General features: G+C 48.3%; 42 protein-coding genes and 2 pseudogenes (2 of these 44 cut by a window edge). 15 read left to right on the plus strand and 29 right to left on the minus strand.

What is annotated here, in order from left to right; translation table 11 throughout:
- From BACSA_RS11825 to metG, 4 genes are all read right to left on the minus strand, one after another.
- A protein-coding gene (locus BACSA_RS11825) for a hypothetical protein (RefSeq protein WP_013618330.1) crosses the window boundary here: on the minus strand, window positions 1–81 show its beginning. It extends 879 nt beyond the left edge of the window; only the first 81 of its 960 coding nucleotides appear in the window; its start codon is at window positions 79–81; its stop codon lies beyond the left edge, outside the window.
- Window positions 82–181: 100 nt separating this feature from the next.
- Entirely contained in the window at window positions 182–931 is a 750-nt protein-coding gene (locus BACSA_RS11830; RefSeq protein ID WP_013618331.1) for a hypothetical protein, read from the minus strand.
- A 120-nt stretch (window positions 932–1,051) separates the two neighbouring features.
- Complete coding sequence (locus BACSA_RS11835) at window positions 1,052–2,500, minus strand: lipopolysaccharide biosynthesis protein (RefSeq protein WP_013618332.1); 1,449 nt, start codon at window positions 2,498–2,500, stop codon at window positions 1,052–1,054.
- Between the two features lie 105 nt (window positions 2,501–2,605).
- The gene (metG, locus tag BACSA_RS11840) at window positions 2,606–4,648 is read right to left on the minus strand and encodes a methionine--tRNA ligase (RefSeq protein WP_013618333.1); all 2,043 of its coding nucleotides are present in this window, start codon (window positions 4,646–4,648) and stop codon (window positions 2,606–2,608) included.
- Window positions 4,649–4,739: 91 nt separating this feature from the next.
- On the opposite strand from metG, the gene BACSA_RS11845 reads away from it, so the two are divergent.
- Window positions 4,740–5,258, plus strand: a complete 519-nt coding sequence (locus tag BACSA_RS11845) for an energy transducer TonB (RefSeq protein ID WP_013618334.1) — start codon at window positions 4,740–4,742, stop codon at window positions 5,256–5,258.
- A 158-nt stretch (window positions 5,259–5,416) separates the two neighbouring features.
- Window positions 5,417–5,605, plus strand: a complete 189-nt coding sequence (locus tag BACSA_RS20240) for a hypothetical protein (protein WP_041584016.1) — start codon at window positions 5,417–5,419, stop codon at window positions 5,603–5,605.
- A 59-nt stretch (window positions 5,606–5,664) separates the two neighbouring features.
- On the opposite strand, the gene BACSA_RS11855 is transcribed toward BACSA_RS20240, so the two are convergent.
- Window positions 5,665–6,567: a serine O-acetyltransferase gene (locus tag BACSA_RS11855; protein ID WP_013618335.1), complete on the minus strand. Its 903-nt coding sequence runs from the start codon at window positions 6,565–6,567 to the stop codon at window positions 5,665–5,667.
- 336 nt (window positions 6,568–6,903) lie between these two features.
- The gene (locus BACSA_RS11860) at window positions 6,904–7,914 is read right to left on the minus strand and encodes an ATP-dependent 6-phosphofructokinase (protein WP_013618336.1); all 1,011 of its coding nucleotides are present in this window, start codon (window positions 7,912–7,914) and stop codon (window positions 6,904–6,906) included.
- A 130-nt stretch (window positions 7,915–8,044) separates the two neighbouring features.
- Here BACSA_RS11860 and BACSA_RS11865 point away from each other — a divergent pair, with 130 nt between their 5' ends.
- From BACSA_RS11865 to BACSA_RS11880, 4 genes are read left to right on the plus strand one after another with little or no spacing between them, the layout of a single operon-like run.
- The gene (locus BACSA_RS11865) at window positions 8,045–9,565 is read left to right on the plus strand and encodes a GH3 auxin-responsive promoter family protein (protein WP_013618337.1); all 1,521 of its coding nucleotides are present in this window, start codon (window positions 8,045–8,047) and stop codon (window positions 9,563–9,565) included.
- Window positions 9,562–11,487 carry an Ig-like domain-containing protein gene (locus tag BACSA_RS11870; protein ID WP_013618338.1) on the plus strand — a complete coding sequence of 642 codons (1,926 nt, stop codon included), beginning with the start codon at window positions 9,562–9,564 and terminating at the stop codon, window positions 11,485–11,487. Before BACSA_RS11865 ends, BACSA_RS11870 begins: the two co-directional genes overlap by 4 nt.
- On the plus strand, window positions 11,484–12,293 hold the full coding sequence (locus BACSA_RS11875; protein WP_013618339.1) for a DUF3108 domain-containing protein: 810 nt from the start codon (window positions 11,484–11,486) through the stop codon (window positions 12,291–12,293). The genes BACSA_RS11870 and BACSA_RS11875 overlap by 4 nt, the downstream gene beginning before the upstream one ends.
- Before the next feature lie 36 nt (window positions 12,294–12,329).
- Entirely contained in the window at window positions 12,330–13,613 is a 1,284-nt protein-coding gene (locus BACSA_RS11880; RefSeq protein WP_013618340.1) for a DUF1593 domain-containing protein, read from the plus strand.
- A 423-nt stretch (window positions 13,614–14,036) separates the two neighbouring features.
- Here BACSA_RS11880 and BACSA_RS11890 read toward each other — a convergent pair whose 3' ends face one another.
- Window positions 14,037–15,623, minus strand: coding sequence for an ATP-binding protein (locus tag BACSA_RS11890; RefSeq protein WP_041584392.1), 1,587 nt, complete (start codon window positions 15,621–15,623; stop codon window positions 14,037–14,039).
- Between the two features lie 149 nt (window positions 15,624–15,772).
- On the opposite strand from BACSA_RS11890, the gene BACSA_RS11895 reads away from it, so the two are divergent.
- Window positions 15,773–16,660: an Rpn family recombination-promoting nuclease/putative transposase gene (locus tag BACSA_RS11895; protein WP_013618342.1), complete on the plus strand. Its 888-nt coding sequence runs from the start codon at window positions 15,773–15,775 to the stop codon at window positions 16,658–16,660.
- A 339-nt stretch (window positions 16,661–16,999) separates the two neighbouring features.
- Here BACSA_RS11895 and BACSA_RS11900 read toward each other — a convergent pair whose 3' ends face one another.
- The 3 genes from BACSA_RS11900 to BACSA_RS11910 all read right to left on the minus strand — a co-directional run bounded on the left by BACSA_RS11900 (window position 17,000) and on the right by BACSA_RS11910 (window position 23,985).
- Entirely contained in the window at window positions 17,000–19,978 is a 2,979-nt protein-coding gene (locus BACSA_RS11900; protein WP_013618343.1) for a hypothetical protein, read from the minus strand.
- Window positions 19,979–20,493: 515 nt separating this feature from the next.
- Complete coding sequence (cysS, locus tag BACSA_RS11905; protein ID WP_013618345.1) at window positions 20,494–21,972, minus strand: cysteine--tRNA ligase; 1,479 nt, start codon at window positions 21,970–21,972, stop codon at window positions 20,494–20,496.
- A 69-nt stretch (window positions 21,973–22,041) separates the two neighbouring features.
- Window positions 22,042–23,985, minus strand: a complete 1,944-nt coding sequence (locus BACSA_RS11910; protein ID WP_013618346.1) for a glycoside hydrolase family 97 protein — start codon at window positions 23,983–23,985, stop codon at window positions 22,042–22,044.
- 166 nt (window positions 23,986–24,151) lie between these two features.
- Between BACSA_RS11910 and mnmA the strand changes: the two genes are divergently transcribed.
- On the plus strand, window positions 24,152–25,285 hold the full coding sequence (gene mnmA, locus BACSA_RS11915) for a tRNA 2-thiouridine(34) synthase MnmA (RefSeq protein WP_262501259.1): 1,134 nt from the start codon (window positions 24,152–24,154) through the stop codon (window positions 25,283–25,285).
- Between the two features lie 155 nt (window positions 25,286–25,440).
- Here mnmA and BACSA_RS19930 read toward each other — a convergent pair.
- Together BACSA_RS19930 and BACSA_RS11920 are read right to left on the minus strand one after the other, a co-directional pair.
- Window positions 25,441–25,623, minus strand: a pseudogene (locus tag BACSA_RS19930) (chloramphenicol acetyltransferase); the annotation flags it as partial.
- Between the two features lie 190 nt (window positions 25,624–25,813).
- Complete coding sequence (locus tag BACSA_RS11920; RefSeq protein WP_007567149.1) at window positions 25,814–27,100, minus strand: IS1380-like element IS615 family transposase; 1,287 nt, start codon at window positions 27,098–27,100, stop codon at window positions 25,814–25,816.
- 265 nt (window positions 27,101–27,365) lie between these two features.
- Here BACSA_RS11920 and BACSA_RS11925 point away from each other — a divergent pair, with 265 nt between their 5' ends.
- Window positions 27,366–28,724, plus strand: coding sequence for a transposase (locus BACSA_RS11925; protein ID WP_013616616.1), 1,359 nt, complete (start codon window positions 27,366–27,368; stop codon window positions 28,722–28,724).
- Window positions 28,725–28,905: 181 nt separating this feature from the next.
- Here the strand turns inward: BACSA_RS11925 and BACSA_RS11930 are convergent.
- The 9 genes and pseudogenes from BACSA_RS11930 to polA all read right to left on the minus strand — a co-directional run.
- Window positions 28,906–29,376: pseudogene (locus tag BACSA_RS11930) on the minus strand (CatA-like O-acetyltransferase); the annotation flags it as partial.
- Between the two features lie 7 nt (window positions 29,377–29,383).
- Window positions 29,384–29,644, minus strand: a complete 261-nt coding sequence (locus BACSA_RS11935; protein ID WP_013618350.1) for a DUF5053 domain-containing protein — start codon at window positions 29,642–29,644, stop codon at window positions 29,384–29,386.
- Between the two features lie 4 nt (window positions 29,645–29,648).
- The gene (locus BACSA_RS11940) at window positions 29,649–29,843 is read right to left on the minus strand and encodes a hypothetical protein (RefSeq protein ID WP_013618351.1); all 195 of its coding nucleotides are present in this window, start codon (window positions 29,841–29,843) and stop codon (window positions 29,649–29,651) included.
- A gap of 66 nt (window positions 29,844–29,909) precedes the next feature.
- Window positions 29,910–30,815, minus strand: a complete 906-nt coding sequence (locus BACSA_RS11945) for a ketopantoate reductase family protein (protein ID WP_013618352.1) — start codon at window positions 30,813–30,815, stop codon at window positions 29,910–29,912.
- Between the two features lie 149 nt (window positions 30,816–30,964).
- A complete protein-coding gene (gene ychF / locus BACSA_RS11950) occupies window positions 30,965–32,068 on the minus strand; it encodes a redox-regulated ATPase YchF (RefSeq protein ID WP_013618353.1) in 1,104 nt (367 codons plus the stop codon).
- Between the two features lie 114 nt (window positions 32,069–32,182).
- Entirely contained in the window at window positions 32,183–32,791 is a 609-nt protein-coding gene (locus BACSA_RS11955; RefSeq protein ID WP_013618354.1) for a zeta toxin family protein, read from the minus strand.
- The gene (locus BACSA_RS11960) at window positions 32,778–32,993 is read right to left on the minus strand and encodes a hypothetical protein (RefSeq protein WP_013618355.1); all 216 of its coding nucleotides are present in this window, start codon (window positions 32,991–32,993) and stop codon (window positions 32,778–32,780) included. Before BACSA_RS11960 ends, BACSA_RS11955 begins: the two co-directional genes overlap by 14 nt.
- Window positions 32,994–33,499: 506 nt before the next feature.
- Complete coding sequence (locus BACSA_RS11965; protein ID WP_013618356.1) at window positions 33,500–33,886, minus strand: DUF3836 domain-containing protein; 387 nt, start codon at window positions 33,884–33,886, stop codon at window positions 33,500–33,502.
- A 152-nt stretch (window positions 33,887–34,038) separates the two neighbouring features.
- Complete coding sequence (gene polA, locus BACSA_RS11970) at window positions 34,039–36,810, minus strand: DNA polymerase I (RefSeq protein ID WP_013618357.1); 2,772 nt, start codon at window positions 36,808–36,810, stop codon at window positions 34,039–34,041.
- Window positions 36,811–36,904: 94 nt separating this feature from the next.
- On the opposite strand from polA, the gene BACSA_RS11975 reads away from it, so the two are divergent.
- The 4 genes from BACSA_RS11975 to BACSA_RS11990 all read left to right on the plus strand — a co-directional run bounded on the left by BACSA_RS11975 (window position 36,905) and on the right by BACSA_RS11990 (window position 45,505).
- Complete coding sequence (locus BACSA_RS11975; protein WP_013618358.1) at window positions 36,905–37,879, plus strand: polyprenyl synthetase family protein; 975 nt, start codon at window positions 36,905–36,907, stop codon at window positions 37,877–37,879.
- A 444-nt stretch (window positions 37,880–38,323) separates the two neighbouring features.
- Window positions 38,324–41,638, plus strand: coding sequence for a SusC/RagA family TonB-linked outer membrane protein (locus BACSA_RS11980; protein ID WP_013618359.1), 3,315 nt, complete (start codon window positions 38,324–38,326; stop codon window positions 41,636–41,638).
- Window positions 41,639–41,665: 27 nt separating this feature from the next.
- Entirely contained in the window at window positions 41,666–43,723 is a 2,058-nt protein-coding gene (locus tag BACSA_RS11985) for a RagB/SusD family nutrient uptake outer membrane protein (RefSeq protein WP_013618360.1), read from the plus strand.
- Between the two features lie 12 nt (window positions 43,724–43,735).
- On the plus strand, window positions 43,736–45,505 hold the full coding sequence (locus BACSA_RS11990) for a DUF4957 domain-containing protein (RefSeq protein WP_013618361.1): 1,770 nt from the start codon (window positions 43,736–43,738) through the stop codon (window positions 45,503–45,505).
- A 176-nt stretch (window positions 45,506–45,681) separates the two neighbouring features.
- Here the strand turns inward: BACSA_RS11990 and BACSA_RS11995 are convergent, their stop codons facing one another.
- The 5 genes from BACSA_RS11995 to BACSA_RS12015 form a co-directional block, all read right to left on the minus strand.
- Entirely contained in the window at window positions 45,682–46,575 is an 894-nt protein-coding gene (locus BACSA_RS11995; protein WP_013618362.1) for an Rpn family recombination-promoting nuclease/putative transposase, read from the minus strand.
- Between the two features lie 86 nt (window positions 46,576–46,661).
- A complete protein-coding gene (locus BACSA_RS12000) occupies window positions 46,662–48,077 on the minus strand; it encodes a glycoside hydrolase family 28 protein (RefSeq protein ID WP_013618363.1) in 1,416 nt (471 codons plus the stop codon).
- A gap of 343 nt (window positions 48,078–48,420) precedes the next feature.
- Complete coding sequence (locus BACSA_RS12005) at window positions 48,421–50,727, minus strand: GH92 family glycosyl hydrolase (protein WP_013618364.1); 2,307 nt, start codon at window positions 50,725–50,727, stop codon at window positions 48,421–48,423.
- Window positions 50,728–50,901: 174 nt separating this feature from the next.
- Window positions 50,902–51,972, minus strand: coding sequence for an acyltransferase family protein (locus BACSA_RS12010; protein ID WP_013618365.1), 1,071 nt, complete (start codon window positions 51,970–51,972; stop codon window positions 50,902–50,904).
- A gap of 112 nt (window positions 51,973–52,084) precedes the next feature.
- Window positions 52,085–54,256 carry an alpha-N-acetylglucosaminidase gene (locus BACSA_RS12015; RefSeq protein WP_013618366.1) on the minus strand — a complete coding sequence of 724 codons (2,172 nt, stop codon included), beginning with the start codon at window positions 54,254–54,256 and terminating at the stop codon, window positions 52,085–52,087.
- A gap of 377 nt (window positions 54,257–54,633) precedes the next feature.
- Here BACSA_RS12015 and BACSA_RS12020 point away from each other — a divergent pair, with 377 nt between their 5' ends.
- Together BACSA_RS12020 and BACSA_RS12025 are read left to right on the plus strand one after the other, a co-directional pair.
- The gene (locus BACSA_RS12020) at window positions 54,634–54,993 is read left to right on the plus strand and encodes a hypothetical protein (protein WP_013616650.1); all 360 of its coding nucleotides are present in this window, start codon (window positions 54,634–54,636) and stop codon (window positions 54,991–54,993) included.
- An 8-nt stretch (window positions 54,994–55,001) separates the two neighbouring features.
- Window positions 55,002–55,958, plus strand: coding sequence for an IS3 family transposase (locus BACSA_RS12025; protein WP_262501257.1), 957 nt, complete (start codon window positions 55,002–55,004; stop codon window positions 55,956–55,958).
- Between the two features lie 672 nt (window positions 55,959–56,630).
- On the opposite strand, the gene BACSA_RS12035 is transcribed toward BACSA_RS12025, so the two are convergent.
- From BACSA_RS12035 to deoC, 3 genes are all read right to left on the minus strand, one after another.
- Window positions 56,631–56,840, minus strand: a complete 210-nt coding sequence (locus tag BACSA_RS12035; protein WP_052305991.1) for a DUF3990 domain-containing protein — start codon at window positions 56,838–56,840, stop codon at window positions 56,631–56,633.
- Window positions 56,837–57,076 (minus strand): DUF3791 domain-containing protein, encoded by a 240-nt coding sequence (locus BACSA_RS12040; protein WP_013618368.1) that lies wholly within the window; start codon window positions 57,074–57,076, stop codon window positions 56,837–56,839. Before BACSA_RS12040 ends, BACSA_RS12035 begins: the two co-directional genes overlap by 4 nt.
- A gap of 88 nt (window positions 57,077–57,164) precedes the next feature.
- On the minus strand, window positions 57,165–57,671 hold the 3' portion of the coding sequence (gene deoC, locus BACSA_RS12045) for a deoxyribose-phosphate aldolase (RefSeq protein WP_041584396.1). It continues 402 nt past the right edge of the window; the window shows 507 of its 909 coding nt (coding positions 403–909); its start codon lies off the right edge, out of view; its stop codon occupies window positions 57,165–57,167.

A 57,671-nucleotide genomic window follows, 5' to 3' on the forward strand; every position in this document is an offset into this window, starting at 1 on the left:
CATCACGATGTGCTGCCTCACTTCGGGCTTCAAGCCTTCGAAGATTTCAAGCGGGGGGCTTACTACGTAAAGGGTGCTCATGGAGTATGTTGAAACGCAGATTAACGCGGATTATTTTTATTTGGTTTCGCCCATTGTCACGATGGACTACAAATCTGGCGTGATAAAAGATTCTTTCAGGTTAAGTTTTGCTTTTATGATATTTTTCAATTACTTTCTTCTTTATATCATTTGCTTGTTTTTCTGCTGAAAATGAAAGTCTTAAAAAAACAGCAGCTAATACAATACATAATATACAGATTCCTGTTAGGAAAGGAACGGAATTGGTAAATTCATAATAATATAATATTAACGGTATGAATATCGAACTTATCATAGCGGTAAACGTTCCTATTGCATAATTTTTATCGCGACTTATATATTTTGTATATATTATATCATGTTTGAGTAAGTTTTCTATTTCTTCTTTTTCTTGTTGCTGTTTTTGCCATTTATCTTTCTGTTCTTTCTCTTGTTGGCTTTCATATTCAAAGTTTAATACTTTCTTTTGAAGATATTCGTTAAGTTCATTTAATGTCTTTGGTAAAAAAATCATTGCATTACTTTCATCAATCATAAAACAACATTCTTTTGTACCATCCATTTGCAGGGCAAGGACAATATCATCCATGAACAATGGATGGAACATATAACTATTTCCCATAATAGAAATAAGCAATGTCCGATTTTCTTTGATATATTGCCATGATCCTTCTATTACTCGTCCATTAACAGAATCAAGTAAAGTTCCATCTTTTTGAAATATATAAACTTCCTTTATGCCAGTATCATTGAACACCAACCACGATTTATTGTATAAAGCAGCTTTAGCATCTAGCGTTTCATTAATTTGTTTCAGGCTATCTAAAATACTTAGGATATAAGTTTTCATAGGCAATCACAGATTAAAAACAGTACAATATTCGGGAAAAATAATGATAAAAACAAATAATTGAAAAATCTTTTTAGCTTAAGTATTCTGCCTGCGATGCGATGAACAAACGTTTTACATCTATTTCCTTTTTAACAGGTAATCGATGCATTCTTGCAGGATTTCGGCACGGGCAAGCTTCATGACGAGGAAATAGCATGCGGCGGCTATGAGGATTTTCGTGAGGAAAGTGACGGGGAGCGGGCCTCCGATGCCTTGCGATGCGCTCCAGCCCGCGGCACATGCCACGAGAGCGGTAAGGAGGAAAGGAAGCAGGTCGAGTAGTAAGGCTTTTACTTTTAGTCCGATGAACCGCCGGGCAAAGCCTTGCCACACGAACAGCCATACGATGTTGAGGCACACGTTCACGACCACCATTGCGTAGATGCTTCCGCCCAGTTGTATTAATACTAAGACGGTGAGGAGCTGGAGCACGACTTGTGCGATGATATTTCCCATATAGATGTCCGATTTCCCCTGGCTGATGATGAGGCTGGAGAAGAGGGTGTTGAGGGGAACGAAGGCACCTCCGATGCAGAGCAATTGCATCAAGGGGATACTGCCTGTCCACTTTTCGCCTACGGTCAGGAGAATCAGCTCGTGTGTCACGATAGAGAGTCCGAACATCGCCGGAAAAGCAAGGAAGGCACAGAAGCGGAGTATCTTGCGGAATACGCGCAGGGAGCGTTCGCGGTCGTCGCTGATGCTTGCCAGTACAGGTTGTGCCACGCTGCCCATCATTCCTGTAATAAATTGATGCCCCGTGGCGTTCCATTTATTGGCTTGGTTATAATTGCCCACCGCTTGTGGGTTGAAGTATTTTCCCAGTATGACCGAAAGCAGGTTGTTGTTCAGCTGGTTGGCGATGTTTGTTATTAGGAGCTTGCTGCTGAAAGCGAAGAGCGGCTTCAGCGGGCGGAAATCAATCCGGAACGTAGGGCGCCACGGCGAGAAATACCAGCTGCATATTGTCACGACAATCAGGTATGTAAGGCTTTGTGTGGCGATGCCCCAGTAGGAAAATCCGTGGTAGGCAAGCGTGATGCCCAAACATCCCGATAGGATGTGGGCGATGATGCCCGAAAGTGCCTGCTGGCGTACCTTCAGATTGCGGAAAAGATAAGCTCCTTGCGCCGTGCCCAGGCTGGCAATAGGAATGGCAAGAAAGCAATAACGCGCCAACGGGATAAGGGCAGGTTCATGATAAAAACGGGCTATCAGCGGGGCGCAAAAGAACAATACGAGGTAGGCACACACGCCGATGCCGAGGCTGCACCAGAATACGGCGTTATAGTCTTCGTGCCGGATGTGCTTCACGTTTGCCAGTGCGGCACGGAAGCCGCTTTCCTGCAATGAGTTCCCGATAAGGGTAAAGACGGTGAGCATCCCCACCATGCCGTACTCCGCCGGTCCGAGCATCCGCCCCAGGATGATGCCGAATACGAGCACGAGCAATTGCTGGGCACCGTTGTTAACGGCTCCCCAGAATAGTCCTTTCGCGGTCTTTTCCTTTAATGATTGTTCGGGCATATTGCAAGATTAAAAGATGAAACACAGATTAACGCAGATTAGCGCGGATTTTTATTTTTAGAATCTGCGAAAATCTGCGTTAATCTGCGTTTCAAGATAAAAAGATTACTTCACTTCGCTACCCGGCTTCACTTCGCGCAAGACGGAAGTGACCGCCAGCGAGCCGTCGAAGTTTTCGGCACTCAATATCATGCCTTCGCTCACTAAGCCGTTCTTGAACTGGCGCGGGGCGAGGTTGGCGATGAACAATACCTGCTTGCCTACCAATTCTTCGGGTTTGTAGTGCTGGGCGATGCCGCTCACGATGGTGCGGTTTTCCAGCCCGTCGGCTATCTTGAATTTCAAGAGTTTTTTCATCTTAGGCACGTTCTCGCATTCCAGCACTGTGCCTACGCGGATGTCCAGCTTGTCGAAGTCCTCGATGCTAACGGTCGGCTTCACGGGGTTTGCCTTGTAGGCGGCAGCTTCGTTCGCCTTCTTGGTGGCAAGCAGCTTGTCCACTTGTGCCTGGATGACATCGTCTTCTATCTTTTCGAAGAGCAGTTCCGCCTTGTTCAGGGCGTGTCCGGCTTCCAGCAGGTCGGTGCGTCCCAGTTGTTCCCAGCTGAAGGTTTCCATGTTCAGCATCTTGCGGAGCTTTTCGGAGCTGAAAGGCAAGAACGGTTCGAAGGCGATAGAAAGGTTTGCTACCAGTTGCAGGGCGATGTTGAGGATGGTTGCCACACGGTCCATATCCGTCTTTGCCAGCTTCCACGGTTCGGTGTCGGCAAGGTATTTGTTGCCGATGCGGGCAAGGTTCATTGCCTCCTTCTGTGCATCGCGGAACTTGAATACGTCAAGCAGTTTTTCTACCTGGGCTTTTACGTCTGCAAATTCCTGCAGGGTTGCCCGGTCGTAATCGTTCAGTTCTCCGCAGGCAGGAACCTTGCCTTCAAAATATTTGTGGGTCAGCACGAGGGCACGGTTCACGAAGTTTCCGTATACGGCTACCAGTTCATTATTATTACGTGCCTGGAAGTCCTTCCATGTAAAGTCATTGTCCTTTGTTTCCGGAGCGTTGGCGGTGAGTACGTAGCGCAATACGTCCTGTTTGCCGGGGAAGTCCTGCAGGTATTCGTGGAGCCATACCGCCCAGTTGCGTGAGGTGGATATCTTGTCGCCTTCCAGATTCAGGAACTCGTTTGCCGGCACGTTGTCGGGCAGGATGTAGCTGCCTTCCGCCTTCAGCATGGCGGGGAACACGATGCAGTGGAACACGATGTTGTCCTTTCCGATAAAGTGTACGAGGCGTGTTTCGGGGTCTTTCCACCATTTCTCCCATGAGTCGGGCAGCAATTCCTTAGTGTTCGAGATGTAGCCGATAGGTGCGTCAAACCATACGTAGAGCACCTTTCCTTCGGCTCCCTCTACCGGAACGGGGATACCCCAGTCAAGGTCACGGCTTACGGCACGCGGCTGAAGTCCCATGTCGAGCCACGACTTGCACTGGCCGTACACGTTGGGGCGCCATTCCTTGTGGTCTTCCAGAATCCACTGGCGCAGCCATGCCTCGTGCTTGTTGAGCGGCAGGTACCAGTGCTTGGTTTCCTTCATTACCGGCTGGCTTCCGCTGATGGCACTCTTCGGGTTGATAAGTTCGGTAGGCGAGAGCGTGGAACCGCACTTCTCGCACTGGTCGCCGTAAGCGCCCTCGGCGTGGCAACGCGGACATTCGCCCGTGATGTAGCGGTCGGCAAGGAAGGTCTTTGCTTCCTCGTCGTAGTATTGCATTGAGGTCTTTTCTACGAACTCGCCTTTGTCGTAAAGGGTACGGAAGAATGCCGATGCCGTGTCGTGGTGCACTTTCGAAGTGGTACGTCCGTACACATCGAACGAGATGCCGAACTCCTTGAACGAGTCGCGGATGAGCGTGTGATAGCGGTCCACGATGTCCTGCGGCGTGCATCCTTCCTTCTTGGCGCGGATGGTGATGGGCACGCCGTGCTCGTCCGAGCCTCCGATAAATAATACCTCTTCTTTCTTCAGGCGCAGGTAGCGCACGTAGATGTCGGCAGGCACATATACGCCCGCCAGGTGTCCGATGTGGACCGGTCCGTTGGCGTAAGGCAATGCCGAGGTGACAGTAGTCCGTTTGAATTTCTTTTCCATATAGCGTATGTTTTTTCTTTGATTTCGAATAACGCCTGCAAAGATACGTTTTTTTTCCGTATGTTTGCAGAAACCAAAACCTTATGTGCGTATGAAACCGATAATAGGTTTAGTGCTGCTTGCCTTGGCGGCTTGCGGAGGACAGCAGAAGACCGAAAGTCCGCTTGCGGCTGAAACCGATACGGTACAGGTAAAGGAACCGGACAAAGAACCGATAACCTTGGAGCGTGAGACCGAAAAGCCGGTTTATGACATGATAGAAGGAGATACGGTCTACAGATATGCGGACAGCGGGCCGGAGTTTTCCATTCCTAAGCCTTACGGCTCGGAATATAGCACGGGCTTGGAACACTACATACAAGAAGCCGTGAAGGACATCCACATCGGCGAAGGCATCTCTGTGGTTTCTTTTGTGGTCAATAAAATGGGATTGCCTTGTCACGTCATCCTCGCAAGGTCGGCAAAGGTATTTGCGCCTGATGCCCGTTCATACCGCCAAATGGATTCCATTGCTTGCGAGGTGGTCCGCAACCTGCCTTACTTCATCCCCGCCAGCCTTAACGGGGAGGCGGTCAACTATCTGATAGGAGTAGCGGTAAGGTTTAAATAAATGTGGTTGTTTTGAAGATTGCTTGTAGAGGCGTTGTTCGATGCGGACGGTCGTTTCAGAAGTTTTCATAGGCTGAAACTTTAGTTTTCACTTGTAGAAACTATGGTTTTTACTTGTGAAAACCTTAGTTTCAGAAGCTGTTTTGAATTTATCGTGCGATGATTTGGGATGAGTTTTTGAGGCATTTTCGCTTGTGTGATGAGGAAGATAGCGGGCTATCTGACGAAGAACAGGAGCGAAAAGGACCAAAAAATCGCCCAAAGCACACACGAAAACGAACACATCAAGCCAAGAAAAACTTTTTGGAGAAATTCAAAACAGCTTCTCAGCTTGATTTGATTATTTGAAACTTTAATTGGGCGATTTAACGGGGCTGTATGAAATGGCGTTATGTTCGGCAGGGAGGTCATCCTTTCCGCTGCACGATACGCGCTCCGGCAGGCACGCTTTCCGTCACCCAGATGTTGCCGCCGATGGTAGCTCCGCGCCCTATCGTGATGCGTCCCAAAATCGTGGCGTTGGAATAGACGATGACGTCGTCTTCCAGAATGGGGTGGCGGGGGATGCCTTTAATCGGGTTCCCGTGTTCGTCGAGGGGGAAGCTCTTTGCGCCCAGCGTTACGCCCTGATAGAGTTTCACATTGTTACCGATGATGCACGTGGCTCCGATTACCACGCCCGTACCGTGGTCGATGGTGAAATGGCTTCCTATTTTGGCTCCGGGATGGATGTCGATGCCCGTTTCCGAGTGTGCCATTTCGGTGATGATGCGGGGGATGAGCGGGACGTTCAGCGTATGCAGCTCGTGGGCGATGCGGTAATTGGTAAGGGCGCGGATGATGGGGTAGCAGCAGATGATTTCGCCGAAGCACGTGGCGGCAGGGTCGCCATAATAGGCGGCTTCCACGTCCGTAGCCAGCACGCGCCGAATTTCGGGCAGGCGGCTGATGAACTGCGCGGCGATGTTCTTGGCGCTTGCCTTGCAAAGGGGGGCGTCGGACATTTCGTCCGACAGGGCATTCTCGATACCGAAGCAAAGTCCCGCCTGTATTTGCTCAGTGAGCAGGCGGAATAGTTCTTCTACGTTTACGCCGATATGGTAGCTCAGCGTGCGCCGGTGAATGGTGGAATTGCCGAAATAACCGGGAAAGAGTATTTCGCGCGCCAGCTCTACGATGCGCCGGAGCGAAGCGGCGGAGGGCAGCGGCTCGCCGTCCTTGTATTGATGGAACAGCCCGTCGTACGATTGGCTTTCGGAAAGCTCGCTTACGGCTTTGTTCAGGATAGGTGTGTAGTCAGATGTTATCATGTCTTATGTTGTTTTGTATTTGGTTTCATTCTTGATGTTTCGTCACAGAGGGCGCAGGCCCCATTTTGTCCTATTATATTATATAGTCAATCAGAAATGGATTGCGAAAAATCCGTTAATCCTTTCTATTGAACACAGAGGCACAGAGACACGGAGAAATAAATATATAGAGAAGGTAAAGACCATAGAGCCAGACTTTTACTCTGTGAACTCTGTTCTATCAAAAATAAAGCTCTGTGCCTTTGTGTCTCTGTGTTCCATTCCATTTTTCGCAAACCAATTTTGTCCTGCTCTAAAAACTCTGTGAGCCTCTGTGGTGAGATGCTTGGGAAACGTTTATCCGAAGCATACTCCCATGCGGCGTCCTTGCACAATCAAATCGTTGTCGGGGGTGACCAGCTTCAGCTTGCCTGCCACGTCTGCCAGCGGGACGGAAACAATATCGTCGCCTTGCAGGGAGACCATTCTTCCGAATTTGCCTTGGGCTATCAGCTCTGTAGCGTGCCCTCCCATGCGTGTGGCAAGGGTACGGTCGAAAGCCGTGGGGCTTCCTCCGCGCTGGATGTATCCCAATACCGTCTCGCGGGTCTCGAAGCCGGTTTCGTATTCGATTTCCTCGGCGATGTATTGGGCGGCTTTTTTCCCGTTCAGGGTGGGGATGCCTTCGGCTACCACTACAATCGAGTAGGGCTTGCCTTTTTTCAGCCGTTCGATGATGACATCCCCTATGTTGTGGATATTGAAAGGAAGCTCGGGAAGCAGGATGATGTCGCCTCCGCCTGCCATGCCTGAGTGCAAGGCAATCCAGCCCGCTTTATGCCCCATCACTTCGATGACCATCACGCGTTGGTGCGAGCTTGCCGTGGAATGCAGGCGGTCGATAGCCTCGGTGGCAATGCTTACCGCCGAATCGAAGCCGAACGAAATGTCGGTGCCCCACACGTCGTTATCGATTGTCTTGGGTATCATGACCACGTTTATGCCGGTTTCTGCCAGCTTTGCCGCAGTTTTCTGCGTGCCGTTCCCTCCGATGCATACCAGGCAGTCCAGCCCGTGCTTCTGAATGGTGCGCATCAATGCCGCCGGTGTGTTTTCCGGGGCTGATGCTTTCCCGCGCCGGAAAGGCTTTACCCGCGAAGTGCCCAGAACAGTCCCTCCCATTGTGAGCAGCCCGCCCAATGAGGTTTCGGTAAGCGGAGTCACTTCGTCATCGAGCAATCCGCGGAAACCGTTGTGGATGCCGTACACTTCCATTCCATAATAATTTATAGCTGTCTTGCAAACGCCTCTGATAGTGGCGTTGATGCCGGGGCAATCGCCTCCTGCCGTCAATATCCCGATTCTCATAACCTTCAAATTTAGTCTTCACGTGGTAAAGTTATAAGAAAAAAGCGTAGATTTGTCTTTTCTAACATAAAAAATATATCACCGATAAGAGAAATGGCTAACTTTGCGGAGCAGAAAAATAAACAAACCAATGGTTTCAACAAAGTTAATCGAAAAGCTATTCGTTTCCCGTCAAAAGGAAATAGACACATACACTACACAGGCGGAAGCTATCCAGGAAAAGGTGTTCCGGAAACTTACCGCACAGGCTTCGGATACGGAATGGGGCAAGAAATACGATTTTGCGCATATCCGTTCATACGCTGATTTCCAGCGTGTGCCTATCCAGCAATACGATGACATCAAGGGCTACGTGGACCGTATGCGCCATGGAGAAAAAGACGTGCTTTGGCCCGGGCGGGTTATCTGGTATGCCAAGTCGTCGGGGACTACAAGCGATAAAAGCAAGTTCATTCCCGTAAGCAAAGACGGACTGAAGCACATTCATTACCGGGGTGGAACCGATGCCGTGGCGCTTTACTTGCGCTCGAACCCTGAAAGCCGTTTTTTCTCGGGCAAAGGATTGATATTGGGCGGAAGCCATAGCCCGAATTATAATGTAAAGGACAGCCTGGTGGGAGACCTTTCCGCCATTTTGATACAGAACATCAATCCGCTGGTGAACCTTATCCGCGTGCCGGGCAAGGAGATTGCCTTGCTGAGCGAATTTGAAGAGAAGGTAGAGCGGATTGCCGAGACTACGGTACACGAAAACGTGACCAACCTCTCGGGAGTGCCTTCATGGATGCTGGCGGTCATCAAGCGCATCTTGGAAAAGACCGGCGCGAAGCACCTGAACGAGGTATGGCCCAATCTGGAAGTCTTTTTCCACGGAGGGGTATGTTTTACGCCCTACCGCGAGCAATACAAGCAGCTCATCCCGTCCGACAAGATGCACTACATGGAGACCTACAATGCCAGCGAAGGATTCTTCGGCTTGCAGAGCGACCTTGCCGACCCGGCGATGCTTCTGATGATAGATTACGATGTATTCTACGAGTTCATCCCGCTGGAGGAAATTGATAACCCGAATCCCGCTATCGTGCCTTTGACGGGTATCGAGACGGGGCGGAACTATGCGATGGTCATCAGCACCTCGTGCGGATTGTGGCGGTATATCATCGGCGATACGGTGAAGTTTACCCAAAAAGACCCGTATAAGTTTGTCATTACGGGCCGCACCAAGCATTTCATCAACGCTTTCGGTGAGGAGCTGATGGTGGACAATGCCGAAAAAGGGCTTGCCAAGGCTTGTGCCGAGACCGGAGCGCAAGTATTGGAATATTCGGCGGCTCCCGTCTTTATGGATGCCAATGCCAAATGCCGCCACCAATGGCTCGTCGAGTTCAGCGTCATGCCTGACTCGGTGGAGAAATTCCGCCACGTGTTAGACCGTGCCCTGCAGGAAGTGAACTCAGATTACGAGGCGAAACGCCATAAAGACATTACGCTTCAGGAATTGGAGCTGATTGTGGCACGCCCCAACCTTTTCCACGACTGGATGAAGCAAAAAGGCAAGCTGGGAGGCCAGCATAAAGTGCCTCGCCTGAGCAATAACCGAGACTATATAGAAGAAATGTTGAAACTGAATAAGCCTACGCATACCGCATGAAACCCATACCCAAGTACATAGCCCTGCTGCTGTTCATTATCGGATTTTACGCGTGTGCCGGTACGGGCTGGTCGCCCGACGGAGGCCCTTACGATGAAGAGCCTCCCAAGTTTGTTCGTGCCACGCCGGTTCCGAATGCCGTCAATAACACGCGCAAGAACGTATCCATTGAGTTCGACGAATACATCAACCTGGAGAACGCTTCGGAAAAAGTCATCATCTCGCCTCCTCAGCGCGAGCAGCCCGAAGTAAAGACCAGCGGCAAGCGGGTCGTGGTGAAGTTTATCGATTCGCTGATGGCAAACACCACTTACACCATCGACTTCGGCGATGCCATCGTTGACAACAACGAAAGCAATCCGTTGGGGCAGTTCTCGTATGCCTTCTCTACCGGTCCCGAGATAGATACCATGGCGGTGTCGGGCACCGTGCTTAATGCTGAAAACCTGGAACCGATAAAAGGCATTCAGGTAGGACTGCACAAGAACCTGAACGATACGGCGTTCACCAAGCTTCCTTTCGACCGCATCTCGCGTACCGATAGCCGCGGGCAATTCACCATCCGGGGCGTGGCTCCGGGCAAATACCGTATTTATGCGCTGCAAGACGGGAACCAGAATTATATGTACGACTCGAAGACCGAGACGGTGGCATGGTCTGATTCGCTTATCGTGCCCGACATGACGCCTGCCGTACGCTTTGATACGGTATGGAACGAAATCGACACCACCCACATCGATACCATTTTCGAAGTGCATTACACCCGCTTCCTGCCCGATAACATCATGCTTCGCGCTTTCAAGGAAGAAAGCACCATGCAATACCTGGCGAAGAGCGAGCGTCCGGAGACCAAGAAATTCAACCTTTATTTCAGTGCGAAGGCAGACACCCTGCCCACGCTGAGAGGGCTGGACTTCGATGAGAAACAGCTCATCGTGGAAGCCAATCTGCGCAACGACAGCATCACCTATTGGGTGAAAGACACTACGTTATGCGAACGCGACACACTGACCATCGAACTGAAGTATCTGGAAACCGACACGCTGGGACAGCTGGTGCCTACGACCGACACGCTGCGCATGGTGAACAAGATTCCGCGCGAACGGCGCCTTGCCATGAAGAAAGAGGCGGATGAGAAGGCGGAGAAAGAACGCAAGAAGAAAGAGAAAAAAGGCGATACCCTTGCGGTGCAGACCCCGTTCCTGACGATAAACGTGGATGCGCCTTCCGAACTGGACATCAACCGCAACATCGTATTGAGTTTCGAAGAACCGGTAGAGCACATCGATACGTCGGCGATTCACATGCAGACAATGATAGACTCGGTATGGCAGGACACGCCGTTCATTTTCCAGGCCGATACCATTGCCCCGCGCCGCTACATTGTCCTTGCCAACTGGCAGCCCGGACAGGAATACCAGCTTACGATAGATTCGCTCGGATTCAAAGGCATCTACGGACTGTATACCGACAAGGTAGAGAATAAATTGAAGGTAAAGACCGTAGACCAGTACGGCACCCTTTTCCTCAACATCACGGGAGCCGGACCGCATGCCATCGTGCAGCTTTTGAACAGCAGTGATGCCGTGGTGCGCCAGCAGCCCGTAAAGGAGAACAATACCTGCGACTTTTATTTCCTCCAGCCCGGCACGAAGTACTATCTCCGCCTGTTCAACGATACGAACCGCAACGGCAAGTGGGATACCGGAAACTATGAGGAGAAACGCCAGGCGGAAGAAGTATTCTATTTCCCCAAGACCTGGGAAATGAAAGCGAATTTCGAATTCGAGGAAAACTGGAACCTTTACGCCATACCGCTCGACCGCCAGAAACCGGACGAGATAAAGAAACAGAAGCCTGACGAAACCAAGAAGATTAAAGACAGGAACAAGGAAAGAGCTAAAAAATTAGGACGAACATGATGAAGAAAATCTTACTCTGCCTGTGCTTGCTGACAGGAAGCCTGGCGATGAAAGCCCAATGCGGTGCCGTGAACAATGCCATCAAGCCCGGAGAATCGTTGAGCTACGAATTGAAGTTCAACTGGAAATTCATCTGGTTTAACGTGGGATGGGCGCGGATGGATGTAAACGAAGCTGTCTACAACGGCCAGCCCTGCCTGCGCACCGACCTGCTCTCGTACACCAACAAGCGCTTCGACCGCTGGTTCAAGATGCGTGATACGCTGACCTGCATCACCAGCCAGCAGCTGGAGCCGCTCTACTTCCGCAAGGGAGCCGAAGAAGGCAAACGCTATACCGTAGACGAAGTGAACTTCAGCTACCGTAACGGGAAGTGCATCGTCGACCAGCAGCGCACTCTGAGGGGTAAAACTACTCAAAAGCACGATGAAATGGATGTCTGTGTCTACGACATGCTGAGCATCCTGCTGCAGGCACGCTCGTACGACCCCACCGACTATAAGGTAGGCATGAAAATCCTCTTTTCGATGGCTACGGGGAAAAAGGTCGAAAAGCAGACACTCATTTACCGGGGAAAGGAGAATTTTACTTCGGAGAACGGCACTACTTACCGCTGTCTGGTATTCTCGCTCGTGGAATATGTCGACAAGAAAGAAAAAGAAGTCATCACCTTCTTCGTCACCGACGACCTTAACCACTTGCCCGTTCGGCTCGACATGTACCTTAACTTCGGCTCTGCCAAGGCGTTCCTCACCGACATCAAGGGTAACCGCCATCCGCTTACTTCGATTGTAGAAAAGAAATGAGCCAGCCTATAAATCATAAATAGTCAAATCGTAAATATGAAAACACGTACTTTACTCATTGGCATCCTGCTTACGGCTGGATGCGGCGCGAACATTTCCGCGCAACAGCCTGTACCCGAAAAGCCGCGTATCCTTATCAGTACCGATATCGGAGGCACAGACCCCGATGATAACCAGTCGGTAGCCCATTTCCTGATGTACAGCAACCGTTTCGAAACCGAGGGACTGGTTTCGTCTCCCTCTTATGGAAACGGAAGCAAGGAAGAGCTTTTCCGCATGATAGACCTCTACGAAAAAGACCTGCCCCGCCTGCAAGCCCATGAAGACGGATTTCCCACTCCCGATGCGCTGCGTGCGGTATGCAAGCAGGGAAGCCAAGGAGCCGCGCCTTTTTGCGGATACGGCGAACCCACCGAAGGCTCGGAGTGGATAGTAAGCTGTGCGCGGCGCGAAAGCAGCCGCCCGCTTTGGATATTGGTATGGGGCGGATTGGATGATGTGGCGCAAGCCTTGCACGATGCGCCGGATATCAAGAAAAATATCCGTGTCTATTGGATAGGTGGGCCGAACAAGAAATGGAGCGTAGACAGCTACCATTATATTATAGCCAATTTCCCGGATCTGTGGTTCATCGAAAACAACACGTCTTACCGCGGATTCACCGCCGACAAGAAGAAACAGGATGCCTGCAACGCATTGTTCTACGATACTTACGTGCGTGGAGCGGGAAAGCTGGGAGCCGATTTCATAGATTATTACGAAGGGCTTCCCAAGCTGGGCGATACTCCCTCGCTGCTTTACATGATGGACGGCGACCCGGATGACCCTTACCGCGAATCGTGGGGAGGAAGTTTCTGTAAGACAAGCCACACGCCCCGTACCGTCTTCCGGCGTACTGCCACTGCAAAAGACACGGTACAGATTTGCTCGATTATTGAATTTTACGTAAAAGGTCCCGTACTTCCCATTGCATCAGATTCGGCATGCATCACGCTTACGGTCCGCAACCAGAAGTGGGCTGGACGTTATTTGGGCAATGGCGAATACATGGTGCGCCACTCTACCTACTATACAGGCACTTTGCCTTACACAATTACCTCGGATATCCCCGGTTTCCCCGAACAGAACGGTTTCTTTACCGTAGCCAACCGTTGGGACAAGCAGACGGCGGATACCGATTACCGGGTGGGCGAGAACTGGTACACCGATAATTACGACCCTGCACTGATGGAACGGAACTGTGCCGGCGCGCTCACCACCTCGAAATGGCGCAATGCCGTGATTGAAGATTGGGGAAAACGCTGGGGCTGGCTGAAATAACGGAGCGGATTTATACGATGCACGGTATGAAATTGTGCATTCCTTTGTGCATTTCGTACGTTTCTGTAGAGGGTGTATCAAAATACACAAAAATGAATGTCCGCAAATATGTAGGGGCGTATCGCATACGCCCGAATACGTCTGCTTATCCATGCGGATGTTTTCAGGGCGTATGCGATACGCCCCTACATGGACTGTTTGCGAAATTCATAAATAATGCGAATCAGGAGTTAAACGTAGTTATGTTTCACAGGAGTTATCACTTCGTTCAGGAGTTAAAGGCCAATAGCTTAACTTCTGAAAGCGGTGCAAAAGGTATTGGCATCTAACTCCCAGCCCGCACTGGCGGGCGATAACTACCTATAACTCCCTTTTAACTCCTGATTGGCATAAATAGTAAATCGTAAATAGTCAAATCGTAAATCAAATGGTTTTCCATTCCTCTACCGTTCCCGTTTCGGAAGAGAAGTTCACACCTATTTTATATAAGGTGCGCGGGTCTGCTTCGTAGGGTCGGGCATAGCCCTTCGCCTCTATCTGCGCCAGGGCTTCGTCCGCCGTGCCGTCGCGCTTGAACTCGAAGATGTAGATGTAATCGTCCGTCTCCACGATGCAGTCGGCACGTCCCTGGCTCTGCTCCTTTTCGGTATAGACTGTGTAGACGCTTATCAGGCGGAAGATAAGGTAAAGCGTATAGTGGAAGAAACGTTCCTTCTCCGCCTCGTCTTTCTTGCTGCGCATCGAATAGGGGATACTGGCGAGAAAGGATGTGAACAGCTTACGGAGCTGCTCCAAGTCACCTGCTTCCAAAGCGTCCAGCACGTCCTGTATCCAGCTGTCCACGCTTTCTTTCGGCTTCAAGTAACTGGATGCCACCATGGAAACAAAACCGTTCTTCACCTCATTGTTCGGGAAATCGAGCAGGAACGTACCCCGGCGGAGGTTGTAGTCCTTAATAGTCAGATATCCGCTTTGGTAAATCATGGGCAGGGGTTTCTCCACATCCGCCTTGTAATCGACAAACTCTTCGGGACGATAATAGCGTCCGGTCAGTTCGTTCAGGTCTTCTTGTGTATGGTTCAGCAGGCGGACAAGGTAAGTAGGCGTACCGCTGGCAAACCAGTAATCACGTAGCTGCAGCATAGAAAAAGTGTTCAGCAGGCTGAATGGATTGTATACGCCTGTCAGGTTATCGCTGAAATGATATCCATCATACTGGCGCTTCAATATCATTTTCATGCCTTCGGGAGTAGTCCGACATTTTTTTGCCAGCGTTTCGATAGGCTCGGCAAAATAATGTTCCAACTCCTCCTGCGTGATGCCGCACAAAGTTTCATACTGGGAAGCCATACTGATATCTGCCGGCTGGTTGAACCCGCTGAACACGCTTACCTGCGAGAACTTGGTCACACCCGTCAATAGGACAAACTGCAGGTCTTCATCGGCTGACTTAAATGTCGAATAGAATCCTTTTAGGACTTCCCGGTGCCAGTCTTCCAACAGACGTTCTTTTCCGTCTATCGTAGTCTTATAGCCCGTATCCAGCACATCGAGTATCGGCTTGTCGTATTCGTCTATCAGCACTACGCACCTTTTCCCATATCGCTTGTGAGCCTGGTGAAGCACGTAAGCGAAACGTTTGCCTATGTCCTCAAATTCCTCAGTCCGTCCGTATTCCTTTTCCCATGTACAGACCAAACCTTCCACAATATCCTCCAAACTTCCGGATTGCGTAAAGTTGGTTCCATTGAAATCAATATGAAACACAGGATATTCCGCCCATTCCGTCTCTAACTTGTCGATAGCAAGCCCACGGAAAAGCTCTTTCCTTCCCTGGAAATAACATTTCAGGGTAGACACGAGCAGGCTTTTGCCGAACCGGCGCGGGCGGCTCAGAAAATAAATCGTACCGTTTTTCACTAACTGGTAGATTAGCTCGGTCTTGTCTACATAAACAAAGCCGTCTTCAATGATTCGGTCGAAACTCTGGATTCCTATCGGATACTTCATCATGGCATAGTGGATTTGAATACAACTACAAAGAAACGATTTTATTTTGAGAATGCCAACCATTGGGTGTAGAAAATAAATCAAGCTGTAAATTTGGCATTTATGCCTTAATTTCGTTTCTTTGCATATCACTTAAAAACTTTACGCCTATGTGTTCGGAAGGGATATTCGAAAGATACATCAATTTTTATACCGATTTTGCCTTCAAGAAGCTTTTCGGTACGGAAATCAATAAAGACCTGCTTATCAGCTTTCTCAATGCCCTGTTGCATGGAAAGGAAGAAATCAAGGAGATAACCTACTTGAACGCCGAACGTCTCGGCACGCAGGAGTACGACCGCCGTGCCGTATTCGATGTGTATTGTAAGAATGAGAAAGGCGAGCACTTTATTGTGGAGATGCAGAAAGGCGAACAACAGTTCTTCAAGGACCGGAGCATATACTATTCCACTTTTGCCATTCGCGAACAGGCGCCGCGCGGAGTATGGAATTACGGGCTGAAAGGCATTTATACTATAGGCATCTTGAATTTCACCATTTATCCCGATAATACGGATTTCTATCATGAAGTAAAACTGACCGACCTCGCAACGAAAGAGGTCTTTTACGACAAGCTGACATTCATTTACTTGGAAATGCCCAAGTTTACGAAAAAGGAAAACGAGCTTGAAACGCTTTTCGACAAGTGGCTGTATGTAATCCACAACCTCGCTACGTTGATGGAGCGTCCGCAAGCCTTGCAGGAGAGGGTGTTTACCCATTTGTTCGAAGTTGCCGAGATAGCGAAATTCAACCGCAAAGAACGTTACGAGTACGAAGAAAGTCTGAAAAATTACCGCGATTGGTTTAGCGTAATGGAAACAGCCGAAAATAAAGGTATTGCGAAAGGGATAGCGAAGGGCATGGCGCAAGGCGTAGAGATAGGCGAAAAGCGCAAAGCCGTTGAAATGGCAAAACAGATGAGAACTGACGGAATGCCTGTCGAAAGCATTGCCCGCTATACAGGCTTGAGCATTGAAGAGATAGAAGAATTATAACCGGCATTAGGCATAGAATATACCTCCGAATAACTAATGAGACTGTCTCAAAATAGGATTCAGCTTTCATTTTGTTATCCAGAACGAAGGGAAGCTTCTCGAATTTTGGCAAAATCCGAAATACATGTAGAGACACAATATTTTGCGTCTTCCTTCAAATTAATTTCCGTTAAGCCACAATAAAGATAAAACTGTAGGGGCAGGGGCTGCCTACCCGAAAAACATCACCGTGAATGCATTCGGGCGAGCGAACCTCGCCCCTACAGTTTTTAATATTATCCCATAAAAAAAAGCGGCTCTTGCGAACCGCTTTTTTATTTATAGAGTAATCGGTTAAGATTATTCGCCAGTAGTATTTCTAACAATAGTAACAGATACACTGTCGTTCAACTTGTAACCCCAAGCATCAGTTACAGTTACAGGCATATCTACTGTTACAGTATTAGAGACTGCATTACCTCTGATTAAGAAGTAACCCGGTACGTATTCATCTTCTACCATAGTAGCTTTAACAGCTTCTGCTGTATTCATATAACCGTCTTTGTCTACTGATGGAATTACAGATTCGATTTGCGGGTTTTCATACCATGTTGCATTAGGTTCATTACCATTTACACCTTCTGTTGCATCTGGAACTACGCTATAATCGTTGTCGTTATAGTCATAACCCATGATGTCTTCATTGGTAATATGAGCACCCTTAACGAAGTCGTTACCGTTGATAGTGATTGTATTACCTTCTACTGGTCTTACTTCACCTTCATAAATCGGGCTCAACAAGCGCATCTGGAATGAGTATTCATTGTCACCGTCTTGAGTATACTTCCAACCTTCGAAGTTGTCTTTGGTAACATCAAGAGTAAAGGCTTTTCCATAACCATTAGCAGGTTGACCGTTTTTATCAATACCAGTGCTATTATTATTGTTGTCAAGAGTGAAATCCAAAGCGGTTATATAATCTTTACCCTTTTCGCCAAATGTAGCGGCATAAGCTTCCTCGGTACCATTGCCATCTATATCAATGTTGTTCGTCTTGAAGTAGAACAAGTCGCGTGCTCTCTTATTGTCTACAATCACTTCGTCATTGTTGATAACAACTTGAGCGTCAGATACGTATTGGCTGAAGAAGAATGTCAAGTCAACTGAAGTATAATCGTCAGTATAAGGAGTCTTCACGCCATTACCTTCATCAATTGTTACACCAGCAGCTTTATAGAAGTATGCGTTGATTACGTTATCTTCTACATAACCTTGTTTAACAGTGAACAAGTCTGCCAATGCAGGTGCATGGAATTCAACCGGAACAACGATGCTGTTCAATTTACCAGCACCATTTGCAGCAGTTGCTTGGAAGCTAACTTTAACATAGTAAGTCTTGTCGAGTTGCAGCTTGTTAGTGTTAGATGCGTTATCATTATAAGTCTTCACATCATCATTGTCAACAAGAATTCTGATGTAATTAGCATTATTTCTGTCAGCAGTAGCGCCTGCATCTTTTGTATTTTTAGCGACAATGTCAGCTTTGAATACATTGTTAGCGCCAAACAGAGATGTAGATGAAACAGCCTTCTTGCAATCTTCATCAGTGAAGAACTCATAAGTGATAGCATTAGCAGCCAAGTCTACATTTTGCATCCATTGGTTCAAATTATCACCAAGAGCAGTCTTCATTGTTGCCAAATCAATGTAGAACAAGTTATCTGTAGGATCTGCATAATTTACATTGTGGTCAATTAAGCTGTATTCTGCTGCTGCGCTGATTTCGCTATTCAATACGATTGTAACAACAGTCTTCTTAACTTCACCCTTATTTGAAACAGTGTAAATCATCAAATCAAATTCAGCAGGGATAGAAGATACATCCGGATTTTTGCCAATAGTGAATGTATGCTTGTCTTGGTCGAAGCTCAAGCCATAAACATCACAATCTGATTTATCAGCAGTCAAGTACATATCATACAATGCTGATGCTTCAACAGCCTCTACTTTGTATGCTTTATTAGTCTTGAAAGTAATATTTTGATCATCTTTTCCAGTTAAAGTAGGTAACCACTCATAATCCGATTTGTATGGTCCTGTTACTCCGTCAACAGTTACTTGTGCTTCTTCAATCTTGAAATCGAATGTCTTATCATCATCTTCACTTTCACCTTTGATATAAAGGTCTGTCAAATCTTGCGGGTCAATAGCTTTTACATTCAATTCATATTTGCTACGGAATGCATTATTCGCATTTACAGCAAATACAGCGCTTCCAGCATCTGTAACAGCTTTCCATGTAGCTTCGTTTTGATTGCCTGCTACTGTTTGATTAGCCATCGAGAGAACCCACAATCCGTTACCTGCAACAGTGGCACGACCGTTTGCTTGATTTGCATCCATCGGACCGTCACCATTCGGATCGCCAACAGCATTTAATACGACAGGATTCAAGTTTTCATTCTTCGTATTAGTCAGATAGAATTGGATATTTTCAGCCGGAACATCTACCGGATCAATACGCAAATCAACTGATGTCGGAGAAGAATAAATATATGAACCGTTAGCCGGAATAGTTTTGTTACCCATCCAATCAGAAGCAGATTTGATTTCATCTTTCACGCTGTTAGTAGGAGTGAAAGTAAACTTCTCATGTGAGATTAAGAAATCGTTTGCGTCAATGGTTATAGCAGCATTATTATATTCAAATTTCTTTTCGATAGCAGATGAGAACAGTGTTCCATTTTGTTTCAGCTTATCTCCCAGTGTCAATTCCGTAATAGCCGAAGCAGCAGAGGGCAACTTAACAGTCTGAGATTCACCATTAGCGTTTACGATAGTGAAAGTATAGCCTTCAGCTTCGCTACCCGATACAGTAACACCTGATACGGGGATCTTAGTGTCGGTATATTCACCGTCTTCACCCAAAACTTCCCATGTGCCGTTTGCGCCTTTCTTAACCAAGCCGACTTCAACTTCAGCTTCGGTCGGAGTCTTAGTAGTGTAATATCCGGTACCTTCGCCGTTGATGATTACTTCACCGTCTTCGCCGATAGTTACAGTTTGAGAAGCTTCTCCGCTTTCAGTTTCTACAGTGATCGGAGTAGTAGAGCCGTCACTGAAAGTAAAGGTAATGACATTTCCGTTTCCTGACACAGCGGTAACATATTTACCTTTCTGAACAGCATTCTGCAATTCAGTGATTGCGCTCTTCAAATCAGTAATTTCCGTGCGCAGACCGTTGATGTCATCATCATAGTCTTTACAAGAGGTAAAAGTTCCTGCCGAAGCGAACAGAAGCGCTCCGAACAGCAGTGCACTTAAATACTTTTTTCTCATAACAAAATAAATTTAATTTATAAATTAAAAAACTCAAATCGTTCTAACTCAAGTCGTTATAAACAATTCCAATAGCCTGCTTTTCTTCTCGAAACCCCTCTGGTCAGTATTCGCGCCGATAACTGAACCGGCTTCTTTAATGTGTTGATAATGAATGATATGCAATTTGCGATTTAAGGTTTTATAACAGAACGGCGCAAATCTGTGCCGGTTTCGTAATCTGAAAATGCGTAAAGAATTGTGAAACAGAGGGTTAATATCGGCTATTTTATGCGATGAGATATAGTTAAAAATGTACAAAACGATTATTCTGAAACATGTTGTAGAACAGGGATATGCTCTAAATATTGCATGAGAAACGAACGGTGCAGATAGTTGTGATGCCCGATGCATATAGTTGTACTGGGGCATCGCATGTAAGTAGGGAAATTGCTCTAACCCCTTTGCGGGCAATAAAAAAGAGTGCATCATTTTCCGATGCACTCTTTTTCAAATAATGGTTTTAGGAGGCGCGGCTATTTATTCAGCCTCCAGGTAAATCCGTCTTTTGTATCTTTTACCTCGAAACCTAATGCAGCAAGGCTATCGCGAATCTTATCACTTGTTGCCCAGTCTTTGTTGGCTTTGGCTTTCATGCGTTCTTCCAGCAACATGTCTACCACCTTGCTGAAGGCTTCCTCGCGGGCGGCATTGTTCTCACCTTCTGCCTTCAATCCCAGAATATCGAACGCGAACAGGTGGAATACGCTCTTCAGTTCCTCCAAGTCGGCGGCACTGATGGTCGCTTTCTTATCAAGTACGGTGTTAATCATGCGGATGCCGTCGAAGAGGTGCGAGATGACAATCGGTGTGTTCAGGTCATCGTTCATCGCTTCGTAGCATTTCTCACGCAAGCCGGCAGGTTCGATACCTGAAGTAGAAGCGGACGGCGTGATGCGCTCGAGGTTCTTGATGCCTTCCAGCAGGCGTTCCAAGCCCTTCTCGGCTGCTTGCAGGGCTTCGTTGCTGAAGTCCACCGTGCTGCGGTAATGCGCTTGCAGGATGAAGAAACGGATGGTCATCGGTGAATACGCTTGGGCAAGGAGCTTGTTCGAGCCGGTAAAGAACTCTTCGAGCGTAATGAAATTACCCAACGATTTGCCCATCTTCTGCCCGTTGATGGTAATCATGTTGTTGTGCATCCAATAGCGTACCATGGGATGTCCTTCGGAAGCCACGGCTTGCGCGATTTCGCATTCGTGGTGCGGGAAGATAAGGTCCATGCCTCCTCCGTGTATATCGAATGTCTCGCCCAGATACTTGCGTCCCATCGCGGTACATTCGCAATGCCAGCCGGGGAAACCGTCGCTCCATGGCGAAGGCCAGCGCATGATGTGTTCGGGCTGGGCGCATTTCCACAGGGCGAAGTCGGCTGGGTTATGCTTTTCCTGTTGCCCGTCCAGTTCGCGGGTGGTGTTGATAACATCATCCAGGTTGCGTCCCGAAAGCACGCCATAATGGTGGTCTTTGTTGTATTTTGCCACATCGAAGTACACCGAACCTTGGCTTTCGTAGGCATATCCGTTTTTCAGGATTTCCTCTACCAGCTTGATTTGCTCGATGATGTGTCCCGAAGCGTGCGGCTCGATGCTGGGTGGAAGCACATTGAGGGCTTCCATCGCCTTGTGGTAGCGGAGCAGGTAATACTGCACCACCTCCATCGGCTCCAGCTGTTCCAGCCGTGCTTTCTTGGCAATTTTGTCTTCTCCTTCATCGGCATCGTGCTCCAGATGGCCCACATCGGTAATGTTGCGTACATAACGCACTTTATAGCCCAGATGTTGCAGGTAACGGAACAGGATATCAAAGGTAATGGCAGGACGTGCGTGTCCCAAATGAGGGTCTCCGTAAACGGTAGGACCGCATACATACATTCCCACGTGAGGGGCGTGCAAAGGAACAAAAGGTTCCTTCCGGCGGCTCAACGTATTGTAAATAATCAGTTTATTTTCCATAATCGTCTTTATTTGATAGGGCTACAAAAGTAGCTAAAAAGGGAATAGCAGCCAAAAAGCAAGCCTATTTTATTTCACCAGGATGATGCCGCCTTCGGGCTGGAGCGTCACTTTCACCTTTTCCGGACGTTTGATTTCCATGTCTTCCTGTTGTGGGGCACGGTCCTTGGTGTCCGAATAGTAAGATATTTTATCGCCTTTCCGGCACATCGGGAGATTCAGTTCCAGCTTCAACGGTTCCTTCCCGGCATTGATACCGGCGATGTACCAGCGGTCGGCATGCCGGCGTGCCAGTACCACGTATTTGCCCGGATAGCCGTCGAGGAATACCGTTTCGTCCCATGTAGTAGGCACTTCACGCAGGAAGTCGAGTGCCAGTTGGGGGGCATCGGTCAGGTTATTGGGCGTAATGGCGAAGTTCTGTATCGGGTTTTGGAAGAGGACTGCCGTGGCAAGCTGGAAGATGTCGGTGGTCTTGCGGACGCTTCCTCCGTCGTTCGTGCGGTTATAGCGCTTGTTCAGGAAGGTGCCGCCGAACTCCATACAGCCCACGGTATTGCGGATGAACGGATGCAGGCAGGCATTGAAGGCTTCCATGTCATCGAAATGTTGCTGGAATACCAGGTTCTCCGAAGCCAGTACCGCTTCGCTTCCCACGTAGTTGGGATACATGCGTTCCCAGCCGCGCGGCAGGGTGCAGCCGTGGAAGATAACCATCAGGCCGTAGTCGTCCGCATCGCTCAGGATGGCTTCGTACAGGCGCATGGTTTCTTGCTTGTCGCCTCCGAAGAAGTCTACCTTGATGCCTTTCACGCCAATCTTCTTCAACCATTTCATTGCCTTTTTACGCACGATCGGATTGTCCATTTGGTTGGTCGGGCTTTGTACGATATCGTTCCAATAGCCGCTGGAACTGTACCACAAGAATACATCTACGTGTTTGGAGTGCGCATAGGCTACAAGTTCTTCCATCTTTTCATATCCGATATTCACGTCCCATGCGCAATCTATCAATACATATTGGAATCCCATTGCCGAAGCAAGGTCGATGAAACGCACTTGGTCCTCGTAATTGATGCTGGCGTCTTGCCATACAATCCAGCTCCAGGTTCCTTTTCCGTATTGATAGTCATGTTCCGACGTAAAGCGTGGCTCTACTACGTCCCAAGGCACAGTGGTCTCTACAATCGGCTTCAGGTCATCTCCCACCGTGACGGTGCGCCAAGGAGTGACGCCCGGAAGTGCCAGCCCCGGTGCTACGGTGCCGTTTCCGTTGTTTTCTTCGGGCATGGGGAAGGCGATGGTGAAGCGTCCTTCGGTATCGGCATCGCTCAGGTGCGAAGCGCAATATCTGGAATCTACTCCGGTTTCGCTCACCAGTACCCAACCGTCATTCCCGATGCGGAACAAGCCGGGGAAGGTGAATCCCCGTCCGTATTGCGAACGCTGGGTGAGGGGAGCGTCGGGTGTGTATTCTTCTTCGTAGCTGGGTTTGGTGCGTTTCCAGCCTATCATCGGGTCGCTTTGCGGGCAGAGGAACGTGGTGGTGTACGAGGGGAAGTCGAATCCTGTTGCCTCTTGCTGGATGACGATGCTCCCGGTATCGCCGTAACGGGGGATTTCGTAGCGGAAAGCTACATCGTTATTGCTCACCCGGAACGTGATGTCGATGGGCTTCTTGTCGGCGTTTTGAAGCGTTACGGTCAGTTCGTTCGCCCGATAATCCACTTTCGAGCGTTTGATGCGGTCCATCGTATAGCTTTCTTCGATGCTCCGGGTCTTTTGCCCCGTATATGCCATGCCTTTGCTGAAATCGCCTACATTCGAGACAAAGCCTAACGGAGAGTCCTCCAACATCGTTTTGCCTTTGTAAGTCACTGAATAAAACGGTATTCCTTCGTTTACCGATACATCTACTTTCAGCAGGTTGTCCGGACCGGATACCGTAGCTTGTTGCGCCCAGGCGGAAGACATGCCCAGGGCGAAGAGGAGTAAAAATGCCTGTTTTCTCATTTTGCTAAAGGTGTTAATTGATAAGTTGCATTGCGATGCAAAAATACAAAAATCCCTTAACCACCCAAGCTAAATCTATTAATAGATGTTATAAAGCAGCTTTTTCCTGCCGGATTATTTGCAGGTATCAGAAAAGTCCGTACATTTGCAATGTGTTTTTCATAGTATTAGATTTAAGGTTAACAAAGGTTGGAGTACAGCGGTACTCCTTTTTTTATGTCCGTACGTTATGGAGAAGGAAAAAGACAAGCGCGTGTTATTGGGAATGAGCGGAGGAACGGATAGCTCGGTGGCAGCTATCCTCCTGCAGGATGCCGGTTATGAGGTGACCGGCGTTACATTCCGTTTTTATGAAAAAGAGGGCGATACGGCTTATCTGGACGATGCGCGTGAGCTTTGTTCCCGCCTGCATATCCCTCACATTGTTTACGATGTGCGGGAGGTTTTCCGTAAGCATATTATCACGTACTTCATCGATGAATACCTGAAAGGGCGCACGCCTGTACCGTGTACGCTTTGCAATAACCGCTTGAAATGGCCTTTATTGAAACGGCTTGCCGATGAGCGGGAGATTCCGTTCATTGCCTCCGGACATTACGTGCAGAAGCGTTTCATCGGGGAGCGCTGGCACATTGTGCAGGGAGCCGATCCCGATAAAGACCAGTCGTTTTTTCTCTGGGGGCTTCCGCAAGACATTATCGCGCGGATGGTGCTCCCCTTGGGAAACCTTACCAAGACCCGTGTGCGTGAAATCGCTTCCGAACGGGGCTTCCTGAAGGTGGCATCCAAGCGGGACAGCCTCGGCGTGTGTTTCTGCCCCGGAGATTACCGCACCTATCTTCGCCGGCACACGCAAGCAGGTGCAATCGTCCCCGGACCTATCTTCGACGAGCGACGCAACTATATGGGTACGCACGAGGGCTATCCGTTCTATACCATCGGACAACGCCGTGGGCTGGGCGTTTATCGGAACAAGGCCCTTTTCGTAAAGGAAATCATTCCGGAGGAGAATGCCGTTATCCTTGCCGATGACCTTCGTGCGCTGGAACATACGGCTTTCTATCTTTCGCATTGGCATCTGCCTGCTCCGGAAGTGGTATTGGGTTCGCAAGCGGAACTTATCGTGAAGATACGATACCGGAAGCAAGCCAACCGCTGCTCGGTTGTTCTTACTCCCGATAACCGTTTGCAGGTCCGCCTGCACGAACCGCTTGCTTCCATCGCCTGCGGACAAGCCGCGGCATTCTATCGGGGCGATATCGTATTGGGCGGAGGGATTATTGATAGAGTGGGGGAGTGACGTGCAGGGAAATATGACCGTCCGTATCGGCTTACGTGTACGGTTATGTAAAGCGATGCGAGCGGTCGTATCGGTTGATGTGGGCAGTTGTGTTTAAGCGCATGCCTGTTTATTGGTTTTTACGGGTGTTGATAGGGATATAAATCGTGCCTGTTTTATAGTTTCTTCAGCGTCTGCTCCACCTTCTCGAAGAAGAGCGAGATGTGTGCTCCGTCGGCAAAGGCATGGCTTACGGTCAGGGCTATCGGCATGTAGAGGCGGCCTGCACGGGTGATTGCCTTGCCTGCATTCATCAGCGGATAGTCTAAGGGATGTCCTACGGATTGCTGCGTATAAGTAGGGATATTCAGTAAATATCCTTAAATCCGCAACTCCATTCCCGAAGTGCTACCTACATAAAGAGAAATGGACTTTTGATTCGTAAGATAACCATTAAGTCCTCGCGTCCGTTTCAATGCGCATACCATCCCCTTACCCCATAAAGCGACTTGAGGCAATACGCAATCAGTGGCCATCAAGTGATGTAAATCATCCGGAAGAAGTTTTGAAGGCTTCTGCATATGCATGGTTGTCGGTGTAGATATTCAGCACACATTGCCTTGCGGTCTTAATCCACTTGGCAGGTACTGAAATGAATTTGAAGACAAACGTCTTGATACGGCTGGTTTCCTTGAGCCCGAACTTCTTCACTTCAATCCTTTGCATGATGGCCTTGTAGAAATTGCGTATCAGTGCCGTCAGGAGCAGGAACACGGTATTTTCCGCCATGAAGGATTTAGGCAGTCTGTCCCATCCAAACCCATTGTTCATGTCATCAAAGACGCGTTCCTTGCCACCGCGCATGTTATAGAACTCCACGATGTCCCTCATGGATGATTCGTAATCGTTGGTCAGGATGCAGCGGTATGTATATTCCCCCTCCCACAGGTCCGGTCCACTGCCCATGCGTCTCTGTCTCTGGATTACCAGGCGATACGGTTTGCCCTTCCACTTCTCAACGAGAATGGAGTTCAACTCAAACACGATGCCGTTTATCTCTTCCTTCTTCCACCCTCTGAGCGCGAAGATGTCATCATAGAGCGAGCAGCAGCGGTTGGCGCGTATGTAGAATGTCCTGCAATGCTTCCTGACCTCATCCACAATGTCTTCAGAGCATGAGCCGCAGTCGGCCCTGAAGCGTTTGACTGTCAGCTTCTTCTCTTCAAGTCTCTCCAAAATCCTCTTTAGCGTGTCCTTCTGGTGAAAGCGTACATTGGTGTTGCCGTCGCTGTTCTCTATGCCGACAATCATGTCGCCGATAACGGCCACACCGGACCTGTAACCAAGAAATTTCTTGTACGTGGGCTTTGCATCGTACTTCTCCGCCTCAATGAACTGGTGGTCAAAGTCAACGTCATACTCCCCGCCCTCTTTCAACTGCCCTGTGGACAACAGGCAATTCAGGAGCAATGTGTTGAGTGTGTCTGCCGTATTGAAATCATAGGACTTTCCGGCATCAGACGTGTATGAGATGTTTTCCCGGGTCAGTTCGTTTATTGCCCTAAGGATGGTGTCGGCGCTACAGGTGCGGAGTGTGGGGTGAAGGGAAAGATGACTCATTAAGTGGGCGGTGACATCCTCAACGCAAGAACCGCCGCAGAAGTAAACGCATAGGAGGGAGCGGATGATTTCGCTGTATTGATAACCATAGAGTTTGCATCTCAACCCAAGTGTTGAGTCAATTGTAGAGGAGAGAAGGGAGGTAAATTGCTCCATGATTGGAAATATGCCTCCAAAAGGAGTGAGTCTTTCGGATTTTATTGCTACCTTTGCCATGCCTGTTGCGGTTTTCTTTGTCTTTGGATTCGCAACACTAAGGTAAGTGAAAACGCTGACATGGCAAAAACCTGGGCAACAAAATGTTGCTCAGGAACTTATAAAAATAATTATCAATTATGTTGCGGAATTAAGGAATATAACAAAATTAGCCAACTAATTCATACACAATGTATTGCGAATTAGTTGGCTTTTTTGTATCTTTAGATATTCCCCCGAAAATAAGGTTTGGCAGCCAAAACGGGGGAAATACCCCAACAAAGATATGGCTAAGATACAAAATATTTCGGAAATACAGCCCACTTTGGGCTTTACAGAATTTGATGTTCTGGAAAAATATCGCAAGAGTTTTCATGAGAGTGAACTGGGCAGGCTTCACTCAGTTTTCCCGTTTGACCGTATGGCAAAAGCCATAGGCTTGTCGGAACATCGTCTTGGACGCAGGAACATTTTTAGCCCTCTGGCAAAGATTGCCCTTATGGTCCTGAAAGCCTACACCGGATTCTCCGACAGACAGCTGGTGGAACATCTCAACGGCAACCTCCACTACCAGATGTTCTGCGGAATCATGATAGATCCGGCCTTTCCCATAACCAACTACAAGATAGTCAGTGCCATCCGCAATGAGATAGCATCCCGTCTTGATATTGACTCCCTTCAGGAGATACTGGCCTCCCACTGGAAACCATATCTTGAGAACCTTCACGTGTGCATGACTGATGCCACGTGTTATGAAAGTCACATGCGTTTTCCAACAGACATGAAACTGCTTTGGGAAAGTATTGAATGGCTTTACAGGCATATCTGCCGGCATTGTATGGATCTTGGGATAAGGCGTCCCCGTAACAAATATGCGGATGTGTCAGAGTCCTATCTTTCATACTGCAAGAAAAGAAAGAGGAAAGCTTCAAGAACACGGATGCTCAAGCGCCGTATGATCAGACTCCTTGAAAAGCTCATCGTACAGAGGGATGAGATTCATAAGGAGTACGGGAGATCACTCAGATATACACAGGATTATCAGAAACGCCTTTCCATAATCAGAAAGGTTCTTGTACAGGAGAAGGAACTGTTTGAAGGCAGGAAGGTCAATGACCGCATCGTCAGCATCGACCGTCATTACGTACGTCCTATCGTAAGAGGCAAGGAAACAAAGTCTGTTGAATTCGGTGCAAAGGTTAACAACATACAGATAGACGGTATATCGTTTATCGAACACCTCTCGTTCAAGGCATTCAATGAGGGAATACGGCTGAAGGGCTGTATCCGTATGCAACAGAAACTCATGAATGTCAGGGTTAGATGTGCGGCTGGAGATTCCATATATGCCAACAATGCAAATAGAAGGTTCTGTACAAAATATGGTATATCCACTTCCTTTGTACGCAAGGGAAGGGCGGCAAAGGATGAACCCTTGAGAAAGGTTCTCAGAAGTGAACTCTCCAAAGAAAGGGCCACCCGGCTTGAAGGAAGCTTCGGTACTCAAAAGCAACACTACTCACTCGCAAGAATAAAGGCCAGGAACAGGAAGACTGAAATCCTTTGGATTTTCTTCGGAATACATACGGCAAATGCCGTACTGATGATAGACAAGGTCACGAGCAGAACAGCTAAAGCGGCATGACATGAATTTACAGACAGGAGCAGAAGAGGTCATCAGACTTCTTCCGGAACATCATGTCCAACAGATAGGATTATATGAAAAAACACAGAAAAAGGGCAATAATAATGGCATATAAAGTGATTATACTCTATCGACTTTATATGCCATCTTACTTTTTAGGGACATTTACTGAATATCCCTAAGTAATCGAGGTGAAATACAGCTTCGGTGTGGCACTGAGCAGGAAGACATCGAAATCCCCCTGCTGGGCTATCTGCTTGTCTGTTCCATACGGGTCTCCGTCTTCGGGAATAGATGTGATGATGCGCCGTGCTTCGCGGTAGAACGTATCGAAGTCGGGATGATAGGGGATACGTACGGTATAGAACGTACGTCCGGGTACGGCAATGGGGGTAATCACATCCACCGTATCATGCAGAACCACTTGCCCGTTCTTGTCCCAACGGTACCGTAACTCCTTGATTTCGTTCACCGCCCGTACGATGGCGTACAGGTAGTAAAGGAAGAACGAATGTCCTTGTGCCTTGGCATGGGCGTATGCTTCGGTGCAGTCCGCCTCGCTTGTTACGGCAATCCATGAGTTGGCGAATCCGCGGAAGAAGTTGTAGTTGTCCTTCCGTTCCCAGGTGTCGATGTGGATGATGTGTTTCATTTGTTTTTTAAAGTTTGTCTGCTGCAGTGCGGATACGTTCTGACAGGTCGAATAAAGCGTTCCGTAATTGTTCTTGTTCTTCGGGCGTAAACCCTCCTTTACCTCCGTTTCCGTCAATACCGTCTAATTTGTGATATAGCCACGAAGAAGATTTGCCAAAATAGTTACGTGCGATATCACGCCATGTTACCAGCATCAAAATGTCTGAAAGCTTTGCTTTCACATCGGTTGCCAATTCAGTACGGTTTTCTTTCACGATTGTTTCCATAATGTTATGGTTTTAGTTTCTTTCTGCTTGGGATAGTCGGAATGTACTGAGGCGGCATGTCCATCAGTTCATCGAATAACTGACGGATATACCAGTCCATTTGCGGATTCCCGTTAGGATAAGAACGTTGGTAATTGCGGATGCTCATAATCAAGTCCTCTTCCTTTTCTGTTACGATGATTTTTTTATATTTCCCCATCGGTTTATGCAAAGTTACTACGAATGTTCGTAGTAACCAAATGTTTGTTATGATTTTATGTGTTTGTCATTTGAATTTTAATGCCACTTTGTGATACGTCGGCAAATCGATGCCCAGCCGTTCGCCCAAGTCAATCATATCGAACAGCAGGCCTTGTATTTCCGATTCGTGTCCGCGGGCAAGGTCTTTCTGCATCGAGGCGGTGCTATGCGGGTCGAGCTTGTCAATGACTTTCAGGTTATACGTTACGGGGTCTTCGGGGAAGATTACACCCAGCTTGCGCCCGATTTCGGCACTTTCCTGCGATAATCCGATAAAGGTATCGCGCACCTCGCCTTCGTGCTGCACTTCGCCCATGGGCACATTGTGGTAGGCTCCGGTACATGCCATGGCGGAGATGAATGCCCACTTGATGAAGGTGTCGCGGTTGATGTCGTCCGATACGTCTACTTTGATGCCGCACGCACGCAGTTCTTCGGCTATTTGATTCAATTGTTCGCAGGAAATGCCTTGTTCAGGGCGTGCGCCGAACACCAGGCGGAAGATGCTTCCCATTTGGGTAATCTCGCCTTCTCCCGAAACAAATCCTACGATGTAGATGCATCCGTCGAGCACGTGTACTGAAGGCACAAGCCTTCCGATGCGCGGTCCGGTGCCATACACATTGAGGATAGGGATGACCAGCGTTTCGGGGGTGGAAGCACGTTCTAATACTTCCTTGATAGAGTCGATGGAATATCCTTTCACGCACACGAAAATCACATCGGCTTTTCCTTCGAATTCTTCGGCGGTATAAGCCTTCACGGGAAGAAAATGTTCGCCTTTCAAGTCTGATTTCAGGTGAAGCCCTTTTTGCCGGATGGCATCCAGGTGTTTGCCGCGTGCGATGCAGGTCACGTCTTTGCCTGCCAGAGCGAGGAATCCGGCGATAGAGCCTCCCACGCCCCCTGTTCCTACTACTAAGTATTTCATGGTGAGTTCTTAAGTTCTTGAGGTTTTCACCACAGATTACACAGATTTTATTCTATTAAAAATCAAAGAGAGACAATAATAACACTATTCTCGCTTGCCATTATTATAATAAATAGAAAAATCTGTGTAATCTGTGGTGAAAAAACGGATTACACATTAAAGCGGAAGTGCATGATGTCGCCGTCCTGCACCACGTAGTCTTTGCCCTCTACGTTCAGCTTGCCAGCCTCGCGTACAGCGGCTTCACTTCCGTATTGGATATAGTCTTCGTATTTGATGACTTCGGCACGGATGAAGCCCTTTTCGAAGTCGGTGTGGATGACGCCGGCACATTGCGGGGCTTTCCAGCCTTTGTGGTACGTCCATGCCTTTACTTCCATTTCACCGGCGGTGATAAAGGTTTCCAGATTCAGAAGCTTGTATGCCGACTTGATGAGGCGGTTCACACCCGATTCTTCCAGTCCCACTTCCTGCAGGAACATCTGGCGGTCTTCGTAGGTTTCCAGTTCGGCGATGTCGGCTTCGGTCTTGGCGGCTACTACCAGGATTTCGGCGTTCTCGTCCTTTACCGCCTCACGCACCTGCTCTACGTACTTGTTGCCTGTGGCAGCACTTGCTTCGTCTACGTTGCATACGTACATCACCGGTTTCGCCGTGAGCAGGAATAGGTCATGCGCTATTTTCTGTTCGTCTTTCGATTCGAACTGCACCGTGCGTGCCGATTTACCTTGTTCCAGTGCCTCTTTGTAGCGCACCAGTACATCATAGGTTTGTTTAGCTGCTTTGTCGCCTCCCGTTTGCGCCTGCTTCTGCACGCGTTGGATGCGGCTTTCGATGGTTTCCAGGTCTTTCAGCTGGAGTTCGGTATCGATGATTTCCTTGTCGCGTACCGGATTTACCGTACCGTCTACGTGGGTCACGTTTTCATCATCGAAGCAACGCAGCACGTGGATGATGGCATCTGTTTCGCGGATGTTCGCCAAGAACTTGTTGCCCAGTCCTTCGCCCTTGCTGGCACCTTTTACCAGTCCGGCAATATCGACGATTTCTACGGTAGTAGGTACGATGCGTCCCGGATGGACTAATTCCGCCAGTTTGTTGAGGCGTTCATCGGGCACGGTGATTACGCCTACGTTCGGTTCGATGGTACAGAAAGGGAAATTGGCTGCTTGAGCCTTTGCGTTTGATAAGCAATTGAAAAGCGTCGATTTGCCCACGTTCGGCAAACCGACGATGCCACATTGTAAAGCCATAATGATATATTGTTTTTATTGTTTTGATTTCTTGCTTGTTTCAACGGGCAAAGGTAGTCATTTCTTTTGGCATATCGGGCAGGGCACTCCGATTATTTACATAGAAGCCTCTTATTATCGGACATCTGGTAATAGGATTTTCGCCCATTCAGACACTTCGGTCACATACATTTTCTTTAATTCGCCATTGACCAAGCGGAATTGAAGTTTGGCATCTTCGCCGTCTATGGAATTGTCGTACACATAGAGGCGGTCCACAATCGGCGCTACGGTCTTGCAATTTTCTATAGACTTGAAATAGCGTGAAATGATTTTAGTGATGGGCACGTCATGTCCCCCTTTCATCACTCTGTTGGCAATCCTTGCCGCATTGATAGAGGGGTGTGAAGTCGAGATAAAGAATAAACGGATAAAGAAGCCTTGCCGTTTGGCTTTAATGATGAATGCGACTTTATCTTCGGCAGACATTACGGTCTCAAACACAAAGTTTTTTCTTTCTGATAAACATGTTTCTCGTAGCTCGGCGCAATAATTAGCTGCTTTTAGTACAGCTTCCGGTGAGTTCCAGTCGCCATATTTATCTTTAGCCACTTCGTCCGGATTGATGTATAGCGTGCCTTCCGCCCATTCGTGATGCAGGAACTTTTGAGTGACGGATGTCTTGCCTGAGCCATTAGGTCCGGCTATTACAATCATTTCCGGTAAGCGTTTATTTGTGTCCATTCCGTATGTTTTCTATGTCTTTCGCCCATTTTGCTTGTTTTGTCAAAACGTTTTGCCACATTTGCATGAAATGCTCCTCCGTCGCCTTTTGGTTGCTCGTTCTTGCTTCCTCGGCAACTTCCCTCATGATTTGTTCCAGCATTTCGTCCGTAGGCTCCTGCTCCGGACTGAAGCGGTATGCGTTTAATTCTTTCTCTGACATGATTGAGGTATTACGTTAGGGTGCAAATATAGTCATTTCTTTTGGCATATCGGCACACCTCTGATATTTGTTATGCAAAATTTACTTGCATCATCTTAACGATAACCGTCAGCATCGGTTTGAATGCATTCCGGCAAAGTTATTTTGGAGAGTTGGTTAATGAATAATCTGTTTGCAGCCTATATCTTTTTATGTTCTTCATATCGAGAACGTATGTTTTTGATATGGAGAACATACGTTCTTGATATGGAAAACGTACGTTCTCGATATGGAGAACGTAAAAGTATGTGAGCTGGCTTGGGGAATATAGCTTGTCGCGATAAGGAAGATATATGGGTAAAACGATAAAAGGATTTGCCGATTACTTACAAATCGTAACTTGATGTGTTCTGTTATGGTATGAATTTATACTTTGAGAATGCTAAAACAAAAAAGAGGCACTTCCTCGCGAGGCGCCTCTTTTGAATTGTTGAGAGTTTATGAAAATATGTTTATTTATGTGCTGTTTATTGTTGTACCGTTACTGTCATTTCCGGAACAAGGATGAAGTCTTTTTTGCTCTTATTCCACTTGTAGTATTCAATAGTTACATCGTTTCCTGTATATGAATACTTGATACACATGTGGTTACGCCAATCGTTTCTGGCTGCGTCCCACTTCATCAATGTGCTTTCGATAACTTGTTTATTGTCGTTGTATTTATAGTTATACTTTTCGTAATTGGTAAGGATGCCTTCGTTCATCTTGTAAACGGTTTCCGACATCTTAACGCCATTTACTTCTTCGGTGTTATAAATCAAGTTCGCTTCCGGTGTGTTAGCGGAAATTGTAAGGTTAGCTACGAAAATGCAAGCTACAACAAATACACTCTTTAAAAAATTCATTGCTTTCATATCTTTAAGTTTTTAAGGGTTTACTATCTTTTTGTTCTTAATCACAATGCAAAGGTAGTGAAACTTTTGATATGAACTAACATTTCGGCTAAATTTTTTCTTGATATTAGCAAAATGTTACCAAATAAAGATATGTTAACAATCTGCTTCTCTTAGTGTGCTTCCAGCCAATTCTTACCCCAACCACAGTCTGCAAGCAAAGGAACTTTCATTTTGTAAGCACTCTCCATTTCGGCTATCACAATCTGTTGCACTTTTTCTTTTTCTTCGGGCACAACGCTGAAGTTGAGTTCATCGTGTACCTGAAGTATCATTTTCGAGCGGATTCCCTCTTCGCGGAAGCGGCGGTAGATACGTATCATGGCTACTTTGATGATATCGGCGGCACTGCCTTGGATAGGGGCATTGATGGCATTACGCTCGGCATATCCGCGTACTACGGCATTGCGAGAGTTGATGTCGGGCAGGTAGCGGCGCCGGCGGAACACGGTTTCGATATATCCCTTCTGGCGTGCAGCCTGTATGCTGCTGTCCATATATTCCTTAACATGGGGATAGTTTTCGAAATAACCGTCTATCAATTCCTTGGCTTCCTTGCGGTCGATGCCGAGACGTTCGGCAAGCCCGAAGACGGAGATGCCGTAGATGATGCCGAAGTTGGCGGTCTTCGCCTTGCTCCGTTGCTCGCGGGTGACATCTTCCAGCTTCTCTTTATATATCTTGGCGGCGGTGGCGGCATGGATGTCTTGATTGGCACGGAAGGCTTCTATCATGTGCGGGTCTCCGCTAAGGTGTGCCATGATGCGCAGTTCGATTTGAGAATAGTCCGCTGAAAAGAACTCACATCCTTCATCGGGGATGAATGCCTTGCGGATTTCCTTTCCGTCTTCGTTGCGCACGGGGATGTTCTGCAAGTTGGGGTTGCTGGAACTAAGGCGTCCGGTAGCGGTTACGGTCTGGTTGAACGATGTGTGGATGTGTCCGGTTTCGGGGTTGATGAGCTGGGGTAAGGCATCGATGTAGGTACCGAGAAGTTTTTTTAAGCCGCGGTGCTCTAAAATCTTCTCTACGATTTCGTGCTTTCCTTTCAGGCTCTCCAACACTTCTTCAGAGGTGACATATTGCCCAGTTTTGGTCTTCTTGGGCTTGTCTACGATTTTCAGGCGGTCAAATAACACTTCGCCTACTTGCTTGGGAGAGGCAATGTTGAATTCTACCCCAGCCAAACGGTGCACTTCTTCTTCTATCTGGTTCATGCGGGCGGTAAAGTGGCGTGAGGTTTCCTTCAGAGCTTCGGTGTCGATGCGCACGCCGTTGCGTTCCATATAGGCAAGTACGGGCACGAGCGGCATTTCGATGTCGCAGAAGAGGGCTTCGGCATCGTTTTGCTTCAATTCCTTTTCCAGCACGTTTTTCAGTTTCAGCGTGACATCGGCATCTTCGCACGCGTACCTATATATATTAGCAGGATCGAGGTCGCGCATATTCTTCTGGTTCTTTCCTTTCGGGCCGATGAGTTCTTCTATTTTGATGGTTTCGTAGTGCAGGTAGATTTCGGCAAGGTAGTCCATTCCGTGATGCAGTTCGGGTTGGAGCACATAGTGGGCTATCATTGTGTCGAACATGGGTCCTTGTATCTCTACGCCGTAGTTTGCCAATACCAGCATGTCATATTTGATGTTCTGTCCCACTTTTAAAGTCTGTGGGTTTTCGAATACCGGTTTGAATTTGTCCACGATGCGTTGCGCTTCGGTGCGGTCGGCAGGGACAGGAACATAGAATGCCTGGTTTTCGGCATACGCGAAGCTCATTCCCACCAGTTCGGCACGTATCGGGTCGGTTCCGGTGGTCTCTGTATCCAGACTGAGAATGGGCTGTGTAAGGATATTTTGTAATAATTGGTCTTCTTTTTCTTCTGTATCAATCAGTTGGTAGTCGAAAACAAGGTCGTCAAGCTTCGTGAGATTTGAATTTTCGGAAGCTTCCGTACTCTCGGGCGTAAAAAATCCAAAGAGATCGCCTTGCGCGGAGGGTGGGGGAGTGGCGGTTTTTTTATCAGTTCCCAATACACGCTCTAAAAGGCTCCGGAACTCCAATTCTTCGAATATCCGCTTGAGTTCATCCTTGTCCGGTTCCTCACGTTTCAGCCCGTCCATGTCGAGAGCGATGGGTACGTCGGTCTTGATGGTGGCAAGAAATTTGGAGAACAGGATTTGTTCGCGGTTGGTTTCCACTTTCGTCTTGATGGCTCCTTTCAGTTCGCCGGTATGGTCGAGCAGATTCTCGATGCTTCCGAACTGGGCAATCAGCTTTTGTGCGGTTTTTTCCCCTACGCCCGGACAACCGGGGATGTTGTCGGCGGTATCGCCCATCAGTCCCAACATGTCGATGACCTGTGCAGGAGACTGTATGTCGAATTTGGCTTTGACTTCTTCGACTCCCATTACTTCAAACTCCTTGTCGCCGTATTTGGGGCGGTACATAAAGACGTTGTCCGATACCAGCTGGCCGTAGTCTTTATCGGGGGTCATCATATAAGTACGTATGCCTTGGCGTCCGGCTTCGGTGGCAAGGGTGCCGATGACATCGTCTGCCTCGTATCCGGATACTTCGAGGATGGGGATGCGGTAGGCGCGTATGATGTCTTTTATGATAGGTACGGAAAGCCGGATTACTTCCGGCGTTTCCTCACGCTGGGCTTTGTATTGCTGGTAAGCCTCGTGCCGGAAGGTGGGTCCGGCAGGATCGAACGCGATGCCGATGTGTGTGGGCTGTTCTTTTTTCAATACATCTTCCAAGGTATTGACGAATCCCATAATGGCGGAAGTATTGAATCCTTTCGAATTAATACGCGGATTTTTGATGAAAGCATAATACGCCCGGTAAATTAAAGCGTACGCATCCAGTAGAAATAGTTTCTCCATTCGTGTAAAAATATTAATGTTTTGAATGTAAAAGTACAAAAAAACGCCGTATTTCAACGTTTTATTATTACTTTTGTGCCCAAATAAATCTCTAATGGACAAGATAGAAATAATCAAGCGACCGATAGAAAGGGAATTGAGCGAATTTAAGATGCTTTTCGATGCCACCTTGACCAGTACCGCTCCGATGCTGGGCGATGTGCTCGGCTATATCCGGAACCGCAACGGAAAGATGATGCGCCCTATGTTGGTTATGTTGATGGCAAAACTATATGGCGTAGTCAACCCCGCCACGTTACATTCGGCTTTGTCGCTGGAATTGTTGCATACCGCCAGCCTGGTTCACGATGATGTGGTCGACAAGAGTGACAAGCGGCGCGGGCAAGCGTCGGTCAACGCGTTGTATGATAACCGTGTGTCGGTGTTGGTGGGCGACTATATGCTTGCCACGAGCCTGCGGCATGCAGCCTATACAAAAGAAATCGAATTGGTCGACTTGGTAGCCCGCTTGGGGCAGAATCTTTCTGAAGGCGAGATTGTACAATTGGCAAATACGAACAATACCGACTTTTCCGAAGAAATTTATTTTGATGTCATCCGTAAGAAGACGGCAGCCCTTTTTACGGCAAGTGCCGAGAGCGGCGCGCTTTCCGTAAAGGCTTCGGCGGAAGATGTGGACAATGCCGCGCTTTTCGGCGAGATGATTGGCATCGCTTTCCAGATAAAGGACGATATTTTCGATTATTTCGAGAACGAGGAGCTGGGAAAGCCTACGGGCAATGATATGCTGGAAGGCAAACTGACCCTGCCCGCCCTGTATGTGCTGAATGAAAAGGCGGATAAGGAAAAAAGGGAATTGGCGTTGCGCATCCGTTCATTAAAGGCTTCGCATGAAGAAATCGCCTCATTTGTATCGTATGTGAAGCAGGAGGGAGGCATTGAACATGCAGATAAGGTGATGCACGATTATCGCAACAAGGCGCTTGCCCTTTTGCCCGAGCAGATGGACGACTCATTGCGTATGGCGTTGACCGCTTACGTGGATTACGTGGTGGAGCGGAAGAAATAAAGGGATTCCTAAAAGGAAGCCGCTTCCGGCGGCCGGCGGACAAGGCTGTATCGGGCATTGCAGTTAGTTGCATAGCCCCATGAAGCTATCTGCATGTCGGACGGGGCTCTCAAGCGGAGAGAACCGTACGGTAGTACAATTCATTCTTGATAGGGCAAAATCGTGTCCTAAGGGTAAAATTAAGTGGGATATTTATCTTATTTTCTCCTTTTTACGTTAATTTTTCCACACAAACAACCAATAATTTCACCAAAATTTTTTATATTTGCTATAATTTTGTTACCGAAATGTGAAGCGAAGTTAAGCCTACTATTATGAAAGGCACATCCGGACAGATAAAAGGGGAGAATGCACCTTTTTCCCAAGACATTATTTCTCCATGTCCCTTTCAGAGTAGACACAGGGACTGACTTTATTTTTAGTACTCATCTTAATATTTAGTTTATGGATTTAGCAAATTTAGTTCGTAGGGCAGGAGCCACGCTATTGCTGGCTATGCTGTGTCTCGTTACGTTTGCTCAAGGAAAGACGGTGACCGGTACGGTTGTAGACGGCACGGGCGAGCCGCTGATTGGAGTAAGCGTATTAGTGAAAGGTACTACTGCGGGAGCGATTACCGATTTCGACGGTAAGTTTTCTATTCCGAACGTGAAAGCAGGAAGTACGCTGGTGGTGTCGTATATCGGGTATGCTACCCAGGAAATCAAGGTGGGAAACCAGACTACGTTTAACATTACGATGGAGGATGATAACCAGTTGCTGGACGAAGTGGTGGTAATCGGTTACGGTACGGCGAAGAAAAAAGACCTGACCGGTGCGGTAAGTACCGTGAAAGGTGATGCGTTAGCAAAGGTTCCTGTAACGAATGTGGCAGAAGCTTTGACCGGTAAGCTTGCCGGTGTGCAGATTACTACAACCGATGGTTCGCCCGATGCGGAAATGATTATCAAGGTGCGTGGCGGTGGTTCTATTACAGGCGACAACTCTCCGCTTTATATTGTGGATGGTTTCCCGATGTCGAGCATGAGCGACCTTTCTCCTTCAGATATCGAAGACATTACGGTGTTGAAGGATGCCGCTTCTACCGCTATTTATGGTTCGCAAGGTGCAAACGGTGTTATCTTGATTACTACTAAAGGTGCTAAAGGTGGAAAGACCGTGGTGAGCTATAACGGTTATGTGCAAGGGAAAAGCATAGCGAAAACACTCAATACGATGACTCCATACCAGTTCGTAATGTATAACTACGAGCGTCAGGCGTTGCGTGGAGCTTCGGCTATCAGCAGTTTTGAGGAACGCTATGGCGCATACGGCGATTTGGATTTGTATCAATATCAGAAAGGTCATGACTGGCAGGAAGAAATGTTCGGGAATGACCAGCTTTCTCAATCGCATAACATCAGTATTACAGGCGGTAGCGAAAAGACGCGCTTTACGTTGAGTGGGACTTATGCCAACGACAAGAGCTTGATGGAAAACAACGGATACCGCCGTTATAATATGAACTTCAAGTTGAAACACGAATTGTACAAGAACTTGAACTTGGATTTGGGTATCCGTTTGGCTGATACCGAGACACAAGGTGTAGGTACCGGCGGAGGTACGTATAAAATCCGTTCATATGATGCCGTAATGAAACCGCCTGTATTCGGTTTATACGATCAGATTGATATCGACCCAAGTACTTTGCCGGAAGATGAATATGACGAGTATATCAATGCGACTCGTGATCTGAATGATCAGGTGAACGATTATTGGAGACGGAAGAATGAACGCCGTTATAATTTTAATGCCGCTGTGACATGGGATATTACAAAGAATTTCACTTATCGTGCAGAGGGGGGGTATGATTATACATTCTTCCAACAAAAGGACTGGTATGGTCCGATGAGTAACAAAGCGGTACAAGACGGCGGTGAGCTTCCGATGGGTGAATGGGAAAAGAAAGATTCGTGGAAACTTCGTGCTGCCCATACATTGACTTGGAAGCAGAACTTCAACAAGACGCATGATGTCAATATTATGATTGGTCAGGAATATGTGGCTTCGGGAAGCGAATCAAACGAAATGATTGGTAAGTTCTTCCAGGAGGATATTTCACCGGAGAAGATGTTTGCCAGTATGGCGAATAATTCAAAGGAAACCGGTGCGCAAACCATTTCTTCTACTTTGGCACAAGAAGACCGTACAATATCTTTCTTTGGACGTGCTAACTATACGTTATTAGATCGTTATTTGTTTACATTCACTATGCGTGCCGATGGTTCTTCTAAGTTTATGAAAGGAAACCGTTGGGGATATTTCCCGGCAGGTGCAGTTGCGTGGCGTATTTCTCAAGAACCGTTTATGGAATCGGCTAAGAATTGGTTATCAAACTTAAAGCTGCGTTTCTCATACGGTACGGCAGGTAATAACCGTATTGGTAGCGCAATGTTCGAAACGACTTATAAAGCTTATTCAAGCAGTAAGTATTATGGTGCAGGGAACCAGCAAAACCCGCATTATACATTAAATAATAATCAACTTGCCAATCCGGATCTGAAATGGGAGACAACTATTACGCGTAACGTAGGTTTGGACTTTGGTTTCTTTAACGAACGCCTCTCAGGTAGTATCGATTACTATTGGAATAAGGTGAAGGATTTGCTGATTGAGATTCCTATCACGGCAATCGGATACACTACGATGCAACGTAATATTGGCGAAACTTCTAATAAAGGTATTGAATTGACCTTAAATGCAGCAATTTTGCAACATAAGGATTATTCGTTGAACTTTAATTTCAATATTGGTATCAATAAAAACCGGGTAGAGAAACTTTCGGACGGTGTGACTTCTATGTCATTTAATTCTGGTGCATTCTCGTCTGATATGCGCGGTGCGGATGATTACCGTGTAATTGTAGGTCAGCCTTTAGGTCTGGTATGGGGGTTTGTATATGACGGCATCTATGGTGTAGATGATTTCGAAACTTATACCGACGCAGCAGGTAAGACCCAATTCCGTTTTGACCAGTCGGGCAACTTTATACTGAAAGAAGGTGTGACAGACAATACCTATATGACGGCAAGTTCGTACGGAGGTCTTCGTCCGGGTGCTATGAAATTGAAAGACTTAGATGGTGACGGTGTAATCACCGAGGACGGTGACCGTACGATTATTGGTAAGACTCAGCCTAAGTTCAGCGGCGGTTTCGGTTTGAATGCTACGTATAAGTGGTTTGACTTGACGGCTAACTTCACATATGTAGTGGGTAATGACGTCTATAATATGGATAAGATGGTAGCATCACAATCGTATCGTAATACCTACGCCAGCTTGCGTCAAGAAATGGCTCCGGTGACATTGGGTGGTAACGCTTGGACTTATTTGGATCAATCGACAGGTCAAATTATTACTGATTATGAAACTTTGAAGATGATGAATGCCAATGCAACCCGTTGGTCAGGCGCTACGATGTCGGACAACAATCCAGTTCCGACTTCATGGGCAGTAGAAGACGGTTCATTCTTGCGTTTGCAGAACTTGACGGTAGGAGCTACGCTTCCGAAAGATTGGACGAAGAAATTCGGATGCAGCCAGTTGCGTCTGTATTGTACATTGACTAATGTATTTTGTCTGACCGGTTATGACGGTTACGACCCAGAAGTAAACTCTGCAATCCGTGGAAGCGGTACCAGCGGTTTGACTCCAGGGGCTGATTTCTCGGCTTATCCGAAGTCTTTCTCATGGACAGCTGGTGTCAATATAACCTTTTAATTGATAAACAAGAAGATTAGATCAGATATGAAAAAGAAATTTTTATATATAACGACTTTGGTTTGCGGGCTGTTTTGCGGTACATCTTGCGACGATATGCTGGACACCGAATCGCTTTCTACGGATAACTTGGAATATCTTTGTTCCAATCCGACGGATGCTCGCAAAATGATTAATCATGTGTACTCATATATGTGTGAAGATACTTATACTTCACGTATGAGCACTAACTGGATGCAGAATACTGATGTAGAGGTTGGTTTTATTGCTCAGGATCAATCGCAAAATGCTGACCGCCGTGGAGTATGGTGCTTGAATATGCGTCAGTTCAATGATATCAAGAACTGCTGGGACAATACGTTGAAAGCCATCGACTTTGCCAATCAATGCATTGAAGGTATTGAAGGAAGTTCGATGTATCAAGAAGGCGATAAGGACATGAAGCAATTACATGGTGAAGCATATTGTTTACGTGCCTATTGGTACTGGCTGATGTGTAACTTCTGGGCAGACGTACCTTTTGCTACTACACCGACTACAGCTGATGATTTGCATAATGACCCGCGTACAGACAAGAACATCATTTATGCGCATTGCATTCAAGACTTAATTAATGTAGAAGAAGAAATGTTGTGGTCAGATGATGTGACGGTAGAATATATGAACCGTGAGTTCGCTTTGGGCTTTATTGCTAAATTGGCGATGTTCCGTGCAGGTTATTCCATGCAGGCAGACGGAACGATGGCACGCTGTGATGAGGCTGGCGAAGAGTATAATGTAACTTATGTAGACGTAAATGGGGTAGAGCAGACTACTACTTGTGCCGATGATTTCTATAAAGTGGCTCAAGCGTATGCTATGAAACTGATTAATCTGAAAGGACGTACGTTGAATCCGAACTTTAAGGAAATTTTCGATAACGAAATCAACAACTGTAATCCTGCTAACGGAGATGTGTTGTATGAAGTAGGTTTTGTTCCTAACTCGGGCGGTGACATCGGCTGGTGTCACGGTTTGAGTGTGGTGGACAGTTCAAAAGGTGCAGGTACTACTTATTCGAATTTAACTCCCTATTATGTAGCTTCTTTTGATCCTGAAGATCAACGCTTGCCGGTCACATGCGTAAATTATCGTTGGTTATATGACAATAAGCAGGCTGCCACCGATGTATTCGGTGTACAGCCGGCAAAATGGTGCCGCTTGGATATGAATGTTTCCGTAGCATCGAAAGGTACAGGTATCAATTGGCCTGTACTTCGCTATGCGGATGTGCTTTTGCTGTTGGCTGAGGCTGAAAACGAAATTAATCATGCTCCTACCAGCCAAGCTAAGGAAATGCTGAAGCAAGTGCGTCAGCGTGCGTTTATCAATGCGGTGAATCAGGCTGAAAAGGTCGATAATTATGTAAATAACCTGACTACATACGATGCGTTCAAACAGGCGATTATAAAAGAACGTGCATGGGAATTCGGTGGTGAGAATATCCGCAAATTTGACTTGATCCGCTGGAACTATTATAGCAATGCTATTGCAGATTGTATCGAATGGATGCGTGATGTGGCTATCAACTATCAGCAATTGCGTGTAAATGGAACAGAATTGATATACGACAAGAACTTGCCTATCGAAGATATGGGCATAGCTCCCCGTCTGTATTACAATTATACCAATGGTGAGGTAGTGTTCGAAAACGATTATTTTACTTATCGTGATAAATCAGTCAGTCCTTATAATACGGCAGAGAGTTTGAAGGATGATGACATTAAGACTGCTAATGCGACATTCGATGGATTGAAGTATATTTCCTTCGTTGAAAGTCTGATTAGTGTAAGTGCTAACGATCCGGAAACCGACCAGCCTTATGGGAAGGACGAGAACGGTGATGACATTAAGAAAGGTGTAGTGCACGAACGTGTTATCTACTCTTGGTTTGGTTTGACAGACGGTGTATTGGTGAATGGCATGGAAGACTTGACTCCTATACGTAGCAAGGTTACTCCGTATGTATTCCCGATACCGACAGACCGTGTGATGTCATCGAACGGTGTACTTTCAAACGATGGTTATGCTATCCGTAACAAATAAAATTTGACAATTATGAAACTGAAGAAATATTTAGTTATGATGTTGTTGGCTGGTGCGGTAAGTTATACTTTTACTGCATGCAGCGATGATGAAACTTTAGGCGATGCCCCCCGAATGTTCCGCCCGGTGGCGACATTGACCGTTGAGCAAAATAATATTGTGGTAGACTGGGAGAATATTAAAGGTGCTACGAACTATGATTTGGAATTGTATAAAGTGATAGGAACTGACGAGACGACCGGAGAAAGTATTTATGAAGAAACTCCTTGCGAAACGGGTACTTGTACGGAATCTCCTTACACATTCTCTAACCTTGACTGGGACGAGCGCTACATTGTTCGTATCAGTTGTTCGGGAGGCGATAAGTCTTCTGAGCAATATGAGACTACAGAAGCCAGCGTAACTTATCTGACCAAGCTGACCGGTATTAGGTCTATTGATAATGCTGTGCGCATTACGTGGGATCAGGGAGGTTCTGTCATTAAGGTGTTTAAGGTGGAAGAGGGTGAGAAGGTAACGGAAGACCCTGCCACTACTCCGGATGAAACTGCTGTAGGTGATGTACGTCTGGTAGAAGTCAGTGACGAAGATTATGCTGCCGGAACAATCGATATTGTTGGATTGAACTCGGAAACCGCCTATACTTTTACCGCTTATAGCGATGCAGACGTACAGGATAATTCAACTTATGCTGGTAAACAGAGCATTGAGACAACGGCTCCGGAAGATTTCGATGCAATGTTCGGAGACAACTACTTAGATATCCGTAACTACGATGAAGAACATGCTGTTGATACGCTGAAGTCCGATGAGTTTTGGGCACAGGTAAGAGAAGGTATGACGATCATTCTTCGCGGTGATTTTGAATACAAAATCAGTAGTGATATTCAGTTTGATAAGTCGGTTAATTTTATGACTGGCGCGACTTTAGGCGGAAATGCACGTTTCATTTCCAGTGGCGGTATGCAGTGTGCCAAAGGTGCTACGGTGGGAAGTGTGACATTTAATAACGTAGACTTCTATAGCGATAAGGCAATTCCGGGAGGAGGTTATGAAGTAAAGGATACGAATAACAAAGGCTTTGGAGGGCGTCAGGTATTTAACGAAAATGGAACAGGATCTACATTGGGCAGTTTGCTTTTCCAAGGCTGTCATTTCGAAGGTTATCGTGCTGTAGTTCGTCTGCAAGCTGATAATGATAATGTACAAAACGTAACATTTGATAATTGTACGTTTAATGGAATCGGGGATCAAGGCGTTGTTACTACGAATAATAAGAAGGCGGATATGCAGAATGTCACGCTGAAAAATTCTACAGTAATGAATATTGTGATGTTTGCCGATTTCCGTGCTTCTGCCAATCCGATGCAGGTAAATGTTGAGAACTGTACTTTCTGTTATGCTCCGATGGAAACAAATGCCAATGCCAACACGCCTCTTTTCCGTTTCGGAAGCAATGACGTGACACTGACTGTTACATCTTCTTTGTTTGGTCCTTCTATGGCATCGAAAGAAAGTAAGGGTGGAGACATCATTACGTATACTGCAGGAACGGTTGGCTCGATTTTCCTGAATGCAAGCAAGGCGACTGTAAACGTAAGTAAGAGCTTCAAGACAGACTTTGGCTGGTGGGCTGACGATAAGGGTACTACTTATCCGATTGATGGCTTGCAAGAGCTTGGAATGAGTGAAACGGAATTATGGCAAAGTCCGTCTACGGGTGATTTCAAGGTGATTGGTAACATTGGAGAGTCTGGCATCGGCGACCCGCGTTGGCAATAAAATATGTAAAAGCTGTATTTCTAAGATAAATGTTCAAAAGAGGCGGTACATCATGCACCGCCTCTTTTTGGCTTCTTATGCAGATGCCCGTATTGGCCGATACAAGCGTTTACATTTGCTGATGTAAGCGTTTGTGATTGCCAATACGGGCATTCGTGTTTTTAAAAAGGAAAGGCTTATAAGGCAGCAATTTCGTCAGCAGTCAGTCCGGTTGCTTGTGAGATGATTTCTATCGGGACACCTAGTTTCTTAAAATTCCGGGCATTTTCAAAGCGTTCTTCTTTCCTTCCTTCTTCCCTTCCTTCTTTCCTTCCTTCAGCACGGCCCTCCAGCCGTCCTTCACCACGGGCGGTAATGATGTTGTCACGCAATATTACGACATTGTCCAAATGGTGGTAATAGGCTTTAAGTTCGGCTTTACTCATCTGTTCCAGACGTAATTTTTCGCGTGCCTCTTCGAGTCCCGGAGCGGTGGCGTCTGCCGGAATATTGCCTGTGTTGAGGAAATAAATCCATTGCTCCAACGGTACTTTCGACCATTTATCGAAGTCGTTTACCTTTAAAATATAATACTCCGGATAAAGGTCGCTTACCTCGTCTACTTGAAATTTCTGCTGTTGGAAGGGGCTGAGGTTTAATAGCTCACCGTTGTGTATGCCCCGGAATTCTGTCTTGCCGTGGTATACCACATCCGTTCCGTTGCCTAAATTGAAGTAGACAATGTTTACGCTGTATATCTTGCGGATATTTTGGTAGCCTTCCCCGCGGTTGATGTATTCTGTGACAAGTTTGGAAGTGCCGAATAACATCCGTTGAAAATAGGCATACTCGGAGTTGTTTTGCACTTCGATGATAAACAGTTCGTCTTTGTCATTTTCTGCCAAAAGGTCTACGCGGTTCTGTTTGTCGTCTTCAGAGTCTTGATTGCTCTCGCTTTCTAACAGCCGCTTTATTTTAATCGGTTCGTTCAGAAGTGTTGTCAGCAGTCCTTCCAACACGCCGAAATTGGCTTTGTTGCGCAGCAGACGCTTCATCGCCCAGTCAAATCGTATGTATTGGTTCTTTTCCATAAATCAGGGAGTTATATGTATATGTGCAAAGATACGTTTTTTCTACACTTGGACAAAGATTGCAAAAGGAATATGTGTTTCAAACCTTACGGCATCACCTTCACTCCCGTGGCATTGACCGTTTTCACATTGTCTGCCGCATGGTCGGGGCGGGGAGTACCCCATGCTACGTTGCACGACTGCAGCCGGATGTCCGAAGCCGTGTCGATGTAGAAGCCGTACGTGTTGCCACGCACGAAGCCTTCGCCGTCGCACGGACGCTTGTCGTAGATACCACCCTCGTAGGCGGTCTTTTTTTGCAGCGAGAGCGACACTTGGTCGAAGTAGATGTGGTTTACCTTTTCGGGTGTGTCGCCGCCTACAAATGCCCCGTTTTCGCTCATACAGCGGATATTATGGAAGTAGATGTGGCTCACCTCGCCGCATGCGCCTTTTGTCGCTCCTTTCGGGAAACGCCAGCCGGCATCCTTGTGGTTGCCTACGGCGCGGGGGTAGGAGGTGACGTAGATGGCTTCAGCCTTTCCCCACCACACGTCGGAGAAGAAGCGGCAATCTACTATCATGTTCGAGAACGTCACGTCGGTCACCGTACCCTCGTCGCGGTTCTGGATGCCGATGCCTCGGTTGCTGTCCTTGATGATGCAGTTGGTGAAGAGCACGCGACGGATGCTGTCCATGTTTTCCGACCCTATCTTGATGGCGCACGAGCGCGAGGTCATTGTGCAGTTGCTCACCACTACATCCTCGCAGGGACCGTATTGCTCGAACTCGCGGCGGTTCTTCAGGCAGATGCAGTCGTCGCCCGACTCGATGAAACAGTTCGCGATGCGCACGTCTTTCGAATGGTCCACGTCGATGCCGTCGCCGTTGCGGATTTTCAGGTTGTTCAGGATGTTGATGCCGTCTATCGAAGCGTCACGGCAGCCGATGAGATGTACGGTCCAGTAGGCGCTGTTGCGGATGGTTACGTCGCGGATGACCAGCTTTTCGACATCCGTCAGTGTCAGCACGTGCGGGCGCGGGTCGAAGTCGGTCACGGGCTTCAGTTCGTACGAGTCTTCCAGTTCCTTGCCCATGAATGCCACGCCGTTGCCGTCGATGGTTCCCGTTCCGGTGATGGACACGTTTTTCAGTCCTTTGCCGCTAATCCACATCATCCCTTCGCCCCGGTTTTCGCCGAACGCGCTTTCGGTGTAGACGCTCTCGTCGGGGTTCGCCAGCAGGCACGAATTGGGTTCAAGATGCAGGTCGACATACGAGGCGAGCCGGAAGGGGCTGCACAAGAAAGTATGTCCGGCAGGGACGAGCACCGTGCCGCCTCCTGCCTTCGAGCAGGCGTCAATGGCGCGTTGCAGGGCAGGGGCATCATCGGTGGTGCCGTCGCCCGTGGCTCCGTAGTCCAGGATGTTGTACACATTGGTTTGCTTCGTCTGGCACGAGCCGAGGAGGCAGATGCCCAGCACGAAAAGCAGCAGTCGGTTTGTCTTAAAGATTCCAGTCATATCAAAATTGGTTTTTAGGTGAATAATTCGGTTATAAGTAGATGTTGAGAATTAGTTTATATAATGTGTCAGCTCAGAAACGCAGATTAGCGCAGATTAGCGCGGATTCTTTTGATTTACTATTTTTCGATTTACGAAGTACGATTTAATGCTCGAATAGTAAATTGTCAAATCGTAAATTAAAGTAATCTGCGCTAATCTGCGAAAATCTGTGTTTCTGATAATATCATTTCATTTTGCATACTTACTTAAATCACTACAAAAATGCGCGGCGACCCCTCGCCGGGGACTTTCAGGGTGTCGGAAAGTGTGCGGCGACCCCTCGCCTCGCATTTTCCACCTCTCAGAAGGCTCTTGGCGGGCAGTCTTCCGGTTTGTTTCCCCAGCCGGGAACAGGCTCCGGACCCATTTCGAACTCCATGGTACCGCCCCGAAGGATGTCTTCGTGGGTGATGTAGTTCTTGGTATAAGGCTTGCCGTCGAGGGTGACGCTCCGGATGTAGATGTTCTCTGCCGAGGCTTCGGGTGCCACGAGGCGGAACGTCTTGCCGTTCTCCAAGGTCAGCACGGCTTCTTGGAACGAGGGGCTTGCCAGCACGTAACAGGGCGTGCCGGGGCACACGGGGTAGAAGCCGAGGGCGGCGAAGACGTACCATGCCGACATCTGCCCGGCATCGTCGTTGCCCGAAAGGCCGCCGGGCGCGTCGAGGTATTCGGTCTGTAGGATGTGGCGCACGGCGCGTTGCGTCTTCCACGGCTGGCGGGCGTAGTTGAACATGAACGCCACTTGGTGGCAAGGCTCGTTGCCGTGCCAGTAACGCCCTTGGCTGAACATCGAGTCGAGCTTCGCCACGTATGCTTCCTCGCCTCCCATGCATTCCATGAGGCCGTAGGGGTCGTGGGGCACGTACCATGTGTAGTGGCAAGGCGCGCCTTCGGTGATGAACGGGGCGAAACGGAAAGCGTTGTCCTCGGCGAGGAAAGTGCCGTCGGCGTGCCGCCCCTGCGCGTATCCGGTGCGGGGGTCGATGACGTTGCGGTAGTTCTGCGCACGGCGCATCAGGGTCTCATAATCCTTTGTCTTTCCCAGGCGTTCCGCCACTTGCGCCAGCACGAAATCATCGTAGGCGTACTCCAGCGTGCGCGACACCTGTTCGCGTTTGTGGAAAGCGTCGGGTACACTGTCTTCCAGCGGGATGTATCCGTACCGGAGGTATGAAGGCAAGGCTCGTCTGCCCATGCCATTGATGTATTCTTCGTGCGTAGAGGGGCTTTCGAAGGCGTTGCGGCGCATTCCCTCGTATGCCTTACGGATATCGAATCCGCCGATGCCCTTCACGTAGGCGTCGCCCAGTGCGGCAATGCAGTGGTCGCCTATCATCGCCGCCGTATAGCTGTTCCAGCAGGGGAAGATGGGGAGCCAGCCGCCTTCTTCGTATTTATGCACGAGCGATTGCATCATCTGTCCGGCGCGGGTGGGGTAGAGCAGGTTAAGGAGCGGATGCAGGGCGCGGTAGGTATCCCATAGGCTGTAGTCTTCGTAATAAGTCTCACCCTCAGGCAATTGGCGGACGGGCTTGCCGGTGGCGAACGAAGGGTAGCGTCCGTCTGCATCGCTGAAGGCGCGGGGCAGGAACGAGGCGTGGTAGAGGGCGGTGTAGAACTTCCGCCGGGCGGTCTCGTCACCGGTCTTTACCTGGATGCTTGCCAGGTGTCGCTCCCAGATGCCGGAAAGCTCCTGACGGGTGCGGTCGAAGTCCCAGTGCGGGATTTCGGCGGCGAGGTTGCGCAGGGCGCCTTCGCGGTCGGTGAACGATGAGGCGGCTTTCACCAGCAGCGTTTCGCCCTCCGTCACGGCGAACTGCACGTATACGCCGATGCCTTGTCCCGACTGGATGTGGGTCTGATTAGCGAAGAGGCTGTCGCCACGGAAAGTGCCGAAGGCGGTGGGCTGGTTCTGGTATTCGATGACGAAGTGCCCGCTGTAGCCTGCCGCTTCGCCCCAGCCCTGGTAGATGCGGTGCACGGGGTTGTAGCCATAGATGCGTCGGTTCAACGTATCGATTTCGATGTAGCCTTCGCCTTCGTCGCTGTTGGGGTTGACCACTAAGTAGGCGTTGCCTTTTTGTTCGTAAGTGAAGCGGAAGATAGCGGCACGCGAGCGTCCGGTCATTTCCGCCTTCAGGTGCTCGTCGGGTAGGGTTACGGCGTAGTAGGAGGGGGTTGCTGTCTCATCGTCGTGCGAGAAGCGTGTGGCGCGTGCTTCGGGTGTGCAGCGCAGCGTGCCGCTTAGAGCCGCGAGGGTCATCGAGCCATAGTCTTGCGTGCATCCGCCCACTATCCAGTGCGAGTTGCGGAAGCCTTGCATCAGCGAGTCGCGGTAGTAATACGGGGCGATGCACTTCAGTTCGGTGTCCTGCGTCTGCGGTGTCCAGAAATTCATGCCGTTCGGTTCGAGCACGGCGGGCAAAGTCTGTCCGTATTCTTCGGTATGCTTGCCGAACATGCCGGCTGTGCGGGTGACGCTGGCTGCTGTTCCCACACGGGTGTCGATACAGCTCAATCTGTCCGGAATAGTTGGGGATGTGCATGACGGCAGGAATGCCGTCAGCAGCAAAACCCAAAGGCTGTTGGGATTGAATCGTTTCATGGCGTTGATGTTTTTTAGGGAGTTAGAAGGAGTTAGAGGAGTTATCGCCCGCTTTAGCGGGCTTAGGAGTTAAAAGCCAATAGTCTTGTTATGGCTCACATTTGCAACGGTATTGTCTTTTAACTCCTAACGGAGCGAAGCGGAGTGATAACTCCTTTAACTCCTTCTAACTCCTTATATTTTAATATATATCTTTTTCTTGTACAACGGATATCCGATGGCTCCCATTACGCTCACGAAGAGCAGGGAGTAGACGGCGGAGGCTACATAAGGATTGCCGATGACGCTGTGGATGGCTCCGTAGACGGCGGGTTTGTACTCCGTGACGTTGAGCACCACGGCGGTCAGCTCGCTCAGCACGTAGAGGAAGAGCGGATTGACCCCGAATACTTCGAAGATGCGGCACCAGCGTTTCTTCCCTTGTGCGTCGATGAAGTAAAGCAGCGTAGCCTGGAGCATCGCCGCCATTCCACACGTGGCGAGGGCATAGCTGGGCGACCAGATGCGCTTGTTTAGCGGCAACCATTCCACTAGCAGGAATCCGGCAGCAGCCAGCAGGAATCCGGCAACGAAGAGCTTCACAATTTTCTGTCCTAAGTCTTGTGTCTCCATTATCAGCCGTCCGCAGAGGAAGCCGATAATCGTGTGGGCGATGGCAGCGAGGGTGCTGGTCAGCCCTTCGGGGTCGACGGGGCTTTTATGGTACAGGTGCTCGTAACCCAAGACCTTTGTGTCCCAGATGGCAAGGATGTTAGTAGAATCCATTGCGTAACCGTTTCCCCACTGGAGCAGGAGAGCATAGCCTAACAGCAGGATACCGGCTATCCACGCCAGTCCTTTGGGGCGTACGTAAAGGGCAAGCAGCGAGACAATGCCGTAGCACAAAGCAATGCGTGGCAGCACGCCTAGGATGCGGATATGGGCAAAGGGCAGGAAGTCGCCTTCGCACGCAAACTCGAACCAGTAGATACCCCAACCGATGAGGAAGATGAGCAGGGTACGCCGCACAATTTTCCGTAGGACGGCAGGGGAGGGTTGGAACTGGAATTTGCGTAGAGCGATGTAGGTGGATATTCCCATGATGAAGAGGAAAAAGGGGAACACAAGGTCGCACGGCGTCAGTCCGTTCCAAACGGAGTGGCGGAGCGAATCGTACGAATATTCCCCTCCGGCATTGTTGACCACAATCATGCCGAATACGGTGATGCCCCGCAGGACATCGAGAGAGAGAAGCCGTTGTTTCATATAAATGGTTCTATTAAATTGAAACGCAGATTAACGCGGATTTTCGCAGATTGTCATTTTATTTGTCTGTCTATTCTGCGTTAATCTGCGAAAAATCTGCGTTTCAATTATATTAATCTGTGTAATCTGTGGTGAGAAGCGACATTGCTTCGCGGGCGGTCTCGATGCAGTCGCCTTCCGCTTCAGCCTTGTACGGATTGTGTTGCAAGGTCCACGGCTCTTCCATGGCGTACCAGTCGATGTCCTGCATCTCTCCGCCGTCCAATACGCCTTGCAGCATTTCCCACCATGCCGCCCAACGCTTGTAGTAGAAGTCCTTCAAGATACCGTTCCATTCCTTGTGGGCATAGTCGCGCAAGCCGCCTTTGTCGGCACACTCGCGGTTGCCCCATGTAGTGATTTGCACACGGGCGTTCCATTCGTACAGGTCTTTTTCTTCGGGTGTGTTGCCCAAACTGCGTGCCTGGTTTATCCAGCGTCCTACGCGGAATTCGCTACGGGTGGCAAGCAGACGGTCTTGTGCCAGTAAGAGGTTGAGGAATTCTTTCGAATGGCGTGCATAGCTGCGCTTGTCAAAGCTCTTGAAGTCGGCTATCGCCCGATTGTAGACGATTCGTCCGCGGTCGGCAAGTGCCTGGCGCACGATGTCCACCAGGTCGTATTCGAAATTGTTGTTGCCCCGGAACTTGTCGGCTGCTTCCAGCATCAGGCGTGCGGCGGCCTCGGTAGAGGTAGGGTCGTAATAGTTTTCCATCTTCGACCAGCTCGATACTTGGAAGTTGTTCATGCTGGGACGTCCGCAGAAGATGGATTCGTGAGGTCCTTGCTGGTTGTTTCCGAAGGGACAGTTGTAGATGCCGTCGGCAAGAATCATCCATGCCTGTTCTATCTTTTCGTCTTTTGCTCCATAGCGGGCAGCCAGATACTCTTTCAGCCAGCTTTCCTTGGTGATTTTCTCGGGACGCCACGGCAATTCGCACATCAATTCGAACATCACCGGATTGTTTTCGCTGCCTTCCATGGTCAGACCGATGCCTTTCAGGTGGGCGGCAAGCGGGTTGTTTTTGGTAAGGTAGAAGTTATTCAGCAGTTGGTCCATGCGCCCGTGCAGCCCAACATTGGCTCCGAAGTTCTCCAGCATACAGAACAGCCAGTCGTGTTGCTCGTATCCTTTCTCGCGCTTCCAAATAGAAGGGATGCCCCACATGGGACGGCATTCGCTGAAGAGGTCAAGGATAAGCAGGTCGCCGTTCTTCAGGTTCTTCATCATTTCCGGACGCGGGTTCTCGGTCCAGCCTTGCACCACCCAGACGGCTTTCGGGTTGACCTGCTTCATCGCATCCATTACCGCCTTGCCGGCTGCATCGAAATCAACTTCTCCGGCATTCTCTAATTCGTGGAAAGGATCCATTGAATAGTAGTTGGCTTTGCCGAAGAGTTTCTCTTGTTCCTCGTAATAGAGGGCGGCGATTTCGGCAAACCGCTTGTCGGTAGGCATTAAGAATGCCGGACGGGTAAAACCGTTCCACAATTCCGGTTCGGTCACGTTCAGTCCCAGTTTCTGGTGAGCGTCATGAGGAACCATGCCCGAGTATCCCGGCAGTACCGGCTCGATACCGTATTCGCGCATCCGTTTCAGGATTTTCTTTTGCAAGGCTTCCTGCTGCGTGTACCAGCTGTCAGGATTCGGCCCGCCCCATCCTTCGAGGTTATTCATCGCCCACCAGGCAAGGAACGCCGGACCGGCAATGAAGCGGTTGGTTTCTTCTTTTGTGTAGCCTAGTTTGGCAAGCATGTTGCGCCATACACATTCCTGTCCCACGGCGGCAAGCGGAAGGTTGATGCCATGCAGTGCCATCCAGTCGATTTCCTTTTCCCAGCGTGCCCAGTCCCAGAAAGCCATGGTATACGAGTAGGTGCAATAGTTGAAGTCGTAGCGCAGGCTTAGGTCTGTTTCATGCCGTTCGGGCTTGGTGACGGGTGGGAGAGAAGCGGGCAGTTCTGCCGTCATGTTGTTCCACGAAAGGTGGATGCCGGCGTAGTATTTCAGGTACCAGTTCAGTCCGGAAGCGATGTTTACGTAGGTGTTTCCGCGTACCACAATTTTGTTTCCTTTTTGGTCCAATTCGAAGAAGTCGGTATCTGCGTTCTTCTGGAGCTGAATGATGAATTTTTTAGATGCTCCCGGTTCGATTCGTTCCAATAGTCCTTTGATAGGGTTTGCAAAAAGAGAGAAGGGAAGCAGGCACAACAAGCCTGCCAGCAAGAGGTTTCTGAGCTTCATATTATTACATTGTTTATAGGTTTTTGCAAATGTAATAAAAATGAACGAATGAACAAAGAAGCCGCATGGGGCTTTTCGCAATATGGATACCGTATTTTCCCAATAAACTGTAGGGGCGTATTGCATACGCCCGAAAACATCCACGTGGATTAGTTGACGCATTCGGGCGTATGCGATACGCCCCTACATGGGATGTTTGCGGAATTTATATTCCGCTATTCATTTTTGGATTGTATACGATGATGCAAAAGGGAAGAACCAGGCTTATTCCCCTGCATCAGGTGCATGGCTTCGTGCATACAGGCAGCTGCGTTGCCGGATGCATATCAGTCTGTCTTATTTTAGAAAAGGTTGACTCATAAATCAGAGTCAAGAAAATGAAAAAAGAAGAAAGTTTTGTGCACGATCATTCTTGCATCCGTGCAGTAGAGATTTACCGTTTGTGTAAAGTTGAGGGGTTGGACAATTCCGCCTTAATGAAAAAATTCGGCATAAGCCGTACGACTTTGTATCGTATATTGTCTACCTTTGAGCGTGAAAACCCTCAAATAGCAGAACAGATGAAACGTCAAGGAAAAGATGTGACTCCGGAAGATTACAAGCGTCTTCAGAATGAACTGGCCCGTTTGAAGAAAGAGCTTGAACGGGAACGCCTCCGCGCCGACTTCTATGAAGAGATGGTCGCATTCGGGGAGGAAGTATACGGCATACGGCTAAAAAAAGCTGGCACCAAGTAGCATGTAGGCTGCACGTCCGGGACAAGCGTCTTTACGGCATTGCCCCGATGTGCCGTCTGCTTGGTGTAAGCAAACAGGCCTACTACAAGCATGAGGACAAGCTTTTGCACCGCCTGGCGCTGGAATCTTTCGTTGTGGACTACGTCAGAGAGGTCCGCCGCAAGGATCCGGGCATAGGAGGAGGCAAGTTGTGGCAGATGTACAACCGCCGTTTCGGCACAGCCTGGCACGTGGGCTTCAACCGTTTTTATGCGATAATGGAACGCCACGGGCTTAAGCTCCGCCGCCGTAAGCGTCGTGCCGTGACGACCGATTCGCGCCACGGGCTTCCGGTCTATCCGAACCTGGTGAAAGCGCTGATACCCGATGCGCCCTGCCAGCTGATAGTGAGCGACATCACCTACATCGTATGCTGGACGGATCCGTTGACGGGGGAATACACGTTCTGCTACCTTTCGCTCATAACCGATTATTACACAAAGGAAATCGTGGGCTATAGCGTGGGCGAGACATTGGACTCCCGCTATCCCCTTGAAGCGCTGGAAATGGCCTTGCGGCACTATGGGGACAGGGACTTGAGCGGCCTGATCCACCATTCGGACCGGGGCGTGCAATATGCCAGTTACGAGTACACGCGGCGTCTGAAGGAACGTCAGATCCGCATCAGCATGACCGAAAGCGGCAATCCGAAAGACAACGCGGTGGCCGAACGGGTGAACAACACGGTCAAGAATGAGCTGCTCGGCGGCATGACGTTCCTGAACATCACTCAGGTAAGGGAGGCGGTGAAGGCGGCGGTGGACTTCTATAACAACGAACGTCCCCACTGGAGCCTGGACGGCATGACGCCGGCCGAAGCCTCCCGGTGCAAGGGGGAGCTGAAGAAGAAGTGGACCAGTTTCCGGGAGAGGGCCATAAAAGGACAAAGCCGCCCACAGACCGGAAGCCGGCCGGCCTCCGGATGAAACTTACGTTTTTACCTTGTTATAGAGAGGAAGATGAAAATAAAAGCTTATCTTTGCCTCGAAAACGGAAAGGTAAACCCTTTTCATGAAAAAACGGCCACAGGGTTAACCCTGTGCATGAATAGTAATAATACGAGTCAACCCGTACTACGAATAAGACTTAAAGTAGTCAACCTTTTCTACAAAGCTACAGTCCTTCCATCAGTCCTGATAGGTAGGACTGTAGTCCTAGTATATAAGGACTGCAGTCCTGGCACGTTAAAACAGCAGTACTGGCTTATCGGGACTGGCAGGACAGCCCGTTGTCTTTGCCTATGCAGCTACTGTTTACTTTGGAATCATTCGTATTTTATGTTTTCTTTTCAATTCATCTGAGAATTCCGCATAGAGAGCTACGGGGCCCAAGTGCCAAAGCTTCGTAGTTTCCTCTGCCAGTCTTTTGTAAGTATCCGAACTATAAAACCGGTAAAGAGCTGTTCGAAGTGGTATCTTTTGGTCATTGGCGTATATCTGCGCTACCCGGCTTACTTTTCCCGGCAACAGTAAATACAGATTTTGGTTGGTAATTTCTAAGTTCATCCTTTCACCTCCTTTGCTTCTTTAAATATGAGATAATGCAGGGAACATTCCGTATGGAACAGCCATTGGTCAACAAGCACGTATGTCTTCAACTCATTGATTAGCTCTGCGATATGTTTCGTCCAGTTCATAGACATTGACGTAACCTGTACCGCTTTTTTGTCCCAATTTGCGTTTCACCCAAAGCGTAGCCTGCCTTTCTGAAGTTGTCGTATAGAAACCGCTTCCGTAGTCTAACGCCCTGTTGGTTCTTCTTATTTCAGGCTTCTTCACCTGTTCTATACTGCCGTGATAAAGTATCATTTCTTCGCTTCGCTTTTTCGTCTGTCTATCAGTTCTTCTATCTCATCCATTAGCCATTGATGACTTTGCGTGTGAAGCACCTCAAAATTGTCTTCCAAATAAGGCAATACGCCATATCGTTCAAACAAGGTAGCGACTTCTTCACCACTCATTTGATGCTTGTTCTTGTACTGTTCAATGCAGAACGACAAGAAATAGGCTATGTCAAGTTCTTTGTCTTTCTTATCGGTTTTCATTTCTTCATCATATTAACGTGTAGCTTAAACAAACATTCCAATAAACACATCATGATATGGAAAAGGAAGAGGGGAGACTGATAACCGCTTAGAAGAACTTTGTGTCTTCGCCCAGGATGTCGGAAAGAAGCAGGTTGGCAAGACGGCTGGTCCCGAGGCGGAACAGTTCGTTGGTAAGCCATTCCTTGCCCAACAGTTCTTTTACGATCGTATAATATACCACTGCATCATGTACTGTGTTGATGCCTCCGGCAGGCTTGAATCCTACTTTGCGTCCGGTCTCCAGGAAGTATTCCTTGATTGCCTGGCACATCACGAAAGCTGCTTCGGGAGTGGCGGCGGGCTTTTCTTTTCCGGTGGAAGTCTTGATGAAATCGGCTCCTGAATACATGGCGAGGATGGAGGCTTTCTTGATGTTTTCGGCAGAGCCTAATGCGCCCGTTTCGAGGATTACTTTCAGGTGCTTTTCACCACACACGTCTTTCAGTTCCTGTATCTCGTCGCACATGCCTTCATAGTCGCCGCTGAGGAATTTGCCTACCGGAATCACGATGTCTATCTCGTCGGCTCCGGCATGCAATGCCATGGCGGTTTC

It is taken from the genome of Phocaeicola salanitronis DSM 18170 (genome assembly GCF_000190575.1).
GTDB classification, from domain to species: domain Bacteria; phylum Bacteroidota; class Bacteroidia; order Bacteroidales; family Bacteroidaceae; genus Phocaeicola; species Phocaeicola salanitronis.

Excerpts from the sequence above, each read along its gene's own strand:
- BACSA_RS11985 (WP_013618360.1), top strand. The coding sequence starts at position 41,666 with ATGAAAAAGAAATTTTTATATATAACGACTTTGGTTTGCGGGCTGTTT.
- BACSA_RS11855 (WP_013618335.1), bottom strand. The coding sequence starts at position 6,567 with ATGATAACATCTGACTACACACCTATCCTGAACAAAGCCGTAAGCGAG.
- BACSA_RS12020 (WP_013616650.1), top strand. The coding sequence starts at position 54,634 with ATGAAAAAAGAAGAAAGTTTTGTGCACGATCATTCTTGCATCCGTGCA.
- BACSA_RS20240 (WP_041584016.1), top strand. The coding sequence starts at position 5,417 with ATGATTTGGGATGAGTTTTTGAGGCATTTTCGCTTGTGTGATGAGGAA.
- BACSA_RS11940 (WP_013618351.1), bottom strand. The coding sequence starts at position 29,843 with ATGGGGAAATATAAAAAAATCATCGTAACAGAAAAGGAAGAGGACTTG.
- BACSA_RS11920 (WP_007567149.1), bottom strand. The coding sequence starts at position 27,100 with ATGGCAAAGGTAGCAATAAAATCCGAAAGACTCACTCCTTTTGGAGGC.
- BACSA_RS11975 (WP_013618358.1), top strand. The coding sequence starts at position 36,905 with ATGGACAAGATAGAAATAATCAAGCGACCGATAGAAAGGGAATTGAGC.
- BACSA_RS11980 (WP_013618359.1), top strand. The coding sequence starts at position 38,324 with ATGGATTTAGCAAATTTAGTTCGTAGGGCAGGAGCCACGCTATTGCTG.
- BACSA_RS12010 (WP_013618365.1), bottom strand. The coding sequence starts at position 51,972 with ATGAAACAACGGCTTCTCTCTCTCGATGTCCTGCGGGGCATCACCGTA.
- BACSA_RS11830 (WP_013618331.1), bottom strand. The coding sequence starts at position 931 with ATGAAAACTTATATCCTAAGTATTTTAGATAGCCTGAAACAAATTAAT.
- BACSA_RS11860 (WP_013618336.1), bottom strand. The coding sequence starts at position 7,914 with ATGAGAATCGGGATATTGACGGCAGGAGGCGATTGCCCCGGCATCAAC.
- BACSA_RS11995 (WP_013618362.1), bottom strand. The coding sequence starts at position 46,575 with ATGGAAAAGAACCAATACATACGATTTGACTGGGCGATGAAGCGTCTG.
- BACSA_RS11895 (WP_013618342.1), top strand. The coding sequence starts at position 15,773 with ATGTGTTCGGAAGGGATATTCGAAAGATACATCAATTTTTATACCGAT.
- BACSA_RS12040 (WP_013618368.1), bottom strand. The coding sequence starts at position 57,076 with ATGAAAACCGATAAGAAAGACAAAGAACTTGACATAGCCTATTTCTTG.
- BACSA_RS11870 (WP_013618338.1), top strand. The coding sequence starts at position 9,562 with ATGAAACCCATACCCAAGTACATAGCCCTGCTGCTGTTCATTATCGGA.
- cysS (WP_013618345.1), bottom strand. The coding sequence starts at position 21,972 with ATGGAAAATAAACTGATTATTTACAATACGTTGAGCCGCCGGAAGGAA.
- BACSA_RS11880 (WP_013618340.1), top strand. The coding sequence starts at position 12,330 with ATGAAAACACGTACTTTACTCATTGGCATCCTGCTTACGGCTGGATGC.
- BACSA_RS11935 (WP_013618350.1), bottom strand. The coding sequence starts at position 29,644 with ATGGAAACAATCGTGAAAGAAAACCGTACTGAATTGGCAACCGATGTG.
- BACSA_RS11955 (WP_013618354.1), bottom strand. The coding sequence starts at position 32,791 with ATGGACACAAATAAACGCTTACCGGAAATGATTGTAATAGCCGGACCT.
- polA (WP_013618357.1), bottom strand. The coding sequence starts at position 36,810 with ATGGAGAAACTATTTCTACTGGATGCGTACGCTTTAATTTACCGGGCG.
- BACSA_RS11990 (WP_013618361.1), top strand. The coding sequence starts at position 43,736 with ATGAAACTGAAGAAATATTTAGTTATGATGTTGTTGGCTGGTGCGGTA.
- BACSA_RS11925 (WP_013616616.1), top strand. The coding sequence starts at position 27,366 with ATGGCTAAGATACAAAATATTTCGGAAATACAGCCCACTTTGGGCTTT.
- BACSA_RS11875 (WP_013618339.1), top strand. The coding sequence starts at position 11,484 with ATGATGAAGAAAATCTTACTCTGCCTGTGCTTGCTGACAGGAAGCCTG.
- BACSA_RS12035 (WP_052305991.1), bottom strand. The coding sequence starts at position 56,840 with ATGATACTTTATCACGGCAGTATAGAACAGGTGAAGAAGCCTGAAATA.
- BACSA_RS11865 (WP_013618337.1), top strand. The coding sequence starts at position 8,045 with ATGGTTTCAACAAAGTTAATCGAAAAGCTATTCGTTTCCCGTCAAAAG.
- metG (WP_013618333.1), bottom strand. The coding sequence starts at position 4,648 with ATGGAAAAGAAATTCAAACGGACTACTGTCACCTCGGCATTGCCTTAC.
- ychF (WP_013618353.1), bottom strand. The coding sequence starts at position 32,068 with ATGGCTTTACAATGTGGCATCGTCGGTTTGCCGAACGTGGGCAAATCG.
- BACSA_RS12005 (WP_013618364.1), bottom strand. The coding sequence starts at position 50,727 with ATGAAACGATTCAATCCCAACAGCCTTTGGGTTTTGCTGCTGACGGCA.
- BACSA_RS12000 (WP_013618363.1), bottom strand. The coding sequence starts at position 48,077 with ATGACTGGAATCTTTAAGACAAACCGACTGCTGCTTTTCGTGCTGGGC.
- BACSA_RS11900 (WP_013618343.1), bottom strand. The coding sequence starts at position 19,978 with ATGAGAAAAAAGTATTTAAGTGCACTGCTGTTCGGAGCGCTTCTGTTC.
- BACSA_RS11910 (WP_013618346.1), bottom strand. The coding sequence starts at position 23,985 with ATGAGAAAACAGGCATTTTTACTCCTCTTCGCCCTGGGCATGTCTTCC.
- BACSA_RS11890 (WP_041584392.1), bottom strand. The coding sequence starts at position 15,623 with ATGAAGTATCCGATAGGAATCCAGAGTTTCGACCGAATCATTGAAGAC.
- BACSA_RS11960 (WP_013618355.1), bottom strand. The coding sequence starts at position 32,993 with ATGTCAGAGAAAGAATTAAACGCATACCGCTTCAGTCCGGAGCAGGAG.
- BACSA_RS11945 (WP_013618352.1), bottom strand. The coding sequence starts at position 30,815 with ATGAAATACTTAGTAGTAGGAACAGGGGGCGTGGGAGGCTCTATCGCC.
- BACSA_RS11965 (WP_013618356.1), bottom strand. The coding sequence starts at position 33,886 with ATGAAAGCAATGAATTTTTTAAAGAGTGTATTTGTTGTAGCTTGCATT.
- BACSA_RS11845 (WP_013618334.1), top strand. The coding sequence starts at position 4,740 with ATGAAACCGATAATAGGTTTAGTGCTGCTTGCCTTGGCGGCTTGCGGA.
- BACSA_RS12015 (WP_013618366.1), bottom strand. The coding sequence starts at position 54,256 with ATGAAGCTCAGAAACCTCTTGCTGGCAGGCTTGTTGTGCCTGCTTCCC.
- BACSA_RS11835 (WP_013618332.1), bottom strand. The coding sequence starts at position 2,500 with ATGCCCGAACAATCATTAAAGGAAAAGACCGCGAAAGGACTATTCTGG.